This is a genomic window from Bacteroides sp. 224, assembly GCF_010500995.1.
GTDB lineage: Bacteria > Bacteroidota > Bacteroidia > Bacteroidales > Bacteroidaceae > Bacteroides.
Window position 1 is genome coordinate 57,672 of the sequence record NZ_QVMK01000016.1, and the last position, 44,753, is coordinate 102,424.

A 44,753-nucleotide genomic window follows, 5' to 3' on the forward strand; every position below is an offset into this window, starting at 1 on the left:
TATTGCTCAGGAAATAGAATACGAAACGGGTATAGAAAGCCGTGAAACGGTTTTAGGTTATATTCAGCGAGGAGGCGCTCCTAATTCGTTCGATCGTAATCTGGCTACACGTATGGGTGGACATGCCACGGAATTAATTGCAAACAGGGAATATGGAAGAATGGTTGCTCTGAAAGGAGACGATATAATCTCTTTACCATTAAGTGAAGTAGCAGGGAAATTAAAGCTTGTAACAGAAGACCATGATTTAGTCATTCAAGGCCGTAAAATGGGGATCTGCTTCGGTTAGTTTAACTGAATTTGCTTTTTCCGGGGTTAAGGTTTCAGCCTCGGAAAACATCTTTTCTTCTTTCTTCTCTAAAATGGAGATAACAAAATTCTTATCCGTTTTAATAGCTTTTAGGGCTACCTGTGCAGCATTCTGTTGAGATTCCTTTTTAGAATAGCCGGTTCCATGCCCGGCAGAAAATCCTTCTATCAAAACTTCTGTCTGGAAAATCGGACTTGAACTCTTATCAAAAGTTTGCTCTATTAACTCAAAAGAAAGCTCGACTTTGTTTTTCTGACACCACTCTATCAACTTAGATTTAAAGTTGACTTCTATGCGCGAAAGCTTATCAAGATCAATATAAGACCCTATAATCTTTTTCTCCATAAACTGCATGCAGCGGTTATATCCCTGATCCAGATAGATGGCTCCCATCAACGCTTCAAAAGCATTGCCACATATATGGCTGTTGTGGAAGGAGGGTAGGGAAGTGTACTTCATGAGTTTATCCAACCCAAGATCCATTCCAAGTTTATTTAGGGTTTCGCGTTGGACAACTTTAGAACGCGTATTGGTTAGAAATCCTTCTCTTTTACCGGTAAAACGCTTATATACAATATCGGCAACTACCGCATCAAGAATTGCATCTCCCAGAAATTCAAGCCGTTCGTTGTTCTTTGTACGTCCTTTCTCGGAACGTGTGCTAACAGAACGATGCATTAAAGCTTGTTCGTAGTATGTAAGGTTCTTAGGAAAGAAGCCAAGCATCCTATAAAAACGAAAATAAGACTCTCTGTTCTTGTGGAACAGGAGCCTTATTTTGCTTATGGTGTTTCCTAACACGACTATTACTCTGCGTATTTTTTAACAATTACACAGGCGTTGTGACCACCAAATCCAAAAGTGTTGGATAAAGCAACCTTCACTTCGCGCTTTTGTGCTTTATTAAATGTAAAGTTGAGGGTATAGTCGATATTCTCATCGTTATCACCTTCTGTGTGGTTAATGGTAGGAGGAACAATTCCATTCTTCACAGCCAGGATGCTTGCAATAGTTTCTACTGCTCCTGCTGCTCCGAGTAAATGTCCGGTCATAGACTTAGACGAACTGATATTCAGTTTGTAAGCATGATCGCCAAATACTTCTTTAATAGCTTTTATCTCCGAGATATCACCCACAGGGGTAGACGTTCCGTGCACGTTGATATAATCAACATCTTCGGGCTTCATTTCGGCATCTTCCAGTGCATTCTGCATCACCAATTTAGCTCCGAGTCCATCCGGATGTGAAGCTGTCAGGTGATAAGCATCGCCAGATAATCCGGTTCCTGCTATTTCAGCGTAGATCTTAGCTCCACGTGCTTTCGCATGTTCCAGTTCTTCCAGAATCAAACATCCGCCTCCTTCACCCATCACAAATCCGTCGCGACTTGCACTAAACGGACGTGAAGCTGTTTCAGGACTATCATTACGGGTAGACAATGCATGCATTGCATTAAATCCACCTACGCCTGCTGCTGCAATGGCTGCTTCGGAACCTCCGGAAACAATTACATTTGCTTTTCCTAAACGAATCAGGTTGAAAGCATCGGCAATTGCGTTGGTCGAAGTAGCACAAGCTGAACATACAGCGTAGTTAGGACCATGAAAGCCATACATGATTGAGATTTGTCCGGCAGCGATGTCCGAAATCATTTTAGGGATAAAGAATGGGTTGAAACGAGGACCTTTGTCTTTATTCAATGCATAGTTCGAAACTTCTTCTTCGAAAGTACGAATACCTCCGATACCGGCTCCGAAAATAACACCAATTTTGTTTAAGTCTTCTTTTTCAACCTCAAGACCTGAATCTGTTACCGCTTCTTTGGCTACAGCAATGGCATACTGTGTGTACAAGTCCATTTTCCTTGCCTCTTTGCGGTCAATATATTGGGTGGCATCGAAGTTCTTTACTTCGCATGCAAACTGAGTCTTGAATTGTGATGCGTCGAAATGAGTAATAGGTCCTGCTCCACTAACCCCATTGATGAGGTTTTCCCAGAACTCAGGAACACTATTACCAATGGGGGTAATGGCGCCAAGACCCGTTACTACAACTCTTTTTAATTTCATATAGATGAATAAGATTCTTACTTAGCGTGTTCTTCGATATAAGAAACGGCGTCGCCTACAGTACCAATCTTTTCTGCTTGATCATCAGGAATAGAGATTCCGAATTCTTTTTCAAATTCCATGATAAGCTCTACTGTGTCAAGAGAGTCTGCACCTAAATCGTTAGTGAAGCTTGCTTCGTTCTTTACTTCTGATTCTTCAACGCCTAATTTATCGACGATAATAGTCTTTACTCTTGATGCAATTTCAGACATAACTTTTAAATTTTGATTAATAATTAGTTTTAATTCTTTAAATTTGCGCTGCAAAGGAATATATATTTATTCTTTTGAGCAAATATTTGGCTAACTAAATTCGTTTTTATTGCACATATTCCGGTTTTTTGTGCATCAAACTCTCCAATATGATTAAGAATATAGCAGTTTTAGCTTCTGGTTCGGGCTCTAATGCAGAGAACATAGCATGCTATTTTGAAGCTAATGAGCAGGTTAAGGTGAAACTAATTATCTCCAACAAAGAAAATGCGTATGTATTGGAACGGGCTCAGAGATTGGGTATTAACTCCGTGGTTCTTCCCAAATCAGCTTGGAGCTCCGGGGAAGATGTTTTAGCCATATTGCAGGAAAACGAGATTGACTTCATTGTTTTAGCCGGTTTTCTATTACGCATCCCCGATCTTATATTGCATACTTATCCGAATAAGATTATAAATATTCATCCTTCTCTATTACCCAAGTATGGAGGAAAGGGTATGTATGGAGACAAAGTACACGAGGCCGTTGTGGCTAATAAAGAAACAACATCAGGCATTACCATTCATTATATTGATGGGAAATATGATGAAGGGCAGATTATTAAGCAGGTAAGTTGTGCCGTGTTACCTACAGATACTCCAGAGGTGGTGGCAGGGAAAGTTCATGCATTGGAATATAAATATTATCCACAGGTAATTGAAGAGATATTGGAGAAAAGAGATTGAATACTTAATTAAAAGTTCTTATGAATACAGGTGAAATTGTTATATATCAAACACAAGATGGTAAAACTAATCTGGATGTAAAATTAGAGAATGAGACTGTTTGGTTAACACAAGCGCAGATGGTTAAGCTTTTTAATAGAGAAAGATCGGTTATTACCAAACACATCAATAATGTATTTAGTGAAGGAGAGCTTGATGAAAAAAGCAATGTGCAAAATTTGCACATTGCTTTTTCCGACAAGCCAGTAAAAAGTTATAGCTTAGATGTTATTATCTCAGTGGGTTATCGTGTTAAGTCAGCTCAGGGTACTCAATTCCGCATTTGGGCAAATCAAATATTGAAAGACTATTTGATAAAAGGATATGCTATAAATCAGAATATCAAGGTTCAGCAGTATGATGATCTTAAAAGCACTGTAAAACTCTTATCCAATGTTCTTCAACTTAGAGAATTGTCTTTGGATGAAGCAACTGGGCTCTTGAAAGTCATTACAGATTTCACTTATGCTTTAGATACATTAGATAAATATGATTATCAGCAATTAAGTGTGGAACAAACCACCAATAAAGAAGTCTTTCGTGCCGATTATGACAATGCAATGGAGGCCATCCTTTATTTAAAGGAGAAATTTAATAGTGGCAACCTCTTTGGTAATGAGAAAGATGAGTCATTTAAGAGTTCTATTAATGTTATTTATCAGACATTTGGTGGAGAGGAGCTTTATCCCAGCATTGAGGAAAAGGCGGCAATGTTGCTCTATTTGGTAACCAAGAACCACTCATTCAGTGATGGCAATAAACGGATTGCTGCATTTTTGTTTTTATGGTTTCTGGAGAAAAACGAAATACTGTATAAGCCCGATGGCTCAAAGCTGATAGAAAATAATACGTTAGTGGCTATTACCTTAATGATTGCCGAAAGTCGTACGGAAGAAAAGGATATGATCGTAAAAGTGATTGTAAATCTCATCAATAGAAATAATTAAGGAGAACCTAAATTACAATTCCTTTTCCTCCTCCCATGATTTTATTTTTTGCATTTTTGCCAGCACGCCAGCACGATTCGCTTGTATATGGTTGATATGTAATTAGTTAAAGCGTGCTGGCAACCCGTGCTGGCAGCGTGACGGCAAATTTGCCAGCACGCTTTTTCTCAGTCTTATTTTCCTCTTGAAATAAATGTTTTACCATATTTGCTTTATGAAACTATTTGTTTTAAACCGTTAAACAAATTGTTTGCCGCCTTGAAACAAGTTGTTTGGCGGTAGCAAACAAAGAGTTTGCTGCCTTGAAACTATTTCACCACCATACTTGTTGATCCTCTTCATAAGTAAATATACGTTCTTCTTTGCCTTTAGTGTGGTTTCTCAGAAGGAACAGGGCGTTAGTTGGACAATTCTCATAAGTCAAAGTTATATAATCAGCCACTTTACGACCCATAGATTGCCAATTATGATTTCCCCAATAAAGAAGTTCATATTCATCTCCAAATTCGATACTGTTTCCATCACTTCTGGGTAGATAAACGATTCGGTCTATTTTTACAGGTCTACCGAAATCGAGACCTACCCAACCTCCATTTTTATGTGGAGCATCAAAGAAGGTTAAAGCATCTCGGTCGAATGCCCCCTCTTTAGTATATTTTGTATCCTTGCGGTAGGAACCTTCTGTTCCTATGATCTTACCCATAGTCGGTTGTATGGAATCTTTTTCATAGAAAAACAATTCTGCTATATTACAGTAAGCTCCATCTGGTGAGTAATAGCGCCAATAACGAGCACTATCTTGACAATGTTTCAAACATACTTCCCGGGCATAAATACCAAATTCAGTAATAGTATGTAATGTTGTGGAGTCATTAAAGAGAGAATCTGTAGCACTTTGAAACTTACCGCCCACCGCACGTTCTGCCACTTTATATAAATTCTCGAAAGCTGGAAACTTTCGCTTTAATACCAATGTTTGTTTTGTTAATGTATCTGGTTTCAGCGTTACTTGTTTGCCTGATATAGTAAGCAGTACTGGGTCTGAAAAAGATTTAATACCTGTAGCGTCATAAAAAACAGGAAGATAAGCGATTCTTTTTCCCATTTTATCGAAGGTAATTTTGTTTTTCTTTGATATCTTTCCATAATGTGTGGGTACCCATTTCTCATTATCAAAAACTGCTAAATAAGCATAAGTGTGTTTATGAGGAGATGGTATGGATATAGTAATATCACAAGTTTTAAGATATTCTTCAGTAACATCTTTTATACAAACACTACTAAAAGTGGGTGGTATATACTTTTCTTTTTCATGCATGTCTTGAATCTCTTTATTAATGGCATACGTATTCCTAAATACTTTAGCCATTGGATGCTCTTCTTTATGAGGGGTAGCCGGATTATTACCTGCCCCTTCAAAAACAACCTTTTTTCCAGATGTTTCTAACAATACATTCCAACTATGCCCTAAAGATCGGAATGGCCACTGAGGAGTATAATCCATAACAGTGGGGATTCCTTTAGCTCTCATTATGGACAAAGTCAGGATATTGTAATCTTCACATGTTCCAAAAGGTATTCGAGTTAAAATATTCATCTTCCTAATTGGGATAGGTACATCTTCATTGATTAACCGAGGCTTTACTTTGTTCTTAATTTCCCGATTCACTTTCTCACAAGCATTGTATGCAGCATTCTTGAATAATTGACAATGTTGATGTTTTTCAATATCGCTGTTGCAATATTCACAAAATACTCACGCCAATTATCAAGTATTTGCATTTCACAACTTTTATAAGGCAGGATGTATTCACAGAATTCATCGAAATCTAGATGCTGTGACCAGTCACCGTTTTGCCAAACTTTGAAGGATTGCTCAATATTCATAATCAAATAATCGGCTTTTATGATTTGTATATCAGGAATAAGTTCCTGATTTTCACTGTATTTGTTTATAATACTTCGAAAAAGACTATCTTTCAAATGATTACTTTTGCCTTTATAAGCCGTTGCAATAGAATCTAATTCTCTGTAGTACTTATTTATGCGAGAAGTATCTTTATAAGAATAATGACCAGATATGTTTTCTATTAAAAAGCATGCAGCTTTATATTTCAGACTATCCTCTGGCTGTTGGTTGTAATATGATAATACACTTTCTAATTCAGTTCTGTTCTCTCCTGCAAGGGTTAATGTTTTTTCTAATTCATTTTTTTGTAAATTACAGGAGGATACAATGATAATCTGTGAGATGATTCCGATAATAAATTTAAAATTCTTCATAATGATGATGCTTGAAATTCACAAAAATGCATGTTTATATGGATATTTGATAGAAAATAATGGAAAATAAACGAGCTTGGCAGGGAAGTTTACTACTTTGGCACAAATACATTGCTTTTCTTGATTGTTTTCTAAATAGAGCAGAGATAATTGAATCGCTCTAATTTTTGAATTTATTCTGATATTTTATTTTTTATAAGTCTTTTAAAAAATGTTTTTGTAGTCAGTTAGTAAATCTCTGTGCCAAAATAATAAATCTCCGTGCCAACGAAAATTTTTATATCCAATTTATTTGTTTGGAAAGATGAATGGTATCTATATTTGAGTGTTAATATAAAATTGGTCTATTATGTTTGATCTGTTGAAACACTTATACATTCTCTAAATTATTAATTAAAATTATTTCAAAATGAAGAAAAGTGCATTTATACTGGCTTGTATCAGTATCTTTTTAATCTCTTGTAACTCTGATGATACTTATAATGGAGTGTCTAATTATGACGATCAATTAAATCTACCAACAACATGGCAAGAACAGCTGAAGTCCGCCCAAAATCGGAGTAATGTAGAAACCAGAAATGGAGCAAATGAGATTAAGCTTATTGGTTATACCCACAAAGGAATAATTGACTCAGAAAATGAAATTTCCGTAATAATGGAACATTTATTTTCCAATAATGCTTCAATTGTTCAATATACTAATAAAGATGAATTTGAAATTCTTCCTTTAAAAGCCGTGAGAGAGAATGCAATACAATCCATTGGCATTGATCCTACAGAACGACTAATACCCCAACTTAAGACTAAAATTTTAGTGGGAATGGAAATTATTGAGTTGGAATGGAATTATAAAGGAAATATTTACTATTCTACAGCGATTGCTTCAAATGAACATGGTGGCATTCTCTATGACCATATTGGCTATATGATATTGAATCCTAGAAGTTTTTCACAAATTGATCAGGAAATAAGTACTCCTGAAGTAAAAACGAGATCAGAATCTATAGCACGTACTACATGTGTTTTTTCTAAAGGATGGCCTGTCTATAATTTGTATTATATAAAAGTTATGGGGTTCAGTCTTAAGTGTGTTTCAACTTTCCGGAATGGCATTTTAGTAGATAGATCATGTAATTCAAGCAGTTGGGCAGATTCTGGATTTACTTGTGAAGCTGATATAAAAACTGTTGGAGGGGATCTTGATTCTTCAAGGTATCATGAATTTGCTTGGGCTTATTGCTATGGAATAGGTTGGAGCGCCTCAATCTCTTTCCAAGGAGTAGGCTTTAATGTATCAGGTGGAGATCAAAGAGAAGCAGGAACAGAAGTTCATAGACCCTAATAATATTATTATTTGGTTCTCGAATCTACTGATATTTTTTACATAATAATTTTATAGGACACTTTCGTTTTTCTTTGGAATTTTAAGAGCCTGTTTAAAACTTCCACAGAATAATTATTATAGGATGCTTTCGTTTTTTCTTTAGTACTCTTTTTGTCTGTTCTCTTTTTGCGGTTCAAATAGCCCGCTATTCTCACCTTAAAAAGAAAACAAACAGCCTAAAAATAGCACTAAATAAAAGAACGAGCAAAATTTAAACAGGCTCTAAGGTATGAAATAAGAAAATAATATTATGAAATCATTTATTTTAGTCTCATTTATTCTATTCTTTGCATCCTGTAACAACTCCAGTGTAGTACAAAATTCTTCGAATAGAAAAGAACAAATAGAACAAGTTAGAGAAGGTATTCTTTTTATGAATGAAGAAAAATTAACTTCAGAACAAAAAGAACTGAGGTCAAAGATTTATCAATTGATTCTTGATCATATATCTATAGATACAATTACCTGTCATTTCCAATTTATAATGAGTAAAGAAGATTTTGAAAAGACAGAGTTGGATATCTGTATATATGATGAATTGACAAAAAACATTAGCGATATCAATAATTATGTAGATTCTACAGGTACCGGAAAAGAGATAATTTCTTCTTGGAATCAGTCTAAGAAAGAATATTTGAGTATAAAAGATTAAGTATCAATGGTTATGTTTCCTGCTATCACTGAAATTATATTAATCACAATATTCATCATAGGTCTTATAATCATTCTGAAAGAAAAATCTCTTTCCCGATTATCTAAAGTGCTATGGATTATTTTCCTGCTTATATTCAATCTTATAGCCTTGATTGCCTTTATTGTTTGGATAAAATCAGGAAGAAAATAAAAGAATATTCTAACACTTTTCATTCAAAATTAATAGATAATCTCTTATTTTATTAGAGATTATCTATTACTAAGAAGAATTAATATGCTTGACAAGCTTATAAAGTACTCCTTATTAGGACTAATTTGCATGGGTGCAATGTTTTTTAGTTCCTTCCATTTTGTCGATTCTCAAATTGTTCCTAAATGGATCATTACTATTGCCGGAATAATTTTATTAAGTATCTATCTGATTATTATTATTTCTGTTAATCCAGTTATTACACATAAAATACCTCAAAGACACATTTTACGATTAATCAGCATAACTATTTTATTTCAGTCCCTATATGGTATACTCCAGTACTTTAATATCTGTGCCCCAACAAATGCTTTCCCAGTAATGGGCAGTTTTGATAATCCGGCAGGCTTTGCAGCATCTTTATGCGCTGGCTTGCCATTTTGCATATTAGGTATCATAGAGGCAAAAGGGAAGATGAGATGGGTTCTTGGGTTCATCCCATTGTTGACAACTATCGCTGTTCTATTATCAGAGTCCCGTTCCGGCATATTTTCTACTCTGATATTATTTATTTGTTTGGGTATAAGATACTTGAGAATCTCCGATAAAATAAAGTGGGTAACTTTTCCAATTATTCTCATAATAGCCATTACAAGTCTTTATTATTTGAAAAAAGACTCTGCCCTGGGTCGCCTCCTTGTTTGGGAGTGTTCAATATCTATGTTAAAATCAAATTTGTTAACTGGATATGGTACAGGTGGATTTGAAGCTAATTATATGGATTATCAGGCTAACTATTTTAAGAATAACCCTCAAAGTTCATATACTATGTTAGCTGATAATATTCAATATCCCTTTTGTGAATACTTACGTATTTTGGTAGATTATGGCTTAATAGGGCTCTTGTTATTAGGAGGCTGGATTGCTTATCTTGTTTTTTGTTTTTATAAATACCCATCTAAGAATGGCGTGTTTGCTTTGCTTTGTTGGATTACTATTGGTTCTTTTTCTCTTTTTTCTTATCCATTGATGTATCCGTTTGTATGGCTAGTGCTTTTTTATAGTACATTCATTCTGGTTAAAAACCACGTTTATCTAATTACTAAAAAGATTCCGGTTAAATGGCTAAAAATTGGAGCATTGCTTTCTTTGTTTTTTCTATCTCTATCCGGAATAAAATTGTACGAAAGGGTAAAAGCAGAGATTGAATGGGCACATTTGGCAAAATTCTCTTATTCGGAAGATAAGAAATATGTCTTATCACAATATAATAAAATAGAAAAAGAATTGGGCAAAGATCGTTATTTCCTTTATAATTATGCAGCGGAACTTTATCAAGCCGGGTTGTATGGAGAAAGTCTCGTAACAGCGGAAAAGTGCCGCACATTATGGGCGGATTACGATTTGGAAATATTATTAGGACAAATTAAAGAGGAGTTAAATCAAAACGAAAAAGCAGTAAATCATTATCGTACTGCTTCTTATATGTGTCCTAACCGATTCATGCCTTTATATCACATAGTTTTAGTTTTAAATAAACTTGAAAAGAATGAGGAAGCTCAAAGAGTAGCAAAAATAATTATGGATAAACCCATAAAGATACCTTCATCAACTATCGATCAAATAAAAAAAGAAATGAATCAACTTCTTATTCAATCTCAATCTCGTAAGCCTTCTTCTCCCTTCTTAATGGATAATTTCCTCTGAAATACTCAAAAAGCTGTGGTTCGGTCTTTAGCCTTTCGCTGTCTTGTCGGGGATCATAGATATGCAATAAAGCTTCGGCTTCGGTAGTTGCTTTTATTACAGTCTCTTCGGGGGCAGGGGGATTGATTTTATACTCAAACGGTTTATCAAAGTGTGCACACAAGGCTTTTAATGCCATTCGGGTGGCATTTGCTTTTCCATCTGCCGAGTAGCCGGCAATGTGGGGGGTGCCAATCCAGCATTTTTCGAGTAGTTCCGGGTTAATGTCGGGTTCATTCTCCCATACATCTATTACGGTTTGAGATACTTGTCTATTGTCTATGGCTGCCAGCAAAGCCTCTGTGTCGATCACTTCACCACGCGAAGTGTTTATCAAAACAGGGGTGCGGGTTAAAGAATCGAAGAAAGCTTGATCTGCCAAATGCAGTGTTTTATAGCTTCCCTCTTTATTTAAAGGTACATGGAAGGTGATGATGTTACATTCGGACGCAATCTCTTTTAGGGTAGAAAAGTAGCTTTTACCTTCTGCATCTTCGCGTGGTAAATCATTTAGTAATACCCGCATGCCATACTTTCGGGCTACAGTTTCCACTTTACTACCAACACTACCTACCCCAATAATTCCGATGGTACATTTCTGCAGCTTAAGTCCACGCTCCTGTTCGAGCAGAAGAAACACCGATTCTATATATTGCCCTACTGAGGCTGCATTGCTGCCGGGAGCATTAATCCACTCAATACCCGCGGCTTTGCAATATTCGGTGTCTATATGATCATAACCAATAGTGGCTGTAGCAATAAACTGCACTTTGCTTCCTTCCAGTAAGTGTTGGTTGCATTGGGTGCGGGTTCGTACAATAAGCGCATCGGCATCCTTCACCAACTCCGGGGTAAATTCGCTGCCAACAGCATAAATTACCTCATCGGCTATTGCTTCTATAGCCTCTTTTATATATGGAATTTTATTATCTACAACTACTTTCATTGGTATAGTATATTAATATTGAGGGCAAATATAAAGAAAAATATTTCAAATTTCCCTACAACTTCTTCATCATATTATACACTGATCCTGCCCAGTAATTACGCAGTCCGAAGCCTCTTGCTACTCCCCGGGCATCTATAATCTCCAATACATCGCGTGTAGCAAGATCGAAATATACCACTTTGTAATGTCCGCGATTGCTGGCTTTGTTCAATACTTCTGCTATGAATACCAAGCCTGTACCGGTGGTTTTCTCAATAGGTAGCTTTTTTATTTCTTGTTCTATCTGGTCATCGGTAAGTACATACCCGCCATAACCATTCTGTATCAAATCAGATACATCCATTTTATCATTAAGCTTTTCTACAGGATCAAGATCCATTCCTATTATATCCACTCTAAGGAACTTGCAAACATCGTACTTTTTAGGCTCCGAAAGAAACAGGCGGTTGATACCATGAAAAGCCTGAATAAACTGTCCGGGTGTTTCGTCTGCACCATACACTTTGGTCATGGAGAAATCAATACCATAAAAGGTTACGTCTTGGATTTTGTTGTTTTGTCCGTAGCTGACCATACTTACAGCTACAAAGAACAGCAGAATTAATTTTCTCATAAGTCTAAGTCTGTTTAGTTTAATAAAATAATAGTTATAGCAAAGTTAATTTTTAAAGTGATATTTCATCTTAAATCGATAAACTTTATCGTCTTTCTGCTCATTGGCGGCATTTGTATCTTACTGATATATTCCGGAGATTCGAAGGCTATGCCCGGTGCTACACGTACTTTAGAGCGGAATAAATCTTTGATGTCTTTGGCAAAAGCTTCGGTTTTATCTTCACTTCCTACGCGAATGAGTATTTCGTCGGTACCTAAGTCGTTGGTGTAGACTTCTACCACATAGTTGATAACACGTGGCATACTATCTAAGATATCGAAGAGAGCGGGCGGATACAAGGTAGTTCCTTTGTATTTAATCATCTGTCCTTTGCGCCCCAAAACAGGGCTTAAACGCATGGTGTTGCGTCCACAAGCACAGGGCTCTGTATGGTGATAACAGATATCTCCGGTTTTGAAGCGTAATAAAGGCATGCCTTTTACTCCTAAAGTGGTGATGGTAACCTCTCCCGGTTCGCCTGCTGCTACAGGTTTGTTTTTATCATCCAGAAACTCCACAATAATTAATTCGGGCTGTAGATGTCCTCCGCACAATTCACTACACTCGGTAAATGAAGACTGCATCTCTGTGGAGGCATACGTAGAATGAAGTTGCAGCTCCGGCCACTTCTCCTGTATTCTTTTTCCCAGTGTATTCAAGCTGAAATCGGAATTTCGTAAGGATTCACCAATACAAACGCACCTTTTCAACGAACAACTATGAGGATTGATATTGTTTTTTTCTGCAAATTCAATCAGCTTAATAAGAAAAGAAGGTACCACCATACCACAGGTAGGATGAACACGATTAATAGTATCCCATTGCAGTTCGGGTATTCCGTTTCCTACACGAACAATGCCCATACCCAACTCGCGTGCACCTAAATAATAGGCAAGTCCGGCCATAAAACGGCGGTCGATGGTAGTCATTAACTGAAGAATATCCTTCTTTGTGCAACCTGCTGTGGTGAATGATAATAGCTCGTTGTAAGATAGGCGATTTAAGTCTTCATCGGTCAGTGCAAAGGTTACAGGGTTGCCTAAGGTACCCGATGTGGTTACATAATCAATAATATCTTCTTTGTTTACGCAAATAAAATCTTCATTATGAAGTTGAAGATCGGTTTTGGTAGTAACAGGAAGGTTGCATAAATTTTCAATGGTCTTTATTTGAGAGATTTCAATGCCATGTTCAATAAACAATCTCCGATAAAATGGAGAGTTTTGTTGAAGGTAGGTCAATTGCTCTATAAGTCTTTCTTCCTGAAAGGCTTTAATTTCCGCAGGGGATTGGAATTGTATGTTGGGGTTCTTTTCCATATAAGTATTATTTGGTTTGCTTCTTTTCTTCCCTCTCTTTCACCATTTGTTTAAAGGCTTCTTCCTGCATAAAAGGATCTTCTGTAATGGTTAACTCTTCGGAATAGATTTCTTTATCAAACGAAAGACTATCAGCAAAGATTTTGTTTAAATCATAAGCCACATACTTCCCACTTTGCCAGGGAGATGTGGAAACCCACATAATGCGTTGTTCAGGTTTAAAGATGACAGAATGATGAGCAATAAACTGGTTGATTGCCATTTCATTGGGAATACCTATATCCGCATCTTTGAGCCCTTTATGATCCCGAAGAATAGAAGCGGCTTTGGTGTAATCAATCGGATTATTCCTATTGAGCAGTTCCGCTAATCTGGCAAAACGATAGGGACTGTCTGAGGTTTCTATGTTCTCAAGATGTCTTTTATCCTCATTAAAAATATCGGATTGATAATGATTGGTGCAGATTAATTGAGTATCTCCGTTTCCTGTAAAAAGGGCTATTTTATCGGGAGATTTCTCTATAATGGCAGCTTTCCCGTCTTTGGCAGAGCCAACCAGAATTGATTCTGCTACAAATGTTTTTCTTTGAGAGGCAATGGCATAAGCCTCTTCTATATTCGTAGCATATTGAAGAATCTCTCGTGTTAAAACAGAAATGGGGGTAGCTGATGAAGTAGGCATAGCCGATTTCGCTGCATTAATCGTAACAGTAAGACCATATTCGTTCATTCCGGATAACACTCCTGTCATGCCGGGCCAACTGACAGATACAAATTTATAACCCGAAGAAGGATTATAGAAAGCGACTTGCTTGTTATGGGCAAAGTTATCTCCTACATAAAAGTCGAAATTACGGCCGATGATTAATGAAGAATCCGCAGAATGTTCTCCCCAGGAAGCGAAGGAACTGCAACCCACCAACATATAGTCTTGCATGGCATGACCTAAATCGTGAGCAGCATGATAATTCAATTGTCGCTCGTAAGGAGTTCCTATAAAGTCATATTCATGGGTACAGGATAATGAAATACCATAGATTTCATTGCGATATTCTTCAATTACATTCTCTCCGAGGTTCCTGTTGAAGATGGCTATAAAGAATCGAAGGAATTTGAGGTAATTATCTGATGGAATAAGCTCTCTGATTTGATCGACAAATACTTTCTCCTGATAATACAGTAAATCTTCGGAAAGGTGTCCGATAGCCTCTCCCCGCTCAAACGCATCTCCTTCTACATAAAGTTCCCAGAGACCACTCTCGCTTTGCCGTAGTTTATTGGGACCGTATTGCCTGAATCCTTCCTTATTGGCTAATTCATAAGCGTGGGCTTCCATTAAATTCGGGGTCAACATATCTGCCGACTTGTACAAATACCAAAGAGTACCTGCCCCTAACAGCAGCAAAGCTAAGAAAGCAATGCCTGTGTATTTTACTATTTTAAATATGATTTTACGCATTTCCAACCTTTTTAGCTAAATATTCTTCACCTAACAAACATGCACACGTAATCATGGAGGTAAGCGTTACTCCCAATGCTCCATGTACATTTAGATTCTGCCCTGTTAGCAGTAAATTCTTTAATTTCGTCTTTGCAGAGATAAAGCCGACTTGCGGACATTTATAGTTCTTAATAATTCCATAAGCTGATCCGTTGACAGTAGCCGTATAATCCCGGTAACTTAAAGGGGTGGTGGTATAAATGGATTCCACCTCTCCATCCAATGCAAAGCCTTGCTTTTCGATAAAATCGAATAATGCATCCGTTTTTGCCTTTTTAAACTGTCTGTATGCCTCCCCTCTGTTCTCAGGGGTGGTATGTTCCCATTCTCTTAACTCATCTATATGCATGGGGGTTAGGATACTCACTACCTCCGCGAAACGCCTGTTCATTTCGGGGGATTGCATAGAGATCAGGCAACTGTTCACTTGCCCCAGGTGGTTCTGTTTATCATACCATACATCCTGAGTACCGTGCAGATAGGTATTCCTGTTTTGGTATAAGCAACTGTCTTTTTTCATTAAAAGATAAGCTGTAAACACACCATAAGTATTCTCAAGAGAGTTAATACGAGAAAGATAGGCGTTCCGTATGCTTCGGGTTTTATCTGTTAGTTCAAAGGTTCGTTTGGGATGAACATTCGATATTACATAGTCTGCCTCTATAATCTCTTCATGATTGATTTCAACGCCTGTAACTTGTTCATTTTCCACTATGATGCGGGTCACTTCACTGTTATTTCTTACGGTTCCACCGTTGGAACGGATCACATTAATCAGTTCAAGGCTCACTTGCATACTCCCTCCCACAAAACGATAAGCACCTTCTATATAGGAGTTATTAATCATGCCGTGATGATAAAAGGTGGAGGCATCCCTTACCCCTCCGTAGAGCAAAGCAGACCCTGCCAATACTTCCTGCAAATCGGGGTTGGAGGTAATATCGGATAGTACTTGGGCAGCAGACATTCCAAAGAACTTCATGCCCTCCTTCGATATAATACCTTGTTTCAGGTTGTCGACAGTGATGAGGCTTCCTACTTCTTTCAACAGGGAAACATACCTTTGAAGGTTTTCCCGCTCCTTGGGGAAAGACCGACAGAGTGTTTCGACAAACGGTTCATATCCCATCGCATAGTCGTAAGCCTTTTGTTTATAGTAGATGCGATCGAAACCTTCGGCATCCAGCCGGCAGAGCTTCAGCTTATCCATAATGCCAAAGTTGCGGAAATATTGATGGAGAATTTGTCCTTCATCCAAACTACCGATGTAATGAATGCCTGTATCCAGCAATCGCCCTTTGCGGGTGTATGTCTGGAAACATCCTCCGAAAAGTCCGTTCTTCTCAAGCACACAAACATTATAGCCTTCCTTGCTTAAGATGGCTCCGCATTCCAGACCGCCCAAGCCGCTTCCTATGATTATGATGTCGTATTTACTCATTGTATCAACCCTTTCTGAATAGGTAAATGGTGTTTGAGGTATATTTGTCGTTCTTCATAATCTCCAGCTTCATATTGCATTCATTTGCGATCTTATGCATTTGCTCTTGTGAGGTAAAGCATAGTTTCTCTTTGGTTTTGTTAAAACCTAAGATGCGGGTAGATAACAATTCGGTAAAGCGGGTCAGTTTATGCTTCTTTTCATCGGAAGAATTGCCGTCTCGTACAATAATCAGCCCGTCGGGAAGCAATAACTGTATGCACTTCTTTAGTAATGCAGATTGATCTTCATCGCTCATATAATGCAGCATATCACTCAATATAAAGACATTGCTTGGCGGAAGGTCATATTCCAACGCATCTGCATAAACAAATTGGGTCTGTTCTCTTTTAAGCCAACCGTGATGGGCTACCGCAATTTTTTCTTCATCATAGTCAATGCCTAATAGCTGACGCTGCTTCGATAACATAGAAAGCATATAACAGAGTGAACCCAGTCCGCAACCTATATCCGTTATTTGTCCGTGAGTGGGGATAAGCTCGTTGAAAAGGCGATAATTCTTTTCCATACGTACTTTTATACGGATGTACCATTCTTCCACAGGGCCTTTATAAATGTAGTTTTGCACCAATGATTCATAAAAGAAAGGATTATCGGGGGTATCTTTTTGTGCGCAAAGTGTGGCATACCGCTCGCGCATAAATGCGGATATCTTCTTGGTACGTTCCTGATAGGTAGCACCCCAGGAAGCATCTTGCGGACTGATACGAGGCAATATCTCAGAAGCCATCATCCCCTTACGTAAGTTAAAAGGCTGGGCTTTGGAAGCCACGCGCCAATTACCATACAGCAACACAGGAATAATATCTAACTGAAGAACGTCTGCCAGGTAGAAGGCTCCTTTATGGAAGCGTTTCATTTGTCCGTTGAGGCTACGGGTTCCTTCGGGGAAAACGGCGATGGAATAGCCTTTATCTACCTTTTGTTTCAGGTAATCTACAGATAGTTCGTACCCGTCTCCCGCATAGTAAAAATCTACATAGCGAATAATAGCCCCAAACAAGGGAGATTTCCACACCCACTTCTTAGTTACCATAACTATTTTAGGAGCCAGTGAAAGGATCACCAGTATGTCGATAAACGATTGATGATTGGCTACAATAATACCCGGCTTTTTAAAAGTCTCATTAGCCTGATTTATTCTTTCTTTCTTCACAAAGGTGCTTACGGCAAGAATAAACCGACAACTACGATGAATCATCAAGCTTATAATCTGCTTCTTTTTAGCCTTCTTTACAGGTACAATAATCAGGATCAGCATAGTTAGCCAAATACATACACACCCACCAAAAAACAACAGGAAAAACAAGGCAGTGCGAAGTAAACCTAACAATGTATAAGGAGGAAGCCCTTTAGCCGCAGGACGGGCAATAAAGAAATTAAAGAAAATAGGCTGTATGGTATAGGCCACCAAAACTACAGCGATCATACCTAATATAGAAATGGAAGAGATGGTTTGTAAAGCCGGATGCTTAGCAAATACCAATACACCCATACCCACAATCATGGTAAAGGCAGAAAAGAAAATGGCGGTTTTATGAGAAGCAAGCACTTTCTGTCCGGTCCGGTATTTACTTTGAAGGCCGTCCATAATAAAGATGCTGAAATCATCGCCAATACCAAATATAAAGGTAGAAAGGATAATATTCACAATATTAAACTCAATACCGAAAAGCCCCATGATCCCTACAATAATGACCCAACTGATCAGCATGGGCAGAAAACTCATGAGGGTAAGTTCTATTCTGCCGTAAGAAATCCATAAGGCAAAGAATACGATGAAAGAAGATATAAACAGAATCAGGTAAAAGTCATCGTTAACAGCAGATACCCACTTATTGGTGAAGTAAGCGCGATCGAATATCACTACCTGAGATTCTTTATCAAAAGCTTTGTAAACGTCTTCTTTAATCGTATTATCAAGCCTTACCTGGGTAACGAGCATGGTCAAATCATCGGTTGAGGTTTGCCATTCCGAGAGTAGCCTATTACCCATTTCATCATTCTCTTTCTGATAATCGAGTAAGGTGAAAGAACTGTTCAGCCAGTTATAAAAGCCGTCGAAAGAGCTTCTTCGAAACCCGTAACGTTTGGCTTCTTCTTCAATCCTCTCTTGCAAAAGCGCCTTTTTATCGTTCGTCCAATAGTCGTTCCACTGTTGCAGTCTTTTCTCCTGCTCTCTTTGGGGAATAATAAATTGCCGGACGGAAGCATAATCAGTTACTTCTCCTTTAGATTTTAATACTTCCAGCTTCTTATTTGTTTCTGCATAAGAAGAGGCAGCCTCTTCCATATTTGCTCCGGTGCTTATAAAGAGAATCGTTTTACCGTGTTCATCGAAAAAGGTATTCAGCTTATTTTCGGCTTGTTTTAAATGCTTGGGTTCGTAGCTTAGTACCTGCATGTTTTCGTTGAAACCGACCTTTTGCGAAGTAAACAGGCAAATCAGGGTGATAATAAGCAGGCTACCCACCAGCCATTTGTTTTTCTCAAATGAATAGGCATTGAGGCGTTCAATCCAATTTAATACTTTTCCTTGCTTGATATGGGCTTGCCCTTTCAGGAAGTGTGGCAGATAGATGAGGCAGAATAAGGTAGTTCCCACCAATGCCAGCGAAGCAAACAAGCCGAAGTCTCTCAGCAGATTGGAACTGGTAAAAAGCAAGCCGACAAATGCGCCAATGGTAGTAAAGCTGCCCACAGTCAGTGGATAAGCGATTTCTTTAATCAATTGTTTAACAGAGTGTACATGGTTTTGATGAGCCAGCATGTGAATGGAATAGCTCAAAGCAATACCGAATACAATAGACCCCGTCCCTACGGCAATGGCAGATATCGTTCCTTTGATAAAGTAAATGAAGCATAACGCAAACAATCCTCCAAATAAAACGGGAGTAATGATAAGTGGTATGGCTCTTTTGCGTTTAAAAACAAGTGATATAAAGACTACAATAATCAACAAGGCAATAGCCGAAGTTATAATAGTATCTTTCTTTATTTGCCTCGCATTATAAACTCCTACGGTTGGACCACCGAAGTATTCGATCTTTATCTGCGGATTTTCTTTGTTTATCTCTCCAATGGTTTCTTCCAGGGCAGCAATCAAATGTTCGTTTTCGCCTGTACTTCCGGTACCGAATACAGGGGTAATAAACATGAAGGAAGTTCGCCCATCTTTGGTGAAGATATATCCGTCGACCATTTCATAATTAGATTCCAACTGAAAATCCTGTAAGTGCTTCAGTGTATTTGCTCCCAAATGAAGTGGGTCATTCATAATATATTTCCGGAGAGCAATTCCTGCCGGCGAAAGCAGGTTGGAATAATTCTTTTGCATAGCTGCCGCCACAGATGCTTGTGTCAGCAGAGAATCGAAACGAAGGTAATCGGCATCGGTTAAGAAAAGAGGGAGGTAATCATATACAAACTCACTCATTCCTCCTATGATGTTTTCATCGACATGATAGAAAATATCTTTGATGTGTGTATTCCCCAAACGGGTTGTTAGTTTGTCGCTTAGTTGGGTGCTTGCCTCTGCAAATACTTCGGTATCGGGAACGTTGGTAGTATCAACCACCGAGAACATCACAATCAGTTTATCTTTGATTTTCAGGTTTTCGAATACTTTCCCTGCCACTTCAGCATCCTTGGTATCGGGTAAGAACCGGCTTACGTTTTCCTCAAAGCGTACCTGGAAAGCGTAATAACTCATCACTGCCACACATAGAATGAGAGATAAATACAGGATGGTCTTTCTTCTCTGAAAAAAGTCGTATAATCGAATAAACAGTTGTGTCATCGAAAGGCAAAGATAATGTTTCCTTTTTAGTATTTTTGCATACTATGAAGATTTTGAATGTGATATTTTGCAATTACATGCTTTGGTTTAAAAAGGTTGTTGTACACGAACATGGCATTATTCCCTCTGCTTTCACAGTGCTGGGAGTTGTTATATTATTGCCTTTATGTGTTGTTATGGACAGTTTTATAGAATTTCGTAATAACGATGAACGTGCAATGTATACAATGGGTTTAAGTGCATTGATTTATGCTACCTTGTATTTTTTATTGTTATTTAAGGGCAAAGCGCAAATAATATTAGAGACTAAACCTGTATTATTCAATAGTGACATAATATCGGAAACTGTTACTTTTTTAATAACTATGTTATCGGTTTGCAGTGTTTTATGGACTTAATTGAAATTATAAACTTTGTACGATGAAAAGCGACTAATTGTTATGTGCCCATCATAATCGCGTACCAACATGATGCTTAAGGTGGGATAATTTAGCGGAAAATAATATTGTTTTGAAGGAAATGGGTACGCTGAAAAAACGGAATGAACGGATGAACGCGGAAGATATATTTCTGTCCTTATGTGGCAAAAAATAATTCCGCGTATCTATCCTCATTTACTTTAATTTAAATTTAGCCACGGATTACGCAGATTAGGCGGATTTTTAAACACGGATTTTAATTTGTGATATAAAGTAGTAAGATATTTATCCGTGTTTTAAAATCCGTGCAATCCAGTGTCATCCGTGGCTTAAAAAAACAATCCGGTTTCAATCATTTCCAAACCGTTATGAACTAATAATGAACATCTACTTATTTATAGAACGCATGATTCATAAGCGAAACGTTACTTCAATTATCCGAAGATTCTAACCCGGTGATATTTTACTATGAAACACTTGCCCGTTAGGGCATACATGTGGGTAAAGATACCCTATTATTTAGACATAAAAGAGTACTAAATGATAATGCGTATGCCCTGAAATTCACCAAAAAAACCTATGTTCAGATCGATTTTTTCGATCAAAAAGTGTCACAAGTGTCACACAGCGTTCTAACAAGTTGATTTACAGGATCAAATAGTGGGTGATACTTTTCAAAAAAGCATCACAGAAGTGTCACAAGTGTCACGCTGTGACTCGTCCTGATTGACTTTTCCTGATTTTGACTGGCGGTTTCAAACTTCTTTCTCCACCCGGATGGAGGCGATTTCTCCACCCGGATGGAGGAAGTTGCTCCACCCGGATGGGGCAGGGTTCTACATCCGGGTGTGGAGGAATTTTCTTTGGCGTCTTTCACCACCACACCTGTTTTCCGTGTTCATACGTAAAGATTCGTTCCTCTTTTCCTTTCGTTAGGTTTCTCAATAGGAATAAGGCGTTACTTGGACAGTTCTCGTAAGTAAGGGCGATGTAATCGGCCGTTTTCCGACCTAAGGATTGCCACTTATTGTTTCCCCAGTATAAAAGTTCATATTCATCTCCTATTTCAATGCAATTCCCATCGTTCCGAGGTAAGTAGACTATATGGTCTATTTTTACAGGTTTGCCAAAATCCAATCCCACCCAGCATCCGTTCTTTTCGGGGGCATCAAAAAACGTTAGCGCATCCCGATCGAATGTGGCTTCTTTGGCATATTGGTTACCTTTTCGAAAAGAACCTTGTGTGCCTATTATTTTGCCTATGGTAGGTTGAATAGAGTCTTTTTCGTAGAAGAAAAGTTCTGCCATATTGCAATGAGCTCCATTGGGAGGATAATAACGCCAATAACGAGCACTATCATCTGCTTCGCTCAAATCTACGCTTTGTGCATAAATACCTAATTCTGTGATGGTGTGTATGGTCGTTGAATCTTTAAAAAGAGAATCGGTTGCTATTTGGAACTTTCCTCCTACAACACGTTCTGCAACCTTGTATAGATTCTCGAAAGGAGGAAACTTACGTTTTAAAACTAATGTTTGCCGGGTAAGAGTGTCGGGAATAAGTTGGACTTGATTTCCGGAAACTGTTAATATTATGGGAGCTGAAAAAGGTTTAATGCCAGTAGCTTCGTAAAAAACAGGTAAGTAGACAATTCTTTTCCCCATTTTATCGAATGTAACTTTATCTTTCTTTGATATCTTACCATAATGTATTGGCACCCATTTCTCATTGTCGAAAACAGCCAGATAAGCATAAGTATGTTTATGAGAAGATTCGATGGAAAGGTTGATATCGCATGTTGTAAGATATTCCGGAGTGACATCCTTCATGAATAGATTGTTGAAAGTAGACGGAATATATTTTTCTTTTCCATGTATTTCTAAGATCTCTTTATTGATTGCATACGTTTTCCTAAAGACCTTAGCCATAGGGTGTTCTTCTTTGTGTGGTGTAGCCGGACTTTGACCTGTGCCTTCATAAACAACTTTTTTTCCGGATGTTTCTATCAATACATTCCAACTATGCCCTAAAGAACGAAAAGGCCATTGAGGGGTGAAATCCATGATCGTAGGGATTCCTTTGGCTCTCATCACAGATAAGGCAAGAATATTGTAGTCTTCACATACTCCGAATGGTATTTGGGTGAGGGTATTCATCTTTCTTACTGGGATAATGCCCGGTTCATTAACTAAACGAGGCTTTGTGCTATCTTTAAGTGCCCGATTGACGGCTTCGCAAGCATTATATGCCGCATTTTTAAATAAATGGCAATAATGGAGTTTTTTAATGTTGCCGTTACAATAATCCTTAAAATATGCACGCCAGTTATCCAATATCTGCCCTTCACAACTTTTATAGGGAAGAATATACTCGCAGAAATCATCAAAATTAATGTGGAGAGACCATTCTCCATTTAGCCAAACATCAAAAGAACGGTCGATATTGTCAATCAGATAATTGGCCTTTATGATGTGGATATCCGGCACAAATCCTTGATTTTCTGTGTATAGATCTCTTACTTGTCGAAAAAGACTGTCTTTTACGGTATTGTTTTGGTTTTTATAAATAAGAGCAACCGAATCTAATTGATGGTGATACCTATTTATATAAGAAGTGTCTTTGTAAGAATAGTGTCCAGGCATGTTTTCTATCAGGAAACAAGCAGCTTGGTACTTTAGGTTATCTTCTGGCTTTTGGCTATAATGAGACAATACTTTCTCTAATTCTTGTCTATTATCTCCTGCAATGGCTAATGCGTTTTCTAATGAATTGTTCTTCTCTTTACATGAAGCTAATAGAATGATGCATATCAGATTAAAGAGAATTAAGAGTTTCTTTTTCATAATATATATGTATTTAGTTGCAGATGAAAATGTTTTGACGGATGTTTCCATTGAGAAATATTCTGTATCCTCAAAGATATGATTTATAGTATTCTAAATACTGGAATAATTAAGTTATATTTTAGGTTGGCAGGTAGATTTAATACTTTGGCAGGTAGATTTACATATCGTTTTGTGATGTAAGAATTCTCTAAAAAATAAATCTCCCTGCCAAAGTATTAAATCTCCCTGCCAACGGAGAAAAAATAGTAAAAAATGTTCTTCTCCTTTTCCTTGAATACATATATTTATCAACGTAAATGGGATATGTAGAATTATACTGGTTTTGAAAAAAATATAAATGAATATAAGTCTCTAAGAAACCACCTTTGGAAGAATGAAGCATCTCTGTTAATTTATGACGAAAATATGATAGAAAAAATATTGAAATAAGATTAGAATTGCGAATGAAATCATCTCAATGTTTCGGTAAAGAAATCCTTCGATAATGATAGAGTAACCTTTAAAAACTAAAAGATATAAAAATGATACAAAAGAGTATTCAAATTGCATTAATTCTATTATTGATTTGTGTTTCCTCGTGTAAGAAGGACTCGAGGAGAATGGAAGCTGAGAAGATAGTGGCTGAATGGGTGGGGAAAGAGATTGTTTTTCCGACGGATGTTCGGTGTACGTATATGGGGAAGGATACAGTTTGTCCAGAGGTGAATACTCCTTATAAGATACTGGTGTATACGGATTCGGTGGGGTGTACGAGTTGTAAATCTCGTCTTGATCAATGGAATCTGTTCTTGAAAGAAGCAGAATTGCAAATGTTGGGGCAAGTGAGTTTCTTATTCTATTTTCACCCTAAAAATAAGGCTGAACTTCAGACCTTATTGATGCAAGGAAATTTTAGGCAGATCATATTTGCAGATCATGCAAATAAATTAAATGAACTCAATGATTTTCCGGATGAAAGAGAATATCAATGTTTTCTTTTGAACGAAAAAAATCAGGTTGTGTTGATTGGAAATCCTGCAATTAATCCAAAACTTTGGGATATTTATAAACAGGCTGTTATGGGAGAGAATCTTATTCAGTACAATAAGGTTGAAAAAACAACTATTGAGATAAAGCAAACAGAAATAGAGTTAGAAGAACTTAGTGTTCATGAAACAACTACAAAAGTATTTGTTCTGAAAAACACAGGAAATGCTCCCCTATTGATAAATAATATATCATCTTCTTGTGGGTGTACAGTACCTGAATGGGATAAACACCCAATAAACTCAGGAGATTCAACAGAAATAAAAGTGAAAGTAACCCCAGATGTTTCTGGCTTTTTTCGGAAATCGATAAAGGTTTCTTGTAATATACAAGAAGAGGTTATTCAACTTGTAGTGAGAGGAATGATTAAAGAATAAACACAGGGAGAAAAAGAAGGGCGAAACTTTGTCAGCGCTTGTAATGGAGACAATTGGTCTCGCCCTTAACTCTCCCCTCATTAAATAAGGAAAGGAGGTGTAAGGCAAAGGTAGAAATAAAAAATGAAGTCTATTTGACTTAAGTTGTTGAAAGGATAAATACAACAAATAAATCAAGTAATTAAATTGAAATAAAGAAAATATGAAAAAAAAGATTCTAAGTGGATTTGCCGTTTTGGTGGTAGCTTCAGTTGCGACTTTTAATGTGAATTTAAATAAAAAAAATGAATTGACAACTTTGAAATTAGCTAATATTGAAGCACTTGCACAATCAGAAACAGAAACTTCTAAAGGAACTTGTGGTTCTTATGGATTTACAGGAGACTCCTATGCTATAGTATGCAATGTTAGTAAAGCAGAAGCTATGGATAATTATAATTGGTGGTATGGTACATCTAATAGAGCATGGTGCTGTGACAGTTGTTCTAGTACATGGTATTGTGGCTAATTAAATTAAGAATTCAAATACTTCCTTGAATTGGAATATATTCAAGGAAGTATAAAAAATGAATAACATGAAATTAACTCATAAAAATTACAGTTTCATTATATATATATTAGGAATTGTTTTTATATATAGTTGCAAAGACAAGAGAGAGCAAACTCATATAGAAAGACCTTATAATGATAATTTTTATTTTCTTGATTTCGAAAAAGAACTTGAAAATCTAAATTATGAGATAGACACTATTACTATTAATTCTATAGCAAAAAATATTGAGTTTGTTAATTTTGAAGCAACAGAAAGGTCATTGTTGAGTGACTTGAATTTGATGGTGGCAGAAAGTGATGACGATTATTATGTTTCTTCAGGTATGTTTCATACTTCAAGTGGTGTTCTTCGATTTGATTTACATGGAAAATTCAAGGAAAGTTTAATTGAAAAAGGACAAGGACCTTTGGAGTTACCTTATTTAAATTTCTGGAGTATGAATGATTCTTTAAATTTGGTAAGTATGTTTGGGTCAGCCATAAAAACAATTTCATATAACACGCATAACTATACAAAACACTCATTCTTATTGGAATCTTATGGAGGGCATCCTATACAGTTGAACGATTCTACTTATGTTGCCTATACAAGTGTTTTCCCTGCTATGGATAATGATGTGCCATATTTTGTTTTTTTTGACTCCAATGGTGAAATTGTTCATTCACTTCACTATCCCCAAGGGCATAATGTAGGATATGAAGTTAGTCAAGATCATCCTCAAGGGCTCATATATGAAGGATATGGTATATTTAAGGATCATAAAAATAATGCACTGCTGAAAGATGTGTTTAATGACACTATTTACAAGGCTAAATCCAAAGATGAGATTCTACCTTATATATGTACTTATCGTGGAAAAATGACTCCTCAGCATCGTTTTGTAACAGATATCAACCGACAAGCCTCTGTAATATATATACATCATTTAGCAGAAACAGAGAATTATATCTTTACTTCTTATTTGTATAACAAGACTAAACAAACTGCTATATGGGATAAAAGAAGTAGAAATATTATTGCTCGTGTTGTAAATACAGATCAAAGGTCAAGAGAATTTATACGTTATAGACAAATAGTGAAATATCGTACTCCTAAAGGCAATATTGTTTTCTTGAACATGATTTATACTAAGGAGAATGTGATTTATTGTATGTTAAGGGTGGAAGATGCAATGGAGTTTTTACCTAATGTTAACTCAGATAGTAACCCTATCTTAGTTAAATTTTATGTGTAAAAATGCACTTTAAATAGCATGGGCTTAAAATGTTATGATTTTTACTGTATAAATTGAAAGAAGAAATTGGTTTTAATTGAAAAATATGGCAATAAATAACAAAAAAAGTGTTTTAAAACAAAGGTTGAAACATCTAATGCAATGGCTATTATTTCTAACTATAGCCATTGCATTAGCCATATCTCTACGCCTCTTCCTCTTTGCCAAATTTTCCATCCCCACCCCCTCCATGGAGCCTGCCATCAAGGCAGGCGACCAAGTAATAGTCAGCAAGTTAACCCCCGGTGCTCGCATCATAACAAACTTTTTCTCTATGAAAAACAGCGAGGAAGCTCAACTAAAACGAACCCCCGGTTTTGCTATAAAGCGCAATGATGTGTTGATCTTCAATTTCCCTTATTCTGAATGGCATCGTATAACCATAGATATGAATTTATTCTATGCCAAACGCTGTGTAGCTATTCCGGGAGATACCTTTTACATTGAAAATGGCATTTATAAAGTAAAACATTCAATAGATACACTTGGTTGTTATGAAAATCAGCAACATTTGTCGGGTAGAAAAGAATCGGACTTTGACCCTGCCGTTTACCATTGCTTTCCTCACGATGAGCATTATTCTTGGAATATAAAGAATTTCGGTCCTTTATATATTCCCCAAAAGGAGGATGATTTATCCATAGATACGCGGAATATTGTACTTTATAAAAACCTGATTGAATATGAAACGCGCAAAGCAATCAGTACTAAAGATGAGCAAGTATTTATGGCCGATAGCTTAATAACCACCTATAAATTCACTAAGAACTATTATTTCATGGCTGGCGATTATGTGTTCGATTCTAAAGATTCTCGCTATTGGGGGTTGTTGCCCGAAGACCATATTGTAGGGAAAGTGGCTTTTGTGTGGAATACCAAGAATAAAGAAACTGGGAAAGTGAGTTGGGATAGGTTTCTTAAAAGAGTGAATTAGAATGAAGAAAATAACCATAAAACAGATACTAAAATATCTTTGGGAACTAATATGCCTATTAGCCTTTGGAACAGTATTTAGCACAGTCTTTATTATCCTTCCTGAATTAGCACAAAATGTAACCAGTAGTAAATACTTTTGGTTTTATGCCTCTATGGGCATACTCTCATTTTTATTATTCTTCAGATATATTCTTTTTCAATCCCCCATTCATTATCAATTCTCATGGATAGATTTAATAGTAACCTTCATAGTGGGATATAATTTATTTATCTACTGGAATAAAGGTTGCGAAATATCTACTAAGGTCATCTTATTAATACTTTGTAGCATACTCTATTTCTATTTTCGCTTATTTCTTGCAGAACAAAGGAAGAGCCAAAGATATATCCTATTACTTTTCTTAATGTTAACCGGGTTGATAGAAGCTATTTGGGGGCTATGTCAGCTATATGGTTTCACCCCTTCCTATCATGGCTCATTTAAAGTAACAGGTTCTTTATTTAATCCGGGGCCTTATGCGGGTTATTTGGCGATGATTATTCCTATTGCTTTTCATTATATGCTAAAAGATTATAGGGTTCTGAATAAGAGATGGAATATCCGTTTCTTTGTTTTTTACCTCCGTTGGGGAGTAGCAACTCTTACGTTTATTGCCATATTAATTATTTTACCTGCTGCTATGAGTCGGGCCTCTTGGCTGGGAGCTATAGGAGGATGTATATGGGTTGGAGTAATTTATTTACTTCGTCATTTTCGAATCAGGCAATATATTGTTATTCATAAAAAAAGAATGACTATATTGGCAATTATATTGTTGGGTTGCTTTTGCGCAGGCGGTGCAGGTTTGTACTTCTTGAAGAAAGATTCTGCTGATGGCAGAGCATTGATGTGGAAAGTCTCTTTGCAAGCCATTCCTCATTATCCGATGGGAGTGGGGTTGGGTTATTTTCCGGGTATTTATGGCAATGAGCAAGCTACTTATTTTGCATCAGGACAAGCAACAGAGCAGGAGGAATATGTAGCCGGAAGCCCGGAATATGCTTTCAGTGAGTATCTGCAAGTTTGTTTGGAACAGGGAATTCTTGTTTTCGTTTTATTAGTGATTATGATAGGAATCGCTTTATGTACAGGTTATAAGAAAAACTATATGGCAGAGATGGGAGCACTATGTGCTTTGTTGATTTTTGCATTCATGTCTTATCCTTTTAGTATCCTCCCTTTTGTTATTGTTTTGGCTTATTTGTTAGCGGCATGTGGTTCCCTCGCTATCAAAAAGAGAGAAGTAAACTCAGAGAAGAGGACGAATCGTGTATTAGCACTCGTTGGGTTTGCCATTACTATATTGTGTCTTTATAATCGATACCCAACTTATCAGGCTTATAAAGATTGGAGAATTTCTCAGATGCTATATAATCTTGGGCATTATCCGCAAGCTCAAAAAGCATATACGGAATTAGAACTTTATTTGGAGGATCAAGTCAATTTCCTATTTGAATATGGACGTATATTATCCCAAACCGAAACTTATAAAGAAAGTAACCGAATCCTGAAAAAAGGAGCCAAGCTAAGTGCCGACCCCATGTTTTACAATATTATGGGGAAGAATTATCAGGCAATGAAAGAGTATAACGAAGCTGAAAATGCTTTGCTAAAATCCACTCATTTAGTCCCTAACCGTATGTATCCTTGGTATCTTCTAACAAAATTATATATTGAAATGGGGTTGGAAGAAAAAGCAGTTGAAACAGCAAAAGTTGTTTTGACTAAAGAGCCGAAAGTACATTCCACGGCTGTGGAAGAAATGAGAATGGAAGTGAAAGAACTGATTAAATCAAAAAAATAATCCTATATCACCAAAAATATGAAAATACAACTAATCCCTGTAGCAGTCGCCCTACTGATCCTATCCTCCTGCTCCTCCCAAAAAGCAGAAGAGAAGGCAGAAGAGAGTGATAAAAAGACTACCGAAGTAGTCAATGAAAAACCGGTAGAAGTAAAAGCTAAACTTTTAACCTCTTCCGATTTCGCTTACGAGTTGATCTGCAACGGCACCATCGTCGCCATGCAAAAAGCCGATCTCCGCTTTCAATCTCAGGATATCATCCGGAAGATTTATGTAAAGAACGGGCAGCGAGTGCGCAAAGGCGAGAAGCTTGCCGAACTCGATAAGTTTAAACTGGAGATAGCCTTTCTGCAAGCCAAAGAATCTTTGGAGCGTGCCCGCTTAGATTTGCAGGATGTACTAATAGGGCAAGGATATGCCCTTAGCGACACTGCCAAAGTTTCTCATGAAGTGATGAAAATTGCCAAGATCAGGAGTAACTATGAGCAAAGCGAAAATAACTACAAGGTAGCCGAATACAACTTAAAAGCTGCTACTCTATATGCCCCTTTTGATGGGGTAGTAGCCAACCTGACAGCCAAAGAATATAATCAACCGGGAGGCGATGCCTTTTGCACACTGATTAATAACTATACGCCCGAAGTTGTATTCAACATTCTCGAAAACGAACTTCCCTTTACCAAGATCCACGATAAAGTCATTGTTTCTCCTTTCTCACAACCCGGTCATAAGGTAGAAGGGCGAATCTCCGAAATCAATCCGCTGATTGATAAAAACGGTATGGTAAAAGTAAAAGCTGTACTTACCAATAAAGACAATACTTTCTACGAAGGTATGAACGTAAAAATACATGTGCAACGTTTATTGGGCGAACAACTGGTGATTCCTAAATCAGCGCTGGTGTTGCGTACCAACCGCAAAGTGGTGTTTACACTTAAAAACGGACAGGCCAATTGGGTATATGTAGCCACCGAACAGGAGAACTCAGATAGCTATGTGGTGACAGAAGGTCTGCAAGCAGGCGATAGCATTATTTATGAAGGGAATATTAACCTGGCTCACGAAACAAAAGTACAAGTACAATGATCAGGTACATCGTAAATCATCCGATATCCGTTATCATGGTTTTTGTGGCCCTTTTTATTCTGGGCATCATTACCTATATCAATATCCCGGTATCGCTTCTGCCTGATATTGCTATTCCGGAAATGACCGTGCAAGTATCTGCAAGCAATACCTCTGCGCGGCAATTGGAAAACACAGTGGTTCGTCCGTTGAGGCAACAACTGATGCAGGTAGGTAAACTTCGCAATATATACAGCGAAACCCGCGACGGAAATGGCGTTATCCATTTAAGCTTTGAATATGGTACCGATACAGACCTGGCTTTTATAGAAGTCAATGAAAAAATAGACGGTGCCATGAATTACCTGCCCAAAGAGTCGGAGCGTCCGCGAGTAATTAAAGCAAGTGCTACCGATATACCCGTATTTAACCTGGCACTGACTCTTCAAGCCGACAGTTGTTTTGAAGAAACAGATATGCCTAAGTTTATGGAGTTGAGTGATTTTGCCGAATCGGTGATACGAAGGCGATTCGAGCAATTACCACAAGTAGCTATGATCGACATCTCCGGCTTGGTAAAGAAACAAATACTTATATCGCCCAACGAAGAGATGATGGAAGTCAGTGGCATTACCTTATCCGATATAGAAGGAGCCCTGAATAATAACAACTCAGAACCCGGCAGTATGACCGTTCGTGAGGGGTATTATGAATACGTCATTCGTTTCTCGTCCGTGCTCAGAACTATTGAAGATGTTCAGCATATTTATATTCGTAAACACGACCGGATTTATCAGCTTAAAGACCTGGCAACGGTTGCAGCCGCTCCCGAGAAAGAAAAAGGGATGGTTATTTACAATGGCAAGCGCGCCATTCTACTTTCGGTGATAAAACAGTCGGAAGAGAATATGAGCGACATGCAGAAAACCATGAATAAAGAGGTGGAACGCTTCCGGGAAGAGTTTCCGGAGATTGAAATGAATATGACCCAGAACCAAACAGAACTCTTGGATTATACCATTTCTAACCTGCAACAAAACCTCTTATTGGCTTTTCTTTTTGTATTCTTTGTCTCTGTTTTCTTTTTGAAAGACAGTCGTTTATCGGTAATCATCGGTCTGGCGCTTTTTGTATCCCTCATCATTAGTTTACTTTTCTTTTACCTGTTCCGCATTTCACTGAATGTGGTTTCTCTGACAGGGCTGATATTAGCCTCCGGTAATATGATCGATAACTCGATTGTGGCTGCCGACAATATTTCACAGTACAGGCAGCGTGGTTTTTCTATTCCTGATGCTTGTGTGGTTGGTACCAAAGAAATCAGTCTTCCGATGTTAAGTTCTGCCTTGACAAATATCTCGGTCTTTATCCCCCTTATTTTTATGAGTGGTATTGCCGGGTCGCTCTTTTCCGATCAGGCTTTTTCGGTAACTATTGGGTTGATGATTTCTTATTTAACGGGGATTATGCTTATCCCTGTATTGTATAAACTGATCTATCGCACCAATCACAAAGCAATAACCGGCGAAGTTGAGGCAGAAACTCTGCAAGACCATGAGAGTCAGGCGTTTGCTTTTAGGATGTATGATGCAGGGATTCAGTGGGTGTTTTCTCATAAGGTACTTACCGGCATTCTGATTCTGGGTACCCTTCCGTTATGTGTATTACTTTTTATAGTGATTCCCAAAGAAAAGATGCCCGATATTAAACAGAATGAATTGTTGATAAATATCGACTGGAATGAGAATATTCACCTACAAGAGAATTATCAACGTTGTTTATCCTTTGGAGAGGTCTTGACCCAATTGGCAGAAGAAACCTCTACTTTGGTAGGAGAGCAGCAATTTGCTTTGAACCGGGATAAGGAACAAACCTCCGGCGAATCTCAGTTCTATGTGAGAACACAGAACGCAGCAGACATTTTACCTTTGAAAGATCGCGTATTAAGTTACTTCAAAGAAAACTACCCACTTGCTCTGGTGAGTTTCTCGCCAACCGGAACCATCTTCGAGAAGATCTTTTCCACAGGAGAAGCAGACCTTGTTGTTGAATACTATGCCACCAACAAAGCAACCCAGATAGAACCTGCTACAATCCGGCAGATGGAACACAATATGGAGACGTTAACCGGAGAGTCATTTGTAGGAAATGCCTTTCAGCGTCAATTAGATTTGCACATCAACCGAGAGAAGCTACTTCTTTACAATGTGTCTTATGATTGGGTATATAGAGCATTGCGAACTGCATTCAAGGAAAATCGCTTTGCGACACTTCGCTCTCAGCAACAGTACTTACCGGTAGTGTTGGGAGGTGAAGAAAAGGAGGTTCACGACATTCTTCATGAAACATTGATCGAGGTTTCTTCCAATCCGGATGGCACACGCAATAAAGTACCTTTATCCTCCTTTGTATCTGTCACTCAGTCCGAAGACCTGAAAAAGATTGTAGCCGGAAAGTCGGGCGAATACATTCCATTCTACTATAATGATACACAGAAGCCGGAGCAGATTATGGAGAAAGTAGAGGAAGAAGTACTCAAAGATAGAGATTGGGAAGTAGAATTCTCCGGAACCTTCTTCTCCAATCGAAAAATGATTAATGAAATGATCGTTATCATGTTCGTATCTATACTACTGATGTTTTTTATCCTATCTGCCCAGTTTGGGAACTTTAAGCAGCCCTTTATTATTCTCTTTGAGATACCTATTGATATAACATTTGCCCTTGCTCTGTTATTAATCACTGGCCATTCGCTCAATTTAATGTCGGCTATTGGTCTAATTGTAACCACGGGGATTATTATTAACGACTCTATTTTGAAGGTCGATGTCATGAATCAGCTTCGTAAAGAAGGCTTCCGGTTAATGGATGCCATTCATGAAGCAGGACGAAGACGTTTGAAGGCGATTCTGATGACCAGTTTCACCTCCATTGTCTGCATGGTTCCATTACTGTTTACCAATGATTTGGGATCGCAATTGGAAAAGCCGTTGGCTATTGCCACCATTGGAGGGATGTTGATAGGAACTCCGGTGAGTTTGTTTGTGGTGCCGTTGATTTATTGGTTGATTTATAGGAAAGAAGAAAAATACACTTGATTATGTGGAAAAGTACAATCATTCTAATTACATCTATTTTCATATTAGTTTCATGTAAGCCTCAAAAAGATGAGTATAACCCTCCGGTATTTCCGATATCAGAGAAGCTCTCTTCTCAAGCTATTTCGGAAGAGCTAATAATCGGCACTCCCTATGACATGTTTGTTCATGGAGATTACATCTTTATTTTAGCTTTTACAGAAGAACATTGGCTACAGGCTTACGATAAACATACAGGCGATTTTGTAGGTAAGTTTGCAAGGAAAGGACAAGGACCCAATGAATTGATAATGGGTACTAATCTTACCTTTAATAGTGAAACTCATATTTTGTCTATTTATGATTCGCAATTAAAGAAAGTATTCTATTATCGGATAGGTAATGAACCTTCTGATTTGGTTTCTTTTATAAGAACCGAGAATCTTTATGAATTAGGCGGAGAAAGGGTAGTAAGAAATGCATGGCCTCTTTATACAAGCGGAAATTATTTAATTGATGGACAGCTGGGAGAAGGGGAAGGAGTAAAATCTAAATTGAAAAGATTCCAAATGCTATCTCAAAACGGGATTGTATCAGAATATAATCAATTTCCAATTAGTGCTGAAGATAAATATCTCCCTCATTTACAAACTTGTATCTCTGTCTCCCCCAATCAGGAAAAAATGGCGGTTGGAATTCTTAATGGAGCGATTTTAGAAATGTTTGATTTAAAAGAAAATATAAGTTTGACTAAAGTTCGTAAGTTTTATCCTCCTTCATTTGATGAAGTAGATGGGAGAGTGAAATTTGGAGAAGACATGGTGTTTGGATTTGCTTTTCTCTGTAGCACAGATACTTATATCTATACCATTCTAATTGGAGATAAAGATTCAAATAAGCTTAATAATATTTCTGTCTTTGATTGGGAAGGTAATGAGGTTTGTAGATATGAAACAGATTGTCCGTTGCTTCGACTTTATTCTCCAGTGGATGAACCAGATAAACTATATGGAATAGCTGTGTCTGATAATCAAGAGTTTTATTTGGTTTCGTTTGATCTAAAGCTTTGATAGGCTCAATAATCAGTTTGAGGGTTTCAAAACCCTCATCTGTTTATTGAAAAATAAATAGTAACCCAATTTTCGTTAGAAATTAATTAAATGTACTGTATTTGCATGAAGAACAAAATACTATTTAATGTTAGTGTAGTCAGCCTGATATTTTCGTTAAGCGCTTCTCTGCATGCGCAAACCAAAACCCTCACCCTCCTCAAAAGCATCGAAATCGCCTGCGACAGCTCCTTGCAAGCATTTAGCTCCAAGAACCTCTACTTAGCCCGTTATTGGGAATACCGCACATTCAAGGCTGGCAGATTACCCTCTTTAACCCTGAATACCAATCCATTACAATATAGTAGAGAGATTATCAAGGAATATGATTCTAAGGACAATATGAATTTCTATCGTAATCAGCAAGAACTATCATCTTCCGCTCAATTATCCATCAGTCAAAATGTAGATTTGACAGGGGGTACTGTTTATTTAGAGTCATCATTGGGCTTTCTGCGAACTTATGGGGCGGAGACTAAAAATCAATACACTACTGTGCCGGTGCGTTTAAGATATTCGCAGTCATTGTTTGGCTTCAATAGCTTTAAGTGGGAGAAGAGGCTGGAGCCTTTGAAGTTCGAGAAGGCAAAGCGACAGTTTTTATATACCAAAGAAGAAATATCCGAAACAGTTATCCGGTATTTCTTTAACCTGGCCATGGCTCAAAAAGAATATGACCTGGCCTTGGAGTATGTAGCTTCTGCCGATACACTATATCGGATAGGCATGGAACGACAAAAGATAGTAGCCATCTCTCAAGCCGACTTGCTGACCCTTGAACTGGACGCTGTAAATGCAAGAAACAGCTTGCAAAACAGCGAGATGAGCCTGAAAAGAGCCATGTTCAGCCTGGCATCTTATTTGAATATGGACGAGGATACGCATATTACACTTCAACTGCCCGAACGCCCCGGCACCCTAACCATAACAGCAGATGAGGCTTTGAGGTATGCACAGGAGAACAATCCGGACTACCTGAGTTATAAACAAGAATTACTCACCGCGGAAAGAGAGGTGGAGTACACCCGTAAGAATTCTAATTTCAGTGCCAGTCTGTCGGCAAGTGTCGGGTTTAATCAGTTTGGAAATACGCTTTCTCGTGCCTATCAGGATTTCTCTCAACAGAATGTATTCGGCTTGTCGCTTTCTATTCCGTTGGTAGACTGGGGCATTCGAAAAGGAAAAGCCAACATGGCCCGGAATAATTTGAATGTAACTAAACTTTCTATCCAGCAGCAGTATGTGAAACTGGAACAGGATATTACCATGACTGTAGGCGACTTTAATACCCAGCAAAACCTGATAGCCAGTGCCGAAAGAGCCATGAAACTGGCAGATCAGGCTTACAATGTAACCAAACAGCGGTTTATCATTGGGAAAGCTGACTTGAATAGTCTGACGCTGTCTCAAAACAGACAAAATACAGCTCAAAAGAATTACATATATGCTTTATCTAATTACTGGCAGAACTACTATAAGCTCAGGAAGTTGACCCTGTTCGATTTCGAGAAGAATAAAACCCTCTCTTTTATGTTTGATGCCCTAATGAATATCCGTTGATGAGTACACCTGCCACTAAAATATCATCCTTTTCCATTATTCTGGTTTTCGGTTGCCTGATGGTGTTAGGGCTCTTTCTGGCTCCGCAACTTCCCGTCAAGCTGAATCCTTCGCGTAAGCTGCCGGTTATTCATGTTTCTTTTTCCATGTACGGGCAATCGGCACAGGTAGTGGAAGCGGAGGTAACCTCCAAGCTGGAAGGAATGATCAGCCGTATGAAGGGAGTCGAGAAAATCAGCTCTCACTCATCGAACGGGTGGGGGAGCATAACGGTTCGCCTGTCTAAACATGCTAATCCCGATATGTGTAGGTTCGAGGTTTCTACCATTATCCGGCAGGCGTGGGCTACATTGCCTTCGGGGGTTAGTTATCCTTCTATTTCATTATCGGGTACGAGTGAAGAAGTGAACCGGCCTTTCCTCACATATACAATCAATGCACCCTTTTCTCCTATCCGGATTCAGGAGTATATCAGCGAGAATCTAAAACCTAAAATAGCCGAGATAAAAGGAGTGGATAAGGTGGATGTAAGTGGTGCAGGAAGAATGATTTATCAACTGGAATATGATTATAAGCGACTACAAAACCTACACGTTTCTGTAAATGATATTCGTTCCGCCATTCAGTCTTATTTAACGAAAGAATTTCTGGGAATAGGTCGTATTATGAACGAAGATCAGAAAGAACAGTGGATACGCATCGGGTTAACCTCTGATTATACAGATCGAAAGTTTGTGCCCGCCGAGATACAGATTCGAAACAATGAAGGACGAATTATCTATCTGGATCAACTCGTGGCGGTATCTTATGTAGAAGAACGTACCTCCAGCTCTTTCCGTATCAACGGACTGAATTCCATCTATCTTTCTATAACTGCCGATGATTTTGCCAACCAACTGCAATTGGGCAAACAGATTCGTTCGTTGCTGGATGAATATCGGGAAACCCTGCCTGCGGGCTATGAACTTCATCTATCTTACGATGCCAGTGAATACATTCAGGAAGAAATGAGTAAAATCTATTTCCGTTCGGGACTCACCATCTTCTTGCTGTTATGTTTTGTTTTGCTGATTTATCGTAACCTGAAATATTCATTCCTCATACTATTTTCACTCATCGTTACTTTAAGTATTGCTGCCATCTTTTACTACTTCCTCCGGTTGGAAATGCAAATGTTTTCTTTGGCAGGACTCACCATCTCCTTGACCTTGATTATCGACAATGTGATTATTATGTCGGATCAGATTATAAACCGTGGCAACAAAAAAGCTTTCTTCTCTATTCTTACAGCTACCTTGACCTCTGTAGGGGCATTGTCTGTCATACTTTTTATGGACGAGAGTGTGCGGGCTAACTTGCAGGATTTTACGTGGGTTATTATCATCAACCTGAGTGTGTCCTTATTCGTAGCCTTGTTTTTGGTGCCTGCTTTGATTGATAGGCTTCAGCTTACAAAACGAACAAAGAAAAAGAAAAATGAACACAGAGACACAAAGGCACAAAGAATATATAAAAACTCTGTGTCTTCGTGTCTCTGTGTTCCATTTATTTGCAAGCGAAAAATAAGGAGAGAGAAAGTAGTCATTGGCTTTAACCGGGTATACGAGAAGATCATTCGCTTCATGTCTCGCCGGAAAAAGTGGTTTGCCGCCGTACTCATTTTGGCATTCGGCCTGCCTGTATTCCTGCTTCCCGACCAAATTAAGGTGAAGCATACAAAAGGCTTTTTCGCTTCGGGTGCACAGCAGGAGTTAGGCTTTTGGGGAAACCTGTATAATAATACCTTAGGCTCTGCTTTCTATAAAGACCATGTAAAGCCGGTTACCGACGTGGCATTGGGGGGCACCATGCGTTTGTTTGCACAGAAGGTAAGAAATGGCTCTTATTCGTCGGGCGATCGGAGCGAAACCTCTTTGAATGTAGCAGCCTCGTTACCTAACGGTTCTACCTACGAGCAGATGGATGCATTAATCCAAAAGATGGAGAAATATATAGCTCATTATCCCGAAGTCAAACAGTTCGAAACGCATATAGAGAACGGACGAAGGGCTTCTGTTCGCATCTTATTTACGAAAGAACATCAACGAAGCTCTTTCCCGCATTTGTTGAAAAGTCGTCTTATCACCAAGGCTACCGAATTGGGAGGTGGTAGTTGGTCGGTGTATGGCGTGGGAGATGGATTTAATAATGATGTGAAAGAGCAGGCAGGCTCAATGCGCATCAAGCTGTTGGGCTATAACTACGATCGGCTCAATGCTTTTGCCCGCACCATGCAAGATTCGCTTTTGCAATATCGAAGAATCAAAGAAGTTATTATCGACTCCAAATTCAGTTGGTTTAAGAATGATTATACAGAGTTTGTTTTCGATTTGCAGAAGGAGCACCTTATACAATCTGATATTCGAACCAATGACCTGTTCCACTCCGTAATGCCTCTGTTTGAGAAAGGCGTACATGTAAGCGACTGGGTGCACGACGGAAAAGTAGAGCCTATCAAACTATTTGCCAAACAGGCAACCGAAATGGATATCTGGAACTTGGAGAACTACCCCGGAGCTACAGGCGATAAGCCTTTTAAGCTATCGGGCATGGCAACCATCGAAAAGTGGATAGCACCGCAAAGCATTGCCAAGGAAGATCAGCAATACCTTTTATGTTTGCAATACGAATATATCGGTTCTTACCAGATGGCTCATAAGGTAATGCAGCGCACCATCGATTCCTTTAACGCGCAATTTCCATTGGGTTATAAGGCAGAAAGCGAATCCTCGTATTATTGGTGGGGAGATGGCGGCGGACCTAAACAGTATCTTTTGTTATTCATCATCATAGCCATTATCTTTTTTATGACGAGTTTTCTGTTTAACTCTGTTAAGCAGCCTTTCGTTGTTATTTTTATTATCCCGGTATCGTTTATCGGTTTGTTTCTTACATTCTATCTGTTTGATCTGAATTTCGATCAGGGAGGCTTTGCCGCTTTTATATTGTTGGCAGGCATCACAGTGAATGCGAATATTTATATCCTGAATGAATATAATAACATCAAAGTTGCCCGTCCGGGTTTAAGCCCGATGAAGGTATATATAAAAGCCTGGAATGCCAAAGTGATTCCTATTTTCCTAACCATTGTTTCAACCGTACTTGGCTTTATTCCTTTTATGATAGGGGTGTATAAAGAGGCATTCTGGTTTCCGCTTGCCGCAGGCACAATGGGCGGACTGATCTTTTCGTTTTTTGCCATCTTTTTCTTTTTGCCGGTGTTTATGGGGGTGGGAGGAGATGATAAAAATTCATCAGTCTCCTTTCCCCTCCCATGATTTTATTTTTTGCAAATTTGCCAGCACGCCAGCACGGAGGGGTTGTATCTGTCTGAAATCGAGTCAGTTAGCCCGTGCTGGCAAGCGTGTTGGCAGGCGTGACGGCAAATTTGCCAGCACGCTTTAAAATTGATAAAAATAATAGATTGTAATTGCATAGTAATCCCCTTGTTACCTATAATTAGTTGGTACCCAGTATAATTCTATTTGTTTTATACCGGAAAACAACTTGTTTGCTACCAGCAAACAATTAGTTTGCTACTATGAAACAACTTGTTTTATAGCTTTACACAATTTGAAACAAGTAATAAAACAAGCGGTTTTATGCTATAAATGTACCAATCGGCACTACTTTTTGGAGGCATATAATTGTGTAATAACCGGGGTTTTTGGTGGGTAATGCTGTGTTTTCTGCGAATTTTATGATAAGATTGATAGGTGTAGCCCATTTATATAAGAATATGTATTGCACTACCATAGTGCAAAAATAAGTGGAATTTGCACTTTGATAGTGCAATATTGCTATCTTTGTGAAAAAAGAGATTATATGGATAAGTTGTTTGAATATTCCCATAAACTAATAAAAGGAACGGATACGCGCTTCCTGCGCTATATGTATGATGAAATCAACTGGCAAAGTCGTATGATTGGTCTTACCGGTCCTCGTGGGGTTGGTAAAACCACTCTTATTCTTCAATATATTAAACAAAGTCTGAATCCTGCCGAAACATTATATGTAACAGCAGAGGATTTTTATTTTGTAGACCATAGGTTCACTGAGTTAGCAGATACCTTTGTTAAACAAGGTGGTAAATACCTGTTTATAGATGAAATTCATAAATACAAAGACTGGGCAAAAGAGCTAAAGCTCATTTATGATTATCATAAAGACTTGAATGTAGTGTTTACCGGTTCCTCGGTTTTGGATATCAAAAAGGGTGCTTCCGATTTGAGCCGTAGAGCTGTGATGTACAATATGCAAGGCTTATCTTTTAGAGAATACTTGCAGTTGTTTCATCATATTTCTGTAAAGGTATATTCGCTGGAGGATGTATTGCAACATAGAGTGGAGATATCCGATTCACTGCGTCCCTTGCCTCTTTTCTCAGATTATCTAAAGAGGGGGTATTACCCGTTTGCGTTGGAAGAAGATTTTGAGTTACGCCTAAGGCAGATTATCAATCAAACGTTGGAAAGTGATATCCTGATGTATGCCAATATGAATGTAGCGACAGGAAGAAAATTAAAGCAATTACTTGCTATAATATCTAAAAGTGCTCCATTCAAACCCAATATGAGTAAAATAGCAGAAATGCTATCTGTTAGTCGTAACAATATTGCAGACTATTGCCTATATATAGAAGAAGCAGGTATGATTGCTCAGCTAAGAGATAGCACTGGCGGTATTCGAGGACTGGGTAAAGTAGATAAAATATATTTGGATAATGCCAACCTTATTTATAATCTTGCAGACGACATTTCTAATATTGGCAATATCCGGGAGACTTTTTTCCTGAACCAAATGCGTGTTAAATATGATGTACTTTCATCTTCTTCTGCCGATTTTTTGATTAACGATAAAACGTTCGAAGTGGGAGGCAAAGGTAAAGGGCAGAAACAGATTAAAGATATTGAGAATGGATATGTTGTAAAAGATGATATTGAGAACGGGTATTTGAATGTGGTGCCGCTATGGCAGTTGGGGTTGGGGTATTGATTGCGAAGTTGATCACCACCACACCTGCTCTCCATTCTCATAAGTAAAAATCCGTTCTTCTTTTACCGCTTCGCAAGCATTGAAAGCTGCATTTTTAAGCAATAGGGAATATTTGTGCTTTTTAATATTCTCATTACAATAGTCACGAAAATAGTCACGCCAATTGTCGAATATTTGTGCTTCACAGCTTTTATAAGGAAGAATATATTCGCAAAATTCATCGAAATCAAGATGTTGCGACCACTCTCCATTCAACCAGACATCAAAAGATCGGTCGATATTTTCAATAAGATAATTGGCTTGCATAATTTGGATGTCAGGAATGACTTCCATTTTTTGGTTGTATTCTTTCGTTATCTGTCGAAATAACCTATCTTTTATGTCTATATGTTGATCTTTGTATATGTCTGCAACAGAATCCAATTGTTGATAATATCTGTTTATATAGAAAGAATCTTTATATGAGTAGTGTTCCGGCATGTTTTCAATTAGGAAACAAGCAGCTTTATATTTTAAAGTGTCTTCCGGATGTTGACTGTAGTGTGATAGTACTTTTTCTAATTCATTTCTGTTTTCTCCCGCCATTATTAAAGCATTTTCCAAATCACTTGTTTTTTTATTGCATGCATATAATAAGATCGAATAAACGAAAATAATAGCATAAAGAATCGATTTTTTCATGGAAGATGTAATTTTAAATATTACTCACTTAGTTTATATATAGTGTTTTTAATATAAGCTTTCATTTTGATGGATGCTGTGCTTTCTTTCTTAATTTTCCGGCTCAACACTTTTTCTCCAATCTTTTTCATATTTTGGATGTCTCCCTTCTCTTGATATAGTAGGAAAAGTTCGTAGTTTGGAATGACTAATGATGGGTTCATGTTTGATGCAAGGATAAAAGATTGCTCAGCCTGATTAAAGTTATTTAGTTCTTTGTAACTTTTACCCAGTTCGCATAAACCATTGGGTGATGGGTATAATTCAATATAATCCTTTATAAGGTCTATCCTGTTTAAATTACCAACTTTACTGCCGATAAAAAAGTGATATTTTCTTAATAAGATGATGTCATATTTGATTTTCTCATATTGCTCTTTATGAATGGAAGTTTGCGACTGAAAAGCATCTTCCAATTCTCGGTAATCGCTCTGTGTCTTTATACCATAATATAACCCGAATAACAAGACGGGGAAAGCAAGTATTTGCATCTTTTTATTACTAACTCCAACAATGCTTTTATCAACTGAAATAGCTATAAAAAATGATAGAAATAAAAGTAAGCGAAGATCAGAGAGGGGATATGAGAAAAAAGCGAATATACAGAAAGTCAATAAAAATCCTTTCTGTTTTTGTAATGAGGATGAAACAGGTCTATATACAAAGATAGAGAGCAATATTGCGATCAAGAGTATAAATCCGAATAGCCCTTGCATCGTTAAAATGGATAAGTATTCATTAAATGGTACAGATGGACTCCCTGCTACATCTGCATATTGAGATTCTTGATTTTTAGCGAAAAAGGCAGCCTGATAATATGGATATTTCTCTTTGAACATCCCGACCCCATGTCCTATTAGCGGCTTATCTTTAAGCATTTCTATACTGCATTTCCATATAAAAAGTCTTCCATCTGCCGAAGCTTTTTTATATTGATAAATGAGAAAAATGATACTAAAAGCTAAGATTATACACCCAATTTTTAAAATAATACTTCTTTTGAAGTGATACTTCATCCAAATAACCGGTTTATATGCAGAATTCAATACAACATAAAAACAACCGGCTATGGCTGCCATCCATCCGGATCGGGAATCAGTTAGGATGAGTGCGTATAATAGTAGGATTGCTGCAATAGATAAAAGTAATATGTTGCTTTTTTTTAATGTTTCTGTTAAGAAATAAATGCATATACAAAGCGAACATGCAATAAAACTTCCTGCGAGTGCCGGGTTGAAGAATGACCCTGTAGCATTAAATATAAGGTGCTTACTTTCAAATAATCCATAGTGTTGCAATAGGATGTAGACTGCTTCTATTAATCCTGAGAGCATACCTATATATAATCCGATATTTTTTTGTTTTCCTGTCATTAAACGGATAGATGCATAGAGTAAGATTACCGAAAAAGATGAAGCAAGAAGAATTTCGGAACAGGGTGTGGGCGAACTAAAAAAGCATTTAGCAAGGTGTATCCGAAATAACAAATGATTAATATATCTGTGAGAGTGAATTGTATCGGCTTTTTGTGTATTGCATACGAAAAAACAGAAATAACGAATAAAGCAATCGAAAGAAGAAAATACCATGATAACGCAATATGCTCTGATAAGATATTGGTATGAAAAAGGTGTGGCAGAACTAATAGCAAACACCATAAGGCCGTTTGAAATATATTTGGTGTGTAAGCTATTATTTGTAAAAAAGGATTCATTGAATAAATCGTTTGTGATTGAAAGCGGACATATCGAAAGATTGTCCGCTTTTATAGCCTTCCAGAAAGTTATTTCTGGTATGTTAGATCAAATTCTTTTGTGCAACTCTTGCTATATTCATCTCCAATGGAATAATCAACAACTAAAGTCAAATGTATTTTCTTAGCTATAGAGACATCAAAGAAGTTTGAATGTAACTGATAGGTATATGTCCAGGTTTCTTTTCCTTTAATTATTAATATTCGTCTATTCCCAACAGATAGAGGATGCGAATATAATATTTCATCTTGATCATCTTTATAATCAACTCTTAGATAGCTTCGGTTGTCAACCCTATGTCCATCATTGAGTATAATCATAGCTTCTGATGTGTTGTTTTTGATTTTCAGTTCTAACTTAGACCCTGGAAGACTCTTCATCTCGACTTCAAAGTCTGCTACTTGTGCACTGCTATTCAAGGATAATAATCCTTGAATAAATAGAAGCACAAGTAACATTTTTATTTTCATAATAATATAGATACTTTATTTAAAATAAGGTAGTTCACTCGTTTTTATAAATCTTTTACCTTTTCCATCAGTAATAAAATAATCAAGAACAAGTGTGAGATGCATTTTCGAGGATGTTGAGACATCAAAAAGATCTGAATGTAAACAATAAGTATGAGTCCAAATCTCTTTTTTAGGAATAACAACTAATCGTTCTTCTCCTATAGATAATATTTCGGAGTAAATGATTTCATTCAGATTGTTTTTATATTCAATTTTCAAATAACTGGCGAAAACGGTTGATATCCACCCACAAAAAACGGTGATACCCGTTCACTTTCCTGTCTTATACTGATGGCGATGTAAAATTAGTCTTTTTCTTCTA

General features: G+C 37.6%; 31 protein-coding genes and 1 pseudogene (1 of these 32 only partly in view). 17 read left to right on the forward strand and 15 right to left on the reverse strand.

Annotated features, from left to right (window positions below; translation table 11 throughout):
• Positions 1–289, forward strand: partial view of an ATP-dependent 6-phosphofructokinase gene (locus D0T60_RS09460; RefSeq protein ID WP_163217934.1) — the 3' end only. It extends 722 nt beyond the left edge of the window; the window shows 289 of its 1,011 coding nt (coding positions 723–1,011); its start codon lies beyond the left edge, outside the window; the stop codon is at positions 287–289.
• On the opposite strand, the gene rnc is transcribed toward D0T60_RS09460, so the two are convergent.
• Genes rnc through D0T60_RS09475 form a run of 3 tightly spaced genes read right to left on the reverse strand, consistent with a single transcriptional unit; the run spans position 248 to position 2,633 of the window.
• The gene (gene rnc, locus D0T60_RS09465) at positions 248–1,111 is read right to left on the reverse strand and encodes a ribonuclease III (protein WP_163217935.1); all 864 of its coding nucleotides are present in this window, start codon (positions 1,109–1,111) and stop codon (positions 248–250) included. The genes D0T60_RS09460 and rnc overlap by 42 nt on opposite strands.
• 5 nt (positions 1,112–1,116) lie before the next feature.
• Entirely contained in the window at positions 1,117–2,379 is a 1,263-nt protein-coding gene (gene fabF, locus D0T60_RS09470; protein ID WP_163217936.1) for a beta-ketoacyl-ACP synthase II, read from the reverse strand.
• 17 nt (positions 2,380–2,396) lie between these two features.
• Positions 2,397–2,633 (reverse strand): acyl carrier protein, encoded by a 237-nt coding sequence (locus tag D0T60_RS09475; RefSeq protein ID WP_163217937.1) that lies wholly within the window; start codon positions 2,631–2,633, stop codon positions 2,397–2,399.
• A 149-nt stretch (positions 2,634–2,782) separates the two neighbouring features.
• Here D0T60_RS09475 and D0T60_RS09480 point away from each other — a divergent pair, with 149 nt between their 5' ends.
• Positions 2,783–3,358 carry a phosphoribosylglycinamide formyltransferase gene (locus tag D0T60_RS09480; RefSeq protein WP_163217938.1) on the forward strand — a complete coding sequence of 192 codons (576 nt, stop codon included), beginning with the start codon at positions 2,783–2,785 and terminating at the stop codon, positions 3,356–3,358.
• 20 nt (positions 3,359–3,378) lie between these two features.
• A complete protein-coding gene (gene rhuM / locus D0T60_RS09485; RefSeq protein WP_163217939.1) occupies positions 3,379–4,344 on the forward strand; it encodes a RhuM family protein in 966 nt (321 codons plus the stop codon).
• Between the two features lie 313 nt (positions 4,345–4,657).
• Here the strand turns inward: rhuM and D0T60_RS09490 are convergent, their stop codons facing one another.
• Positions 4,658–5,941 carry a discoidin domain-containing protein gene (locus D0T60_RS09490; protein ID WP_163217940.1) on the reverse strand — a complete coding sequence of 428 codons (1,284 nt, stop codon included), beginning with the start codon at positions 5,939–5,941 and terminating at the stop codon, positions 4,658–4,660.
• 68 nt (positions 5,942–6,009) lie between these two features.
• A complete protein-coding gene (locus tag D0T60_RS09495; protein WP_163217941.1) occupies positions 6,010–6,627 on the reverse strand; it encodes a hypothetical protein in 618 nt (205 codons plus the stop codon).
• 409 nt (positions 6,628–7,036) lie between these two features.
• On the opposite strand from D0T60_RS09495, the gene D0T60_RS09500 reads away from it, so the two are divergent.
• From D0T60_RS09500 to D0T60_RS09510, 3 genes are all read left to right on the forward strand, one after another.
• Positions 7,037–7,969, forward strand: a complete 933-nt coding sequence (locus tag D0T60_RS09500; RefSeq protein WP_163217942.1) for a hypothetical protein — start codon at positions 7,037–7,039, stop codon at positions 7,967–7,969.
• Between the two features lie 292 nt (positions 7,970–8,261).
• Positions 8,262–8,663, forward strand: coding sequence for a hypothetical protein (locus D0T60_RS09505; protein ID WP_163217943.1), 402 nt, complete (start codon positions 8,262–8,264; stop codon positions 8,661–8,663).
• Between the two features lie 321 nt (positions 8,664–8,984).
• Complete coding sequence (locus tag D0T60_RS09510; protein ID WP_163217944.1) at positions 8,985–10,562, forward strand: O-antigen ligase family protein; 1,578 nt, start codon at positions 8,985–8,987, stop codon at positions 10,560–10,562.
• Here D0T60_RS09510 and pdxB read toward each other — a convergent pair.
• The 7 genes and pseudogenes from pdxB to D0T60_RS09545 all read right to left on the reverse strand — a co-directional run bounded on the left by pdxB (position 10,504) and on the right by D0T60_RS09545 (position 23,588).
• A complete protein-coding gene (pdxB, locus tag D0T60_RS09515; RefSeq protein ID WP_163217945.1) occupies positions 10,504–11,547 on the reverse strand; it encodes a 4-phosphoerythronate dehydrogenase PdxB in 1,044 nt (347 codons plus the stop codon). The two genes, D0T60_RS09510 and pdxB, sit on opposite strands and share 59 nt — an antisense overlap.
• 55 nt (positions 11,548–11,602) lie before the next feature.
• The gene (locus tag D0T60_RS09520; protein WP_163217946.1) at positions 11,603–12,163 is read right to left on the reverse strand and encodes a hypothetical protein; all 561 of its coding nucleotides are present in this window, start codon (positions 12,161–12,163) and stop codon (positions 11,603–11,605) included.
• A 65-nt stretch (positions 12,164–12,228) separates the two neighbouring features.
• Positions 12,229–13,524, reverse strand: coding sequence for a phenylacetate--CoA ligase family protein (locus tag D0T60_RS09525; protein WP_163217947.1), 1,296 nt, complete (start codon positions 13,522–13,524; stop codon positions 12,229–12,231).
• A gap of 40 nt (positions 13,525–13,564) precedes the next feature.
• Positions 13,565–14,983, reverse strand: a pseudogene (locus D0T60_RS09530) (C45 family autoproteolytic acyltransferase/hydolase); the annotation flags it as partial.
• Positions 14,976–16,466, reverse strand: a complete 1,491-nt coding sequence (locus tag D0T60_RS09535; RefSeq protein WP_163217949.1) for an NAD(P)/FAD-dependent oxidoreductase — start codon at positions 16,464–16,466, stop codon at positions 14,976–14,978. The gene D0T60_RS09535 and the pseudogene D0T60_RS09530, both read right to left, overlap by 8 nt.
• A gap of 4 nt (positions 16,467–16,470) precedes the next feature.
• A complete protein-coding gene (locus tag D0T60_RS09540) occupies positions 16,471–20,325 on the reverse strand; it encodes a trifunctional MMPL family transporter/lysophospholipid acyltransferase/class I SAM-dependent methyltransferase (protein ID WP_163217950.1) in 3,855 nt (1,284 codons plus the stop codon).
• A gap of 1,292 nt (positions 20,326–21,617) precedes the next feature.
• Positions 21,618–23,588: a transglutaminase domain-containing protein gene (locus D0T60_RS09545; RefSeq protein WP_163217951.1), complete on the reverse strand. Its 1,971-nt coding sequence runs from the start codon at positions 23,586–23,588 to the stop codon at positions 21,618–21,620.
• Positions 23,589–24,379: 791 nt separating this feature from the next.
• Here D0T60_RS09545 and D0T60_RS09550 point away from each other — a divergent pair.
• The 11 genes from D0T60_RS09550 to D0T60_RS09600 all read left to right on the forward strand — a co-directional run bounded on the left by D0T60_RS09550 (position 24,380) and on the right by D0T60_RS09600 (position 41,445).
• Entirely contained in the window at positions 24,380–24,994 is a 615-nt protein-coding gene (locus D0T60_RS09550; RefSeq protein ID WP_163217952.1) for a DUF1573 domain-containing protein, read from the forward strand.
• A 202-nt stretch (positions 24,995–25,196) separates the two neighbouring features.
• Positions 25,197–25,502 (forward strand): NVEALA domain-containing protein, encoded by a 306-nt coding sequence (locus tag D0T60_RS09555; RefSeq protein WP_163217953.1) that lies wholly within the window; start codon positions 25,197–25,199, stop codon positions 25,500–25,502.
• A gap of 67 nt (positions 25,503–25,569) precedes the next feature.
• A complete protein-coding gene (locus D0T60_RS09560; RefSeq protein WP_163217954.1) occupies positions 25,570–26,781 on the forward strand; it encodes a 6-bladed beta-propeller in 1,212 nt (403 codons plus the stop codon).
• 85 nt (positions 26,782–26,866) lie between these two features.
• A complete protein-coding gene (lepB, locus tag D0T60_RS09565; protein ID WP_163217955.1) occupies positions 26,867–27,754 on the forward strand; it encodes a signal peptidase I in 888 nt (295 codons plus the stop codon).
• 1 nt (position 27,755) lies between these two features.
• Positions 27,756–29,600, forward strand: coding sequence for an O-antigen ligase family protein (locus tag D0T60_RS09570; protein WP_163217956.1), 1,845 nt, complete (start codon positions 27,756–27,758; stop codon positions 29,598–29,600).
• Positions 29,601–29,618: 18 nt separating this feature from the next.
• Positions 29,619–30,686, forward strand: coding sequence for an efflux RND transporter periplasmic adaptor subunit (locus D0T60_RS09575; protein ID WP_163217957.1), 1,068 nt, complete (start codon positions 29,619–29,621; stop codon positions 30,684–30,686).
• Positions 30,683–33,763 carry an efflux RND transporter permease subunit gene (locus D0T60_RS09580; RefSeq protein ID WP_163217958.1) on the forward strand — a complete coding sequence of 1,027 codons (3,081 nt, stop codon included), beginning with the start codon at positions 30,683–30,685 and terminating at the stop codon, positions 33,761–33,763. The genes D0T60_RS09575 and D0T60_RS09580 overlap by 4 nt, the downstream gene beginning before the upstream one ends.
• Before the next feature lie 2 nt (positions 33,764–33,765).
• Complete coding sequence (locus tag D0T60_RS09585; protein ID WP_163217959.1) at positions 33,766–34,812, forward strand: BF3164 family lipoprotein; 1,047 nt, start codon at positions 33,766–33,768, stop codon at positions 34,810–34,812.
• Between the two features lie 105 nt (positions 34,813–34,917).
• Positions 34,918–36,411, forward strand: a complete 1,494-nt coding sequence (locus tag D0T60_RS09590; protein WP_163217960.1) for a TolC family protein — start codon at positions 34,918–34,920, stop codon at positions 36,409–36,411.
• On the forward strand, positions 36,411–39,728 hold the full coding sequence (locus D0T60_RS09595) for an efflux RND transporter permease subunit (RefSeq protein WP_163217961.1): 3,318 nt from the start codon (positions 36,411–36,413) through the stop codon (positions 39,726–39,728). The genes D0T60_RS09590 and D0T60_RS09595 overlap by 1 nt, the downstream gene beginning before the upstream one ends.
• Before the next feature lie 547 nt (positions 39,729–40,275).
• Positions 40,276–41,445: an ATP-binding protein gene (locus D0T60_RS09600; RefSeq protein ID WP_163217962.1), complete on the forward strand. Its 1,170-nt coding sequence runs from the start codon at positions 40,276–40,278 to the stop codon at positions 41,443–41,445.
• Between the two features lie 12 nt (positions 41,446–41,457).
• On the opposite strand, the gene D0T60_RS09605 is transcribed toward D0T60_RS09600, so the two are convergent.
• From D0T60_RS09605 to D0T60_RS09615, 3 genes are all read right to left on the reverse strand, one after another.
• Positions 41,458–42,126: a hypothetical protein gene (locus D0T60_RS09605; protein WP_163217963.1), complete on the reverse strand. Its 669-nt coding sequence runs from the start codon at positions 42,124–42,126 to the stop codon at positions 41,458–41,460.
• A gap of 20 nt (positions 42,127–42,146) precedes the next feature.
• The gene (locus D0T60_RS09610; RefSeq protein ID WP_370524406.1) at positions 42,147–43,823 is read right to left on the reverse strand and encodes an O-antigen ligase family protein; all 1,677 of its coding nucleotides are present in this window, start codon (positions 43,821–43,823) and stop codon (positions 42,147–42,149) included.
• A 125-nt stretch (positions 43,824–43,948) separates the two neighbouring features.
• Positions 43,949–44,389, reverse strand: a complete 441-nt coding sequence (locus tag D0T60_RS09615; protein WP_163217965.1) for a hypothetical protein — start codon at positions 44,387–44,389, stop codon at positions 43,949–43,951.
• Positions 44,390–44,753: the final 364 nt, after the last annotated feature.

Excerpts from the sequence above, each read along its gene's own strand:
- fabF (WP_163217936.1), bottom strand. The coding sequence starts at position 2,379 with ATGAAATTAAAAAGAGTTGTAGTAACGGGTCTTGGCGCCATTACCCCC.
- D0T60_RS09475 (WP_163217937.1), bottom strand. The coding sequence starts at position 2,633 with ATGTCTGAAATTGCATCAAGAGTAAAGACTATTATCGTCGATAAATTA.
- D0T60_RS09480 (WP_163217938.1), top strand. The coding sequence starts at position 2,783 with ATGATTAAGAATATAGCAGTTTTAGCTTCTGGTTCGGGCTCTAATGCA.
- rhuM (WP_163217939.1), top strand. The coding sequence starts at position 3,379 with ATGAATACAGGTGAAATTGTTATATATCAAACACAAGATGGTAAAACT.
- D0T60_RS09490 (WP_163217940.1), bottom strand. The coding sequence starts at position 5,941 with ATGAATATTTTAACTCGAATACCTTTTGGAACATGTGAAGATTACAAT.
- D0T60_RS09495 (WP_163217941.1), bottom strand. The coding sequence starts at position 6,627 with ATGAAGAATTTTAAATTTATTATCGGAATCATCTCACAGATTATCATT.
- D0T60_RS09500 (WP_163217942.1), top strand. The coding sequence starts at position 7,037 with ATGAAGAAAAGTGCATTTATACTGGCTTGTATCAGTATCTTTTTAATC.
- D0T60_RS09505 (WP_163217943.1), top strand. The coding sequence starts at position 8,262 with ATGAAATCATTTATTTTAGTCTCATTTATTCTATTCTTTGCATCCTGT.
- D0T60_RS09510 (WP_163217944.1), top strand. The coding sequence starts at position 8,985 with ATGGGTGCAATGTTTTTTAGTTCCTTCCATTTTGTCGATTCTCAAATT.
- pdxB (WP_163217945.1), bottom strand. The coding sequence starts at position 11,547 with ATGAAAGTAGTTGTAGATAATAAAATTCCATATATAAAAGAGGCTATA.
- D0T60_RS09520 (WP_163217946.1), bottom strand. The coding sequence starts at position 12,163 with ATGAGAAAATTAATTCTGCTGTTCTTTGTAGCTGTAAGTATGGTCAGC.
- D0T60_RS09525 (WP_163217947.1), bottom strand. The coding sequence starts at position 13,524 with ATGGAAAAGAACCCCAACATACAATTCCAATCCCCTGCGGAAATTAAA.
- D0T60_RS09535 (WP_163217949.1), bottom strand. The coding sequence starts at position 16,466 with ATGAGTAAATACGACATCATAATCATAGGAAGCGGCTTGGGCGGTCTG.
- D0T60_RS09540 (WP_163217950.1), bottom strand. The coding sequence starts at position 20,325 with ATGACACAACTGTTTATTCGATTATACGACTTTTTTCAGAGAAGAAAG.
- D0T60_RS09545 (WP_163217951.1), bottom strand. The coding sequence starts at position 23,588 with ATGAAAAAGAAACTCTTAATTCTCTTTAATCTGATATGCATCATTCTA.
- D0T60_RS09555 (WP_163217953.1), top strand. The coding sequence starts at position 25,197 with ATGAAAAAAAAGATTCTAAGTGGATTTGCCGTTTTGGTGGTAGCTTCA.
- D0T60_RS09560 (WP_163217954.1), top strand. The coding sequence starts at position 25,570 with ATGAAATTAACTCATAAAAATTACAGTTTCATTATATATATATTAGGA.
- lepB (WP_163217955.1), top strand. The coding sequence starts at position 26,867 with ATGGCAATAAATAACAAAAAAAGTGTTTTAAAACAAAGGTTGAAACAT.
- D0T60_RS09570 (WP_163217956.1), top strand. The coding sequence starts at position 27,756 with ATGAAGAAAATAACCATAAAACAGATACTAAAATATCTTTGGGAACTA.
- D0T60_RS09575 (WP_163217957.1), top strand. The coding sequence starts at position 29,619 with ATGAAAATACAACTAATCCCTGTAGCAGTCGCCCTACTGATCCTATCC.
- D0T60_RS09580 (WP_163217958.1), top strand. The coding sequence starts at position 30,683 with ATGATCAGGTACATCGTAAATCATCCGATATCCGTTATCATGGTTTTT.
- D0T60_RS09585 (WP_163217959.1), top strand. The coding sequence starts at position 33,766 with ATGTGGAAAAGTACAATCATTCTAATTACATCTATTTTCATATTAGTT.
- D0T60_RS09590 (WP_163217960.1), top strand. The coding sequence starts at position 34,918 with ATGAAGAACAAAATACTATTTAATGTTAGTGTAGTCAGCCTGATATTT.
- D0T60_RS09595 (WP_163217961.1), top strand. The coding sequence starts at position 36,411 with ATGAGTACACCTGCCACTAAAATATCATCCTTTTCCATTATTCTGGTT.
- D0T60_RS09600 (WP_163217962.1), top strand. The coding sequence starts at position 40,276 with ATGGATAAGTTGTTTGAATATTCCCATAAACTAATAAAAGGAACGGAT.
- D0T60_RS09605 (WP_163217963.1), bottom strand. The coding sequence starts at position 42,126 with ATGAAAAAATCGATTCTTTATGCTATTATTTTCGTTTATTCGATCTTA.
- D0T60_RS09610 (WP_370524406.1), bottom strand. The coding sequence starts at position 43,823 with ATGGTGTTTGCTATTAGTTCTGCCACACCTTTTTCATACCAATATCTT.
- D0T60_RS09615 (WP_163217965.1), bottom strand. The coding sequence starts at position 44,389 with ATGAAAATAAAAATGTTACTTGTGCTTCTATTTATTCAAGGATTATTA.